The sequence below is a fragment of the Arthrobacter sp. TmtSoilC51 genome (genome assembly GCF_055388015.1).
Genome location: NZ_AP035877.1, coordinates 1,082,724 through 1,140,168, shown reverse-complemented (window position 1 = coordinate 1,140,168; position 57,445 = coordinate 1,082,724). Strand labels below are relative to the sequence as shown.

Here is a 57,445-nt window from a genome sequence, read left to right as displayed (position 1 = left end):
CGAAAACCCCAACCTTCGTGCATCAGCTCCAAGGAGCCACTCATGGACTCTTCGTTCATAAACATCGCCATTGTGGTGGTGTACCTGCTTGCCATGCTGGCATTCGGCTGGTGGGGCAAGTCCCGCACCAAGAACAACAGCGACTTCCTGGTGGCCGGCCGCCGCCTGGGTCCCTTCCTTTACACAGGCACCATGGCCGCAGTTGTCCTTGGTGGCGCATCCACCGTCGGCGGCGTCGGCCTGGGCTACAAGTTCGGCATTTCAGGCATGTGGCTCGTAGTCGCGATCGGCGCCGGCGTCCTCCTCCTGAGCCTGCTTTTCGCCGGCACCATCCAGCGCCTGAAGATCTACACGGTCTCGCAAATGTTGAGCCTTCGCTACGGCAGCAAGGCCACACAGACATCCGGAATTGTGATGCTGGCTTACACCCTCATGCTGTGCGCCACGTCCACCGGTGCATACGCAACCATCTTCGTCGTCCTCTTCGACTGGGAACGCTGGATGGCGATCGCCGTCGGCGGTGCAATCGTGCTTGTCTACTCGACCATCGGTGGCATGTGGTCCATCACCCTGGCCGACCAGGTCCAGTTCATCATCAAGACCGTGGGCATCTTCTTCCTGATGCTTCCGTTCGTCATGAACGCAGCCGGAGGAATCGACGGCATCCGTGAGCGCGTCGATGCGAGCTTCTTCCAGATCGACGGAATCGGCGTCCAGACCATCATCACGTACTTCGTTGTGTACACACTGGGACTTCTGATCGGCCAGGACATCTGGCAGCGCGTCTTCACCGCCAAGACTGCCAAGGTCGCACGCTGGGGCGGAGCAACGGCCGGCGTTTACTGCATCCTGTACGGCGTGGCCGGCGCCCTGATCGGCCTTGCCGCCCGGGTAGCACTGCCCAACATCGATGTCGCCAACCTTGGCAAGGACGTGGTCTACGCCGAGGTGGCAACCCACATCCTGCCCATCGGCATCGGCGGCCTTGTCATGGCGGCCGCTGTTGCAGCCATGATGTCCACCGCTTCCGGTGCCCTTATTGCCGCCGCCACGGTGGCACGCGCAGATGTTGTTCCCTTCGTGGCCAGCTGGTTCGGCAAGACCATCAACACGGACGACACGGAAAACCCCGAGCACGACGTCAAGGCCAACCGTTACTGGGTCCTTGGCCTGGGCATCGTTGCCGTCCTGATCTCCATGGCTGCGCAGGACGTAGTTGTTGCCCTCACCATTGCCTACGACATCCTCGTGGGCGGCCTCCTTGTCGCGATTCTCGGAGGCCTCGTGTGGAAGCGCGGAACCGGTATCGCTGCTGCATGGTCCATGGCAGTGGGCTCGGTCCTGACCCTGACCTTGCTGATTCTGTTCGCCATTGGAGCCATTCCGAGCGCGGATGGCGTCTACGCCAACGAACCTATCTACTACGGCCTGGCGGCCTCGTTCGTGGCATACGTCGTGATTTCACTCCGCACGCCTCCCACTGCACCAGAAGTCCGGGCTGCTTGGGACAAGCGGGTGGCCGGTGCCGTCTCGGAGGAATTGCCCCTGGAAGCCCACCCGGTCAGCAGCCACACCGCCAGCTAGCGGCCCAGGGCCACAAGGCACCAGGCTTCAGGCACCAGACATCAGGCATCAGGCATCAGGCACGAACTGAACTGAGCAATGTTCGACGGCGGCGCCGCCCCTTTTCGGGGCAGCGCCGCCGTTGCTCTGTCCGGGGACCGTTGTGCTGTCGGGGGACCCGTTGCGAGGCCCACTATGCGCGCTATCCAGGCCACAAAAGGCGCAGAGCAGGCCGCACAACAAGCAGGCCCCGTAACAAGGGGGGTAACCAAGGACGCTACTTCTCCAGTCGGCACTCCTCCAGTACAGTGGTGCATGCTTCAAGAGAGGTGGCGCCAAGCTCCGACTGGCCACACACCAACCCCATGTTCAAGGGTGGTTCGGATGAGGAAGCGGCCCGCCCCGGACCAGAGACAACCGAGCGGGCAAGAGCACTCCCCCAAAGGAGCAGTCCTTGCCGTACCAAGGCGTTACCACCCCAAGCCAAGGCGTTACCGCCCCCATCCAGGGCATCCCCACCGAAACCAAAGCGCGGACCGTGCGGGTGATTCCCGGCGTCGATCTTGTCCTGGGGACGGTGACGCTGGTACTGAACGGCGGGCTGCACCGGTTCCGACACCCCGAGCCGCGCTTGATTGCGCAGGCGCTGGCCCAGGCCGTGCGCCCTTCGCGTTGGTGCGAATCGTCCAGGACGCTGACCGTGACTGTTGCAGCGCTCGGGTGTTCAGCAGGGCTCGAGCGTCATTTCACGTTTGGTGAAGAAGGCCCTGCCTAGGGTTCTTCGTCTTCTTCCCCGCGGAACTCTTCGGTTTCGTCAAGGGGGACAACGCGCTCGTCGTCTTCCGGGACGTCGATTTCCTCCACCCAGGGTTCGTCGACTTCCTGGTCGTCGCTGTAGTCATAAGCGGGGTCCGACTCGATGGTCTCCCGTACCGGGTGGTTGGCGTGCGGTTCGGTGGTATCCATGCTGCAACCTCCGTCTGGTGGGCTGGCAGGCAGCCCGCTGACCGAGTGCGGGGAGGGCCCCCGCCCCTGTCTATCCATCTGAGCACTGTGCCCGCAGGCGGTCAAGGCAAGGGCCGGCACGGGACCAAGGAGGGCTCGAAGCAGAGTGTTTCCACCCCGGAAATTAAGGCACGCCGAACATTCCAACTAAGGAATACCGGCCAAAAATCCGCGCCAATAAGCGGTACAGTGGGCGTGCAATGGGGCCGCTACTACCCCACCCAGCACAGGAGAGAAAGTGCAAAAGCACCAGGAATCCCACGGTCCGTCGAGCCCCGCTCCGGACCCCGCCCCCGGATCCGGAACACCACCCCAATCAGGCCGGCCCACGTCCTCGGACATCAGGCGGTGGCGTCAATACCTGGCTGACGAGCGTGCCGAAGCCGCTGTCTACCGGGAGCTCGCCCAGCGTCGCGACGGCGAAGAACGCCAGATCCTGCTCGCCTTGGCCGAGGCAGAGGGAAGACACGAGGCACACTGGCTCAAGCTCCTCGGAGAACACGCCGGAATGCCGAAGGGAGCTTCCACCCGCAGCCAGATACTGGGCTTCCTGGCCCGGCACTTCGGCTCCGTATTCGTGCTCGCGTTGGCGCAGCGCGCCGAAGGCCGCTCTCCTTACGGGGCCGAACCCGCTGCGACTCCGGCCATGGTTGCCGACGAGCAAATCCACGAAGAAGTTGTCCGGGGCCTTGCCACCCGTGGCCGCAACAGGCTCTCCGGTACCTTCCGTGCCGCTGTTTTTGGTGCCAACGATGGCCTGGTGAGCAACCTTTCACTGGTCATGGGTATGGCCGCAACGGGCGTTCCAAGCCCGGTTGTACTCATGAGCGGCGTGGCGGGATTGCTGGCCGGCGCCCTTTCCATGGGTGCCGGCGAGTACGTTTCAGTCCGGTCGCAACGGGAGTTGCTAAGCGCCACACTGCCCACGCAGGCAACCCTCACCGCCGCCCCGTCCTTGGATATTGAGCACAACGAGCTCGTGCTGGTGTACCTGGCTCGCGGCATGACCCGCGAGGCCGCCGAACACCGGGCCGCCGAACGCATGGGACTCTTCAGCTGCGACTGCGATCCCAGCCTCTCCTTGCAACCCGAGAAGGAGCAGCCCGCCGACGACCATGAAACCGTGGGGTCTGCCTGGGGGGCTGCGATGTCCAGCTTCTGCTTCTTCGCTTCCGGTGCCATCGTGCCGATCCTTCCGTTCATTTTTGGCATGACGGGCGTGGCGGCACTGGTAGTAGCCGGCGTACTGGTGGGGATCGCGCTCCTGGCGACTGGCGCCGTCGTCGGGCTACTGTCCGGAACCTCACCGCTGAGCCGTGGCTTCCGGCAGTTGGCGATCGGCTTGGGCGCTGCGGCCGCCACCTATGGGCTTGGCCTCGCGTTCGGAACGATGATCGTCTAGGCGGTAATGTTGGTTCGTCCTCCGCGCGGCCCCGCGTGACCGGGGCGTGAGGAATGGAGAACCGTGGATTCGGAGCAGTCGCCGTTGCGCGCGCCAAAACACCGTCGTGCCGGCACAACCCTCCAGATTCTTCGCGGCCTACTCATGGCTGTCCTCGCCGCCGTGGTGGCTGTGTTCGTCAGCGGCCTCCTCCACGGCGATCCTCGCATCACCAGCCTGCTTCCGGGCATTGCCCTGCCCAATTCGCCCAAGAGTGAGCCAAGCCAGCAGGCCCCGCCCCGGGCCCTGGACGCACCGCCTCCGGGAGTGGAAGAGGCAGACGCCCCGCTGGCCTCGCCGCTGGCTCCAGAACACGCCAGCGATTCGTACAAGTTCCTGGCAACCAACGACGACGGCACTCCGGTTGGGTACTCACCGTGCCGCCCCTTGCACTACGTGGTGAATGGCGCCACCGCGCCTGAGGGTACGGACAGGCTGCTCAGCACCGCAATCGCCAATATCTCCGCAGCGTCCGGAATCCAGTTCGTCAACGATGGCAGCACAGACGAGTTGCCAACCGGGAAGCGCGAACCGTACCAACCATCCAAGTACGGCGACCGGTGGGCTCCGCTGCTGATTTCATGGACCACTCCCGAGGCAGCTCCGGCGCTGGCTGACAACGTCATCGGTACGGGCGGCAGCACCATGTACTCCCTCAACAACGGCCCCAAGAGCTACATCACCGGCAGCCTGGAGCTCGACACCCCGCAAGTGGCGGAGCTCCTTGCCGAGGAAGGCGGTTCTGACTACGTTCTGGCGGTCATGCAGCATGAGCTGGGGCATGTCATGGGTTTGGACCACGTTGATGATCCTGTTCAACTGATGTACCCGGAGATTGGCGCCCCGGACGGGTTGGCTGCAGGCGACCTGAACGGCCTTCACCTGCTGGCCTCCGCTCCCTGCCGCAAGGACATCTGAAGCTGCGCAGCCGGCCCGCAAATCGCCATGGACTCGCGGCGCCATGGGTTCTATCCTGACGGAAGCGGCCGACGGCGGCGCACACCGTCCGATTGGGCCGTCCCGTGAGGGGGTCCGATGGAACCTTATGGGTCGCCACCATGGCCAGACCCCTATCCCCCGCCGCCTTATCAACCACCCGTCAAGCAACCCATCAAGCACAGCAGTATCGCCGCCATCCTGCTCCTGCTAGGCATTCTCGGTTTAGTCTGTGCCGGTGCATACTTCAGTGGCGAACTGCAACGGTTCTGGTCCGATTCCGCTACGCAAAGCCAAGCGCCGCGGCCAGGGCTGGTTCCCTTTGGCCAACGCCAGGATCCACTTCCCGGCTTTGAAGAAGCCGATGCACCCCTGGGCACGCCGGCGCCGTTGCAGCGGACCAGCACTTCCTATAAATTCCTGGCCGTCAAGGAGGACGGAACCCCCCTCGCCTACTCCCCCTGCAGGCCGATCCACTACGTCGTGAACGCAGATCTGGCCCCGACCGGCTGGTATTCCATGGTGGAAGACGCCGTTCGACAGGCCAGCCTGGCCTCCGGCCTCAAGTTCATCTATGACGGCCCGACGTCCGAGATCCCCACCACCAACAGGGCCGGCTACCAGCCCACCACCTACGGCGACCGCTGGGCCCCGGTGCTCATTGCCTGGACCACCCCGGAGCAGGTGCCCCGGCTGACCGGCCAAACTGTGGGCCTGGGTGGAAGCTCCTCTATCGGCCTGAGCAACGGATACAAGGCGTATGTGACTGGCTCGGTGTCGTTGGATGCGCCGCAGTTCGCCGGGATCATGGACTCGCCCCAGGGCAAGGAAGTGGGCACCGCCGTGATCATGCACGAACTCGGGCATGTGCTTGGCCTGGACCATGTTGATGACCCCCGCCAGCTGATGTACGACCAAGCCTCGTGGGTTCGCCAGTACGCCGCCGGAGACAAGACGGGCCTTGCCCAGCTTGGCTCAGGCCCCTGCAGCAAGGACTTCTAGCTGGCCACGACTGCGAGCGCGTCCTCCACCGTGTCCACCAGGAAGATTCTGTCCGCCATGGGCCTCCCGGCGGCGAGGCTCCGCAGCATGGGCCATGCCGGGTACGTCCGTTCCCAATGGGCCCGGCCCACCAGGACCATGGGAGTGATGGTTTCGGGGGCACCGTAGTAGTTTTCGCAGGCGTCCTGGAAGATCTCCTGTACGGTTCCGGCCGAACCCGGCAGGAACACGATCCCGCCGTTGCAAAGCTCCAGGAGAATCGCTTCGCGGATCGCGTTGGCGAAGTACTTGGCGATGTGCGTGGAGAACAGGTTTGGTGGCTCGTGACCGTAGAACCAGGTGGGTATTCCCAGCGTCGCGGTGCCTTCCGGATAACTTTCGACGACGGCGGCTGCTTGCCGCGCCCAAGCCGTCACCGAGGGCCTGAACCCAGGAACGGAAGCTAGCACTTGCAGCGCCGCGGTGGAATCGGCGTCGGGCAGTCCACTGAGGTAGGCGCCCATGTTGGCCGCTTCCATTGCGCCGGGACCACCGCCGGTAGCTACCGTGAATCCGGCTTGCGCGAGCAACCTGCCCAGCCGCGCGGCGTCGGCGAATTCCTTGGTTCCGCGTTGAGCGGCGTGTCCACCCATCACGCCCACGAGCTTGGTGCCTGATAGTTCCCCGTTGCCCAGCAGTTCATCCAGGGCGTCGCCAATTGCGTGGTCGTGGAGTGCCGCGGCGAGCGTTGCGTCGAGGCTTGCATGCTTTCCCGGAAGAATGCTCCACTCATAAATCCTCGCGTCCAGCGTTGCTTCATACTCAGTGGCGGAAATGTCCTCATAGAGTTCCCTTGCCGTGTAGAGGGCGCCACGATAGGGGTTGAAGGGCACGCCGCGCATCTTGGGAAAGATGAGTGCGCCCCGGCTTCGCAGGCTCTCCTCAATGCCGTCGTCGAAAGTGCATCCGAGGAAGATCGCGCCCTGCGGGTCCATCATTTTCAGTTCCCGCGAGCGGCCGCGCAGGTCCAAGGACTGCGCGTGCCAGCCGTGCATGGACCCTGCCCCGGACGTAACCAATTTGTCGAAATGGACAATGCTTTCGACGTCGAGGGTCCGCGGACTCGGGTTCAAGGCACCGGATGGATTCATGGCATCAGCGTAGTAGTGCCGAACGGCTTGAGTCCCGTTACGTGCAAGGCGACATTCCGTTGCATGATGAAGCATGAAGACTTCAGATGACGCCGCTGGCGCCCGGCCACGTATCGGAGTTCCGGTCCGCCTCAGCAGCTCAGACAATTCCGACGCCCGGGTGGGCGAAGCCAACCAACTCTTCACCTTCATTGTGGATTTGCTCCGTGAAGCCGGTGCGCAGCCGGTGCTGCTGACTCCCGTTTCGGCCGACAGCGCAGGGCGCCTGGCCTCGGTCATGAAAACGCTCGACGGCGTGCTGTTGCCCGGTGGCGGGGACCTGGAACCGCGTCTTTACGGTCAGGACCCGGAGGATTCGGTGTATGACGTGAATCCGGAACAGGACCATCTGGACATTGACGTCGCCCGGGCCACGATCGACGCCGGGCTTCCGCTGCTGGGGATCTGCCGCGGCCATCAATTGTTGAATGTGCTCTACGGGGGGACGTTGATCCAGGACATGGCACCGTCCATCGTCAACCACAACGGACTGGATCCCGACGACCCCACAGCCAAAGAGTGGGCCTGGCATGACGTAGTGCTGACCCCCGGATCGAAGACCGCCGCCCTTTATGGCTCGCCGGAAGGGACGTCCATCAAGATCGCCTCAGGGCATCACCAGGCCGTGGCCAGGGTGGGCGAAGGTCTGGTGGTGACGGCCATCGCCGACGACGGCACTGTGGAAGCGCTCGAGGACCCTTCCCGCTGGGTTGCTTCAGTGCAGTGGCATCCGGAGGCTTCCCAGCTTCCCGATAGCGTGCGGCTGGCGCCCTTCAAAGCGTTCGTGGAAGTGTGCCGGAACCCTACCCAGGCCCGGCCTGGAGGAGTACAGTAGCGCTCACTGCATCGCTTTCAGCTCTGCTGAAAGCTCGGCCAGCGCATAACTCCATTGAATGACGTCCTGTGGGCGTTGTAAGTTTGCCGGCTGGGGGGCCCAACATCTGCTCAAAGGAGCATGGTTGTGGACCGTCCAAAATACGTCCATCGTGGCAGTCGTTCGAATCGGCAATCCCATTTCTTCAGCACGCGGCTTGTAAGCCTGATCCTTGGTCCGCTGCTGGCCTTCGCGGGACTGGCCGCATATTCGGCCGCCCCTGCAGCGGCAGCCGTACCGCCATGCGCCGGAACCGGCGGTGCCATGCAGATCGTGGCTCACACGGACGATGACCTGCTTTTCCTCAGCCCGGACTTCATGAGGGACATCCAGGCCAAACGCTGCGTCCAGACGGTGTTCACAACTGCGGGCGAGGCCGGCGAGGGTGCCGTGTATTGGAAGAGCCTGGAAGCCGGAATCAGGGCCAGTTACTCCAAGATGGCAGGCGTGACTGATTCGTGGACTACAACGGACGCAGGCGTTCCAAACCGGCCGCTGACCATGCAAACTCTCAATGGCGCACCCAACATCTCGGTAGTGTTCATGCGCCTTCCTGATGGTTTCCCGAATGGAGACGGCAGCGCGGCGTACAACGACCAGAGCATCCTCAAACTTTGGGACGGACGGCTTTCCTCCATCAGGCCCGTGGACAACGCAGCCACATTTACCAAATCGCAGTTCCAGACCGCGTTGAACCGGCTGGTGGCCAACTTCCAACCAACCACGTTCCGTACACAGGATTGGACCGGCAACTTCAACAGCCCGTATGACCACAGCGACCATTGGGCAACCGCCAAATTCGCACAGTTGGCAACGCGCAGCTACACCGGACCCCACACTTCACTGGCCTACGACGCCTACGTGATTGACGAGTACCCCCAGAACGTGACCGGCGCTGAACTCACCACGAAAGTGGACACGTTCGTGCGGTTCGCGGATTTCGACATGTACATCTGCAGCAGTCCAGGCGAAGGATGCCCGGATTCCCCCTATGACGAGTGGCTGAAACGGCAGTACATCACGGCCATTGAGTGGGTGGGCAACGCCGCGAGATCCGCTGGAACCACTGTCACGGCGTCATCCCAGAAAGCAACAGCCCAGAGTCCTGAGAAAGCCCGGGATGGGTACGCGTGGGGCACTCCCATGGACGCAAACCGTGAGTGGGTGACAGCCGCTGAAAAGGCAGGCAGCTGGATTCAATACAACTTCTCCCCCACAAGGACCATCAACTCCGTGACCTTGTTCGACCGGCCGCTCCTTTCTGACCAGGTCACCGGAGGAAACCTGTTGTTCTCGGATGGAAGCACGGTGACGGTCCCGGCGCTTCCCAATAACGGTTCCGGGCTCACTATCAATTTCCCGTCCAAGACCGTGAGCTCGGTGCGGTTCAGCATCACCTCAGTCAGTGGCACTACCACCAACGCCGGTTTGGCCGAGTTTGAGGCCTATCTCGGAGCGGACAACGTGGCCCCCGTGGTGACCGCGACGCCTCCGGGTGGAACCTACGCGGTGGGCCAGACCATCACACTCACAGCCAATGAGACAGCGACGATCTACTACACCACGGACGGCAGCACGCCCACGACGGCAAGCAGCAAGTACGCCAGCCCCATCCCGCTGAACGGACCGATGACCCTGAAGTACTTCGCCGTTGACGGTGCCAACAATTCGTCTGCCGTGGCCACGCAGACGTACTCAACAGGCCCTGATATCACCAAGCCTGTGGTGACAGCCAACCCTGTCGGCGGCGCCTACGCAGCAGGTACCACCATCACCTTGTCCGCCAACGAGCCAGCCGAAATCCGCTACACCACGGACGGCACGGATCCCCTCACTGCCGGCCTGGTATATACCGCGCCAATAACCTTCAATGGGCCGGGCCCCATGACCCTGAAGTACTTCGCGAAGGATACGGCTGGTAATACCTCCGATGTCGCAACACAGACCTACACGGTTCCCCCGGACACGACGGCTCCCGTTGTGACTGCCACTCCCACCGGGCGGGCACTGGCCAGCGGCGCCACGATCACGCTGACCGCGAACGAGCCAGGGGCCGCTATCTACTACACCACCAACGGCAGCACCCCCACGGCCACGGAATCTGCTTCCAACATCAAGTACTCCAGCCCGATCGTGATGGGCAGCTCCACCCTGACGCTGAAATACATAGGCGTGGATACTTCAGGCAACACTTCGGCTGTGGGTACCCAGACGTACACCGTTCCCGTTGCCGGACCGCCGTCGGCCCATGACTTCAACGGCGACGGCCGCGCTGACGTTCTGGCGGCCGATACCGCCGGCAACCTCTACCTGTATCCCGGTAACGGCGCAGGCGGGCTCTCGCCTCGGCAGCTCGCCTTGCCGGCCCCAGCATGGTCATCCAACACAGACACCATCACCCCGGGCGACTTCAACAGCGACGGGAAGCCCGACCTCCTGGCACGGTCCGGCGACATTCTGTGGTTCTATCCCGGTGACGGCGCAGGCAGCTTCGGCGCACGCAAACAGGTCAGCACCGGTTGGAGCACCATGACACAGCTGTTCTCCCCAGGGGATTTCAGTGGTGACGGCATTCCCGATTTCATGGGACGTCGCAGCAACGGCGACCTCCGCTTGTATGAAGGAAATGGTGCCGGAGGGCAGCGGACTCCCTACACAGTCGGCTGGGGTTGGGGCGTCATGAACGCCATCTTCAGCACTGGTGATTTCAACAGTGACGGCAAGGCAGATGTACTGGCGCGGCGCACTGATACAGGCGCATTATGGCTATATCCGGGCAATGGTTCCGGGGGCTGGCTGCAATGGACGCAGATCGGGACTGGATGGGGAACCCGCACTGCGATGGCCGGGCCACGGGACCTTGACGGCGACGGTAAGAACGACGTCGTAGGCCGCATCGGAGACACTTTGTGGCTCTATCCCGGATCGGGAAGCGGAACGCTTGGCAACGTTCCGCCCGTTAGCCTCGGCACGGGTTGGCAGGCCATGAAGGTCATCGCCTGATCAGCCCCCCCATAGACCTGGCGCGGGTCGGAGTTTTCCCCCAGACTCATCCGGCCCGCGTCAGCTACGTCCGATCCTCTCTCACATCGAGGCGCATTTTCACCGATCCTCTCTCACATCGAGGCGCTCTTTCACCGATCCTCTCTCACATCCCACGCGCGGTAGGTCCCGACGTCGGCACCCAAGTCAGGTGCCGACGTCGTGGCTTTCCTGACGCAAGGGAGAGAGGAACGCCGCCAATCCCCAAGGATGTGAGAGAGGATCGGGAAAAAAGCCACAGGATGTGAGAGAGGATCGGGAAAAAAGCCGCAGGACGTGGGAGAGGATCAGGGGGCGACGCGGACCGGGACGCCGGTTTCGAGGGACTCCTGGGCGGCGTCAGCAACCTTGGAAGCAGCGACGGCGTCCTCGGGCGTGCACGGATTCTTGCGCTCCCCCAGGACCAGCTCAACAAACGCAGCCATCTCAGAGCGGTAGGCCTGGTCGAAGCGCTCGGCAAAAGTCTTATGGGAGATTCCGTACGGGAACGTGACCCCTGGCTCAGCCGACCGGACAGCCATGTGTTCATCCATGCCAACCGCAATCGAGCCGTCCGAGCCCTGGAGTTCCAGCCGCACATCATGCCCGGCCCCGTTGTAACGGCTGGCCGACACCGTACCCACCGTGCCGTCGTCGAACGTTACTACCGCCAGGGCGGTATCGACGTCGCCCACCTCACCGATTGCCGGGTCCCCATTGTTGGAACCTCTGGCATAAACCTCCACGATTTCCTTGCCGGTGAGCCAGCGGAGGATGTCGAAGTCGTGGACGGAGCAATCCCGGAACAGCCCGCCGGAGGTTGCCAGGAACTGAACGGGCGGCGGGGTCATGTCGCATGTGAGGGCACGGACGGAGTGGATCCAGCCCAACTCCCCGGCTTCGTACGCGCGTTTGGCTTCCAGGTAGCCGGCATCGAATCGGCGTTGGTGGCCGATCTGCACGGTTCCGGCCCTCTCGCGGATGTACTCCAGGACCGGCAGTGACTCCGCAACATTCACGGCCACGGGTTTCTCGCAGAACACGGGAATTCCAGCATCCACGCCCGTGCGGATGAGGTCCGGGTGTGTCGCCGTGCCGGTTGCGATGACCAGCCCATCCACTCCCGAGGAGATGAGCCCGGCCACCGAACCAAAGAATTCCGCTCCACATTCGGCGGCCACGGACCGGGCGTGTTCCTCCGCCACGTCCGTCAGCTTTAGCTGAACCTGGACGCCCTCCGGGTTCAGGACTTGGTTGAGCACGCTGATGTTCTTAGCGTGCATCACACCGATTCGGCCAACACCTACCAGGCCCAGGGTTACTTGCTTCATCATTCTCTGTCTCCGTCAATGCAGCAGAAGGTGATTCCTCACAGGGAGTCTTGAGGCGACAGTAAACCTTGTCAGTTTGTCCTGTCAAATGGCAGGCACGGCGGGAACGTCAACTGACGCTTCCAGTGCCGCATCGGCATCCTTAAGGACCTTTGCCGCAACTTCAAGCCCTTCGATGCGGCCAAGGGAAACGTCCTCGTGTTCGATGTTGACCAGCATGTTGGGGTCAACCTCGTAAAGGGCACGGAGGAACTCGGTCCAAAACGCTGTGTCATGTCCGCGGCCAAGTGCAACGAAGTCCCAGGCCGAGTTCCTGGGCCATTCGTTGGCCCACTCGTCGCCACCGAGGTTGGTACGGGGCTCGTCGGGTGAGAGTCGGCGGAAGCTGTTGTCCAGTACTCCGTAAAGCGCAGCGTTGTCCTTGTTCACACGGACGTCCTTCGCAGCTGCCTGGAACACCAGGGGGCCGAGTTCGCGGACCACAGCAACGGGGTCCATCTGCTGCCAGAACAGGTGGGAAGCGTCCAGCTCGACACCAACATGGGTGGCTCCGGTGAGTTCGATGAGTTTGTAGACATCGGCCGTGTTGAAGACGAGGTTCTGAGGGTGCAGTTCAAGTGCCACCTTGACGCCATGGTCAGCAGCGAGGCGGTCCGTTTCTCTCCAGAACGCAGCGGCCACATCCCACTGGTAATCCAGGACGTCCAGCGCTGCTGAGTTCCACGCGTTGACCACCCAGTTGACGGTGGTGGCGCCGGGCTCGCCGCCGGGCAGGCCGGACATGGTGACCACGCGGTTCTGGCCGAGGCGGTGGGCGAGTCGAATGGAGCGGCGGATGTCTTCTGCGTGCTTCTCGCCAATCTCGTGCTTCGGATGCAGCGGGTTGCCGTTGCAGTTCAGTCCCGCGATGGAAACGCCGGTACCTTCGAAGATCGCCAGGTAGTCGTCGCGCGCTGCGTCGCTTTCCAGGATCTGGTCAAACGTGGGGACGTGCACGGCAGGCAGGAACCCGCCGGTGTTGATCTCGATGCCCGTGAGGCCCAGATCGGCAATGACCTTCAGCGCCTCGGGAAGCGGACGGTCGTGCAGGATCGCGTTGTAGACGCCAAGCTTCATAGCGTGATCTTCTTTCCGTTGTTAAGTGCGGACTCGGTGACGGCACCCAGGAGGTCCATATTGCGGACACCTTCGTCAAAGGTGGCGCAGCGGGGCAGGGATTCTTCTTCGCCGAGGCCTGCAACCTCCTCGAGGAATGCACGCGCCTGGTAGCCGAACGCGTCGTTCTGGCCGAAACCAACTTCCGGGGCATCCATGGCGAGGCCGCCAGCGATATACGGGTGCTCCGGGCCGAGGATGACCTGGCGGTAGCCGTTCTGGTTACCGGAGCCATCGTTGAGGAACAGCTGGATTTCGGACGGCCGGCGCTGGTCGAACTTGGCGGCACCGTTCTCGCAGAACACCTCGAATTGGAGGCTGTTGGCGTGACCGGCTGCAACGCGTGAGACTTCGAAGCTGCCTGCGCCGTTCGCGAACTCAGCGTTGAAGGCTGCGTAGTCGTCGTTCTCAACGGCTTCGAAGGTATCGCTGACTGCAGCGTGCTCGTGTCCGATCACGGCGCCGAGCGGCAGCGGCCGCTTGTCGATGGCGGTCGTGAGGCGGCCACCGCTGATGGACTTGATGTCGCCGCAGAGGAATTCGGAGACATACGTCAGGTGGCTTCCGACGTCGGCCAGGGCACCGGAGCCGGGGCCGCCCTTGTAGCGCCAGCTCATGGGAGCTGCGGGGCTGAATCCGTAATCGGTCCAGTACCGGCCGCTGAAGTGCAGGACGTTGCCAAGGGCGCCGTTGCGGATCAGGTCCCGGATGTACGCGATGCCGGGCGTCCGGCGGAAAGTGAATCCGATGCGGGCCAGTGTTCCGCGGGCCTCGGCGGCACGCGCGGCATCGGCCATGGCGCGGGCGTCTTCCAGGGTGTCGCTCAGCGGCTTCTCGCAGAGCACGTGCTTGCCGGCAGCGAGCAGGCCTTCCACTACTTCACGGTGCAGGGAGTTGGCGATGACCACGCTGACGACGTCGATGTCGTCAGCTTCGGCGATTGCCTGCCATGAAGTGTCGTTGCGCTCGTACCCGAAACGGCGAGCAGCCAGGGAACCGAATTCGGCGTTGACGTCCCCGATCGAGACCAGGCGAACCGGGGGCAGCACGGGGCTGTAGAGGGCAGATGCCGTGCGGTACGCGGCAGCGTGGGCCTTGCCGGCCATGCCTGCACCGATGACGGCGACGCCGAGGCTTTCAGCCATTGATTTCTCCTTCGAAATTTCGCCGCCGCGTGGGGCGCTGGACGGCATTTTGTAGCGCTACAATTTTTACGCTGGGTTTGATCGTAACTATGTCTATATGTCCTGTCAATCACTAACCGACTATCCTCAAGGACAGACAAGAAAGGCACACCGATTCCGTTGAAAAGCGCACAGACCCGACGACCCACCCTCTACGACGTCGCCACCCAGGCAGGAGTCTCGCCGTCGTTGGTTTCCTTGTTCCTCAAGGACCCCGGAAGGATCAGTGAAAAGCGTCGGGACGCCGTCCAAAAGGCAATCCACGATCTGGGCTACCGGCCCAGCCGCGCCGCCACAACCCTCGCCAGCAACCGCACCAAGAGCATCGGCCTGGTGATCGACGATTACCGGAACCTCTGGTTCGTCGATCTCCTCCGGGGCATGGAATCTGTCCTTTCGGATCTTGGCTACCAGGTCATGCTCGCGGACTCCAGACCTGGCGAGAACCGCATCAAGGAAGCCACGGACGGCCTCCTGGCCATGCACGTGGATGCCTTGGTCCTTGCCGCGGAGCCCAGCGAGTCCATGCTCACCAAGACGTGGGTGCCCACTGTGGTTGCCGGATGGCGCAAAGGCGTCCCGACAGGTGCGGACCTGATAACCAACGACGACGACAACGGGGGCACCATGGCGGCCAACCATCTGCTGGGGTTAGGCCACAGCCGCATCGGCCACCTTTCCGGGTCCGACGGCGCGTCAGCACACCGGCGCGCCGGTTACCGGCGCGCCCTCGAGGCAGCCGGCGTCGAAGTCGTGATCAGCGAGTCCGCGGGAACATCAGAAGAAGACGGATACAGCGCCGCTTGTTGGCTTCTGGACCACCACCCGGACACCACAGCGGTCTTCGCCGCCAACGACACCATGGCGCTGGGCGCTTTCGCCGCCATCAAAGCCCGTGGGCTTTCAGTCCCCCACGATATTTCCGTGATCGGGTATGACAACTCCCCGTTGGCCAAGTCGCGCTTCCTGGACCTCACGTCCATCGATAACCGAAGCGACGTTGTGGGCGTGGACGCTGCGCAAAGGCTGCTGGCCAGAATCGACGATCCGACGCTGGAACCGGTGCGGAAGCTCATCGAGCCGACGCTGGTACTCCGCGGCACGACGTCGGCCGTTCGCTAGGGGAATCGAACGCGGCTCTGCCCGGAGCCAACAGATGCTCCGGGCAGGTCCACCACGGAAAAGCTAGTGCCGCTTCGCGCTTTCCGGTGCAGCATCAGCCACGTCCGCTACCTCGGCCTTGACTTCCTTAAGGGCCTCGGTGTGTCCGCCGAGCTGTTCAAGCTCATGGGCTAGTTCCGCAAGTTCTGCGCCGCCGGCCATCTGTGCCGTCAGCTCATCCAAGGTGATGTCCTTCTTGTCGTAGTAGCCGATCGACTTGCCGCGCTTGAGCAGCAGGAAGCGGTCACCCACGGGGAAGGCGTGGTGCGGGTTGTGGGTGATGAAGATGACCCCAAGGCCACGGTCGCGGGCCTGCAGGATGTACCGAAGCACAACGCCGGACTGCTTCACGCCAAGCGCAGCTGTGGGCTCGTCCAGGATCAGCACCTTCGCACCGAAGTACACGGCCCGGGCGATGGCCACACACTGGCGCTCGCCGCCGGAAAGCTGGCCTATGGGCTGTTCAACATCGCGCAAGTCGATGCCCATGTCAGCAAGTTCCTTCTTGGTGATGTCCTTCATTTTCTGGACATCCATGCTCTTGAACGGCACGAACCCACTGGTCAGCTCCGAGCCAAGGAAGAAGTTACGCCAGATGGGCATCAAGGGAACCACGGCCAGGTCTTGGTAGACGGTGGCGATACCGGCGTCGAGGGCGTCCCTTGGTGAATTGAACTTCCTGGCATCGCCCATCACGTGCAAGGTGCCTTCGTCGTGCTGGTGCAGGCCCGCGATGATCTTGATGAGCGTGGACTTGCCGGCGCCATTGTCGCCCAGGACGCAGGTGACCCGACCATTGTCCACGGCCATGGTTACATCGCGCAGGGCGATGATGTTGCCGTAGTGCTTGCCTATGCCATCGAGTGACAGCAGGTGCACTGGTGTGTGCGTCAACGGGTCCTTCTCGTCTTTCAGCAGTGTCTGTTGGTCGATCTGTTGTGCGTTCATTGTTCCGGCCCCTTACTTGAGCTCTGCCCGGCGCTTGACGATCAGGTTCACGATGGTGGCCAGCAGGAGCATCAAGCCCAGGAAGAACTTGAACCAGTCTGGATTCCATTGTGCGTAAACGATGCCCTTGTTGGCCATGCCAAAGATGAAGGCACCGATAGCGCCGCCCACTGCCGAGCCGTAGCCGCCTGTCAGGAGGCAGCCACCGATGACGGCAGCAATGATGTAGAGGAACTCGTTGCCAACGCCTTCACCGGACTGCACGGCATCGAAGGCAAAGAGATTGTGCATGCCCAGGATCCAGCCGCAGAAACCAACCGCCATGAAGAGGCCGATCTTGGTCTTGGTCACGGGGACGCCAACTGCGCGGGCAGCATTGGCGTCGCCGCCCACTGCGAAGATCCAGTTGCCAACGCGGGTGCGCAGCAGGATCCACGAGGCCACTGCTACAAGGACGATCCAGAAGAACACTGTGATCTTGACTTCCACTCCGCCGATGCTGATGGAGGATGCAAACACAGCTCGTGCTGATTCGAAGCCGTCCAGCTTGGAGATCGACGGCGAGGATACGCTGCCGCCGATAAGACGGGTCAGTGCGAGATTGAGGCCCGTCAACATGAGGAAGGTCGCCAGTGTGACGATGAAGCTCGGAAGTTTGGTCTTGACCAGGATCCAGCCGTTGATGAACCCGATGCCCAACGAGACCACCAGGGCGAGGGCGACACCAACCCATGCATTCAGCGAGAAGTTCCAGCTGAAAAGTGAGGCGGTCAGGGCCGACGAGATCACGGCAACACCCGTGGAAAGATCGAACTCGCCACCGATCATCAACAGGGAAACCCCCACTGCCATGATGCCAATGGTCGATGAACCGTAGAGCACGGTGGCCAGCGCGTTCGGTTGCGTGAACGTCTGGGAAACGGAGGCGAAGAAAATGAAAAGGACTACCGCACCGACCAGCGCACCGACCTCGGGCCTGGCCAGGAACTTTTGGACCGGACTACGGCGTCCGACCCGTTCGTCGCCAGGGGCCGAAGCCCCCGCCGGCGGCAGAGTTGTTGTATTTGCCATAGGAATGACTCCTTGTTGGTCAGGCTGCGCGGCGGTTCCCCGCCGCGCAGCCGGATGCCTGGATCTAGCGGACGCCCTGCTGGGCGAACTTGAGGACATCTGAGGCGTTGGTCTTGTCCACGATGGTTGGTCCGGTCAGGACAGGCTGGCCGCCGCCGATCTTGAAGCCGCCGCGCTTTGCCTGCCAAAGTGCGTCTACTGACATGTAGCCCTGAAGCCATGGCTGCTGGTCAACGGTGAAGATTACTTGGCCGTCTACGATCTTCTGGGCAAGTTCGGCATTGAGGTCGAAGCTGGCTACCTTGGACGAACTGCCGGCGTCGGCAACGGACTTGAGCAGGGTGAGGGTGATAGGGGCGCCGAGACCGATGATCACATCGGCATCTTTGGACGCCTGGAGTTTCGCTGTGGCCGTTGACTGGACGGCGGTCATGTCCTTGCCGTCAACGTAGAGGATTTCCGTTGCCGGAACCTTGGCCTTTACGCCGGCGCAGCGCGCTTCCAGGCCCACGTGGCCTTGCTGCTGAATGACGCAAACGGGGTGCTTGTAGCCTTCTGACGCGAGCCGGGTGCCGACAGCCTCGCCAGCGAGCTGTTCGTTGGAGCCAAAGTGCGTGAAGGCGCCCAGCTGGCTGGAAACGGATTCGCCGGCGTTGAGGCTGACCACGGGGATGCCCGCAGCGGTGGCCTTCTTCAGTACATCCTTCAACGCATCCGGAGTCGCCACCGTGACAGCAATGCCGTCAACTTTCTGGTCGATGGCCTGCTGAACAAGCTGCGCCTGGCGCCCGGCTTCGGGATCGCTGGTGTACAGGAGTTCTACGTTGTCCTTGCTTGATGCTTCCTCTGCGCCCTTGCGGACAATGTCCCAGAAGGTGTCCCCAGCCGCCGCGTGCGTAATCAGGGCAACTTTCATGCGTTCCGTGCTGGCTACCTGTCCGGCGCCTGCACCTCCACCGGAATCTGCCGGCTTGCCGCCCTGGCTCGAACAGGCGCTCAGGGCTACCAACGGAACCACTGCTGCGACGACTGCCGCTTTGCGCCACGAGAATTTTGCCACCGTTATCTCCTTTGATGTCAGCTTCGGGCGTCCGGAGACTCGTGCCGGATCGCCTGCTACCTCGATCATGGTGACTCGCCTCACACTTTGTCAATACTTTGTCCTGACATTAGGATGTTTTAACGTAAGTTCCTCGAGTAGATGACGCCCCAGCCCGGCTTGCCGCCGCTTCCTTGACCAGCCCGGGCTGGCTGCTATTATCAGAAAAAGGCAGTATGTCCTATCAAGAGAACATGACGGGACAAACTCATCCATCCGGCCGAGGAGGAGCATCCTGCTCCCCCGGCCGGCCTTCCGCAGGCTAGGAGATACCCGTGGCGAACCAACTCAGCCTCAGCATCGACCGTTCGTCCCCGGTGCCGCTCTATCACCAAGTGGTCCAGGGGATCGAAGCTGCCATCCATAGCGGCGTTCTGGAACCGGGCAGCCGCTTGGACAACGAAATCGACCTTGCCGCACAGCTCAACCTGTCCCGCCCCACCATGCGAAAGGCAATGGACGAGCTGGTCCGCTCCGGCCTCCTTGTCCGTAAACGTGGCGTTGGCACACAGGTTGTTTCCAGCCAGGTGCGGCGGCCCCTGGAGCTCTCCAGCCTGTACGACGACCTCAGCAACAACGGCAAGAAGCCCACCACGGATGTGCTCAGCTTCTCCCACGTGGAGGCCGACGCAGCAACGCTCACCGCGCTCCAGCTTCCGCCCGGGTCAAAGGTCTACCACTTCACCCGTCTCCGCAAAGTCGGCGGCAAGCCCCTGGCACTCATGGAGAACTGGGTCCGTGACGACATCACCAGCATGGACGAAGCCCAGCTCGCAAGCGAAGGGCTCTACGCCATCCTTCGTCGCGGCGGCGTGAATTTCCGGTTGGCATCCCAGCGCATCGGCGCCATGATCGCCAACGACTACCAGGCCCCACTCCTCGAAGCCGAGGTCGGATCAGCCCTTGTCACCATGGAACGCACCGCGGTGGACGATACCGGACGCATGGTTGAAACGGGCCACCACGTCTACCGGGCAGATTCCTACAGCTTCGAAATGACACTCGTACAGCGCTAACGCAAGGACACATACTTATGGCCAATTGGGTCTACCCACTGGGAACTGCAACGGACGGCAAATGGGACGTATCGCTCGGAACCTCCGATTCCACCCTGGCCGTTGATGGCTGGGCCCATACGGGACTGAAGGTTGCGACGCTCGCTGCGGGTGCCGCCGTCGAACTTCCTGCCGCTGCCGAAGAGCGCATCGTGGTGCCGCTGAGCGGCTCCTTCACCGTCACGGTCGACGACGGCGAGTACAGCCTCGCGGGCCGGCAGTCGGTTTTCCACGGGCCCAGTGACGTCCTGTACACGGGTATCGATAAAACGGTCACCATCAGCTCGAACGACGGCGGCCGGGTTGCAGTTGCGACCGCACCTGCCAAGGCTGAGTACCCCACGCGCCTGATCACGGCGGCCGAGACCCCCGTAGAGCTGCGAGGCGCAGGCAACTGCTCCCGTCAGGTACATAATTTCGGCACACCGGCTGCGCTTGAGGCTGACCGCTTCATCGTTTGCGAAGTCATCACTCCTGCCGGCAACTGGTCCTCCTACCCTCCCCACAAGCACGATGAGGAGAAGGAAGGCGAGACGCACCTCGAGGAGATCTACTACTTCGAAACACGCGTCGCTCCTGACTCCCCGGCCCCCGCGGACTCAGACGCAATCGGCTACGCCCGCGTCTACGCCTCCGACGACCGGCCCATCGACGTCTCCGCAGAAGTCCGCACCGGCGATGTAGTCCTGGTTCCCTACGGCTGGCACGGACCAGCCATGGCAGCCCCGGGCTACGACCTCTACTACCTCAACGTCATGGCTGGGCCCGGCCGGGTTCGTGACTGGCTCATCAGCGACGACCCCCACCACGGCTGGATCCGCCAGACATGGGAAGGCCAGGACATCGACCCCCGCCTCCCGTTCGGCGCGTAACTATCCGAAGCACAACCAAGCGAGTTTGTGTACAGCCAAGGCCCCTAAGAAATGTTCTTAGGGGCCTTGGCTTTAGGGAAACTACTTATTTTGTCCCGGCGATGTAGTCGTTCATCGTCTTGAGCTGGTAGCGGGAAACATCCTCGGCGTTCTCGTCCTCTGCGAACACCGACGAGACCATAACCGTGTTCTCCTTGTCCAGGAAGCCGATCTCCTTCAAGCCGCCGAAGAATTCGTCCCAGTTCACATCGCCGTCGCCGATTTTGAGGTGCTGGTGGACGCGGACAGCGTTGCCGGGCGGGTTGGTGATGTACCGGAGGCCGTGGGAGGCGTGGTGGTTCATGGTGTCAGACACGTGAACCAAGCGCAGCTTGTCGCCAGCTGCACGCATGATCTCCAACGGCTTGTTGCCCATGTGGAACGTGTGTGAGGCAACGTAGACCATGCCGATGTTCGGGGAGTTGACGCCCCGGATCACGCGCAGCGCTGCGAGGCCGTCTTCCACGAAGTCGTCTGGATGGGGATCAATCAGCACATCCATGTCTTCGCGCTCAATGATCGGCAGGAGCTCCTCCATGGAGCGGTAGAACGCGCGTTCGGACTCCTCGGCCTTCTCCGGACGCCCACTGAACTCTGTGTTCATGGTCTGGACGCCAAGGTCCACGGCGATCTGGATAGCGCGCTTCCAGTAGCGGACCGCAGCCTCGCGGGCGTCCTCGTCCGGGCCCGACCAACGCAGCACGGGCAGGACGGAGGCGATCTCGACGCCGGCATCCCTACACGCTGCTTTCAGCTTGCCCACGAGCTCGTCATCGGCCTTGGGGTGGTTGAAGAACGGGATGAGGTCCGCATGCGGGGTCATCTGCAGGTACTTGTAGCCTAGATCGGCCGCAACGCGCGGGAACTCCAGAAGGCTGTGCGTGTGATGGAACGGTGTGGGATCAAGGGCAATCTTCATCTGAGTTCCCTACTTGTAGAGATCCGGCTTGGTGTTCAGCTGGACCTTTACCTTCTCGCCCGACTTCTGCGCTTCGACGCCGGCCTCGCAGCAAGCGGCCGTGGCGTAGCCGTCCCAAGCGGTGGGGCCGCCAATTTCGCCGCGGAGGGCGGCGTCCACCCAAGCCTGCACCTCGACGTCGTACGCTGCTCCGAAGCGCTCCTCGAAGCCCGGGGTGACGCTGCCGCCCCATTTGCCGGCAGACTGGATGTAAGGGCCGCTGTCCCCGCCGATGCTCACGATGCCATCCTCAAAGGACGCCTGCGTGGCAACCTGGTAGCCGAACTTTGCGTTGACGTAGATCTCGACGTCGGCCAACACGCCGGATTCGGTCTCGAGCAGCACATGCTGGGGGTCGTGCTGGCCATTCGGGGCGTTGCGCGTCGGCTTACCCAGGCGTACCTGAACTGACGTAATTTCCTCACCCGTGAAGTAGCGGATGGCGTCGAACTCGTGAACCACGGAGTCGTTGATCAGCATCTCGTTGGTGAAGCCCTCCGGCGTGGTCGGGTTGCGGTGCTGGTGGTGCAACATCAACAGCTCCCCCAATTCGCTGTTGCGGATGATCGAACCCAGCGCCGCGTATTCGGCATCAAAGCGTCGCATGAAACCCACCTGGATGCGCTGGTGGCCCAAAGCGACCTCTGCCTGGACAACCTTCCAAGCACTGTCAGCGTCAGGGGTCAGCGGCTTCTCGCAGAGGATCGGGAAGTCCTTCTCCAGTGCCTTGTAGAGGATTTCCTCGTGCAGGAAACCAGGGGTGGCGATCAGCACTGCGTTGACGTCACCGTTGTTGAGCGCCTCATCGGCACTGGCCAGCGCCACAGCGCCGTCGATACCCTCGATGGCGGCTTCCGCCCGGGCAAGGTCGACGTCGACGACGGCGGCTACTTCAGCGCCGTGGATGCGCGTGCTGAGCCGCTTGATGTGGTCCGCACCCATGCGGCCTGCGCCGATGACTGCGACACGGAGAGTCTTTGTCACTGTTTCTGTCCTTTGTGAGGTTCGGTTTTGTTACTGGACCCGTGTGCGGGATCCGCAGGAAAGGAGGTAGTTCCGGGTTCGCTTGGCGATGGGCATCGGCACATCGAACGCTACCGGGTACATGTCTTGTTCCACGATGCCGAAGATCGGCCGGTTGAGGCCCTCAACTGCTTCGATGACGGCGCGCAGGTCCGGGAGGCCGTTCGGCGGCTCGGTCATGACGCCGGCGAGGTTTGCGGCTGCCCAGGTCATGTTTTTCTCGTTGACCTCGGCGAGGACCTCCGGGTTGATCTGCTTCAAGTGCAGGTAGCCGATGCGGTCCGGGTAGTTCTTGATGAGTTCCAGGCTGGAGGCGCCGCAGTATTCCGCGTGACCAGTGTCCAGGCAAAGGCTCAAGTACTGGGGATCCGTGGCACCCAGCAGGGTCTCGATGTCCTTCTGCGCGCCGACGTGCGAGTCGGCGTGTGAGTGGAACTGCTGGTGCAGGCCGAAGTCTTCGAGGAGGACCTTGCCCATGCGGTTGTGTCCAGCGAAGAGGTCTGCCCACTGCTCGTCGGCCAGTTCGCCGTTTTCCACGGCCTCGCCAGTGACGTCGTCGCGCCACATCGCGGGAATGACCACGATGTGCTCGCCACCCATGGCTGCAGTGAGTTCGGCAACCTTGCGTGCGGGCTCCCACGCTTCGTCGTACTGCTTGGCACCGCGGTGGAACGCCGTGAAGACCGTGCCGGCAGTGACCTGGAGGTCGCGCTGCTTGAGCTCTTCTGCCAAACGGGTGGGATCGTTCGGCAGGTAGCCGTAGGGACCCAGTTCGATCCATTTGTAGCCGGATTCAGCAACCTCATCCAGGAACCGTTCCCACGGAGTCTGCTGGGGGTCATCGGCGAACCACACACCCCAGGAGTCCGGGGCGGTGCCAATGATGAGCTTGTTCTCGACATCAGTCATGACAGCGGTGTCTTTCTTCGGGGAGGGCTGTTAGTTGGAGGGGAAGTTGTAGGAGGCGCCGGAGGCGTGGGTGGGTTCTGGCCAGCGGGAGGTGATGACTTTGCCGCGGGTGTAGAAGGAGACGCCTTCGGGGCCGTAGATGTGCTTGTCGCCGAAGAGGGAGTTCTTCCAGCCGCCGAAGGAGTGGTAGGCCACCGGGACAGGCAGGGGCACGTTAATGCCCACCATGCCCACGGTCACGGAGCGCTGGAACTTCCTTGCTGCGGCGCCGTTGGAGGTGAAGATCGCGGTGCCGTTGCCGTAGGGGTTGGCGTTGATCAGCGCGATGCCTTCTTCGAGGTCGGCGACGCGGACCACGACCAGGACGGGGCCGAAGATTTCCTCGGTGTAGGCGCTCATTTCGGTGCCCACGTGGTCGATCACGGTGGGGCCGACCCAGAACCCGTCTTCGTGGCCAGGGACCACGAGGTCGCGGCCGTCCACGACCATGGCCGCGCCGGCGGTTTCGGCTTCGGTAACGATCCGCAGGATGCGTTCCTTGGAGGCCGGGGTGATGACCGGTCCCATTTCGGCGTCGGGCTCGGTGCCGTTGGCGACTTTCACGGCCAGGGCGCGTTCTTGAACCTTTTTCACGATCAACTCCGCGGCGTCCCCGACGGCGACGGCGACGGAGATGGCCATGCAGCGTTCCCCGGCGGAACCGAACGCGGCGGCCGCGAGGTGGTCCGCGGCGTTGTCCAGGTCGGCGTCGGGCATGATGATGGCGTGGTTCTTCGCCCCGCCCAGGGCCTGGACCCGTTTGCCGTGCCGGGTGGCGGTCTCGTGGACGTACTGGGCGATCGGGGTGGAACCAACAAAACTAATGCCGTCCACGTCCGGGTGGGTCAGCAAACCGTCAACGGTTTCCTTGCCGCCGTGCAGGACCTGGAACACACCATCGGGCAGGCCGGCCTGCTTCCACAGCTTGGCCAGCAGCATCGGCGCGGACGGGTCCCGTTCGGAGGGCTTGAGGATGAACGCGTTGCCGGTGGCGACCGCCATCGGGGCCATCCACAGCGGCACCATGACAGGGAAGTTGAACGGCGTGATGCCGGCGACGACGCCCAGGGGTTCGCGGAAGGAGAAGACATCGATACCGGTGGAGACCTGGTCCGAGTAGTCGCCCTTGAGCAGCTGCGGGATGCCGCAGGCGAACTCGATGACTTCCAGGCCGCGGCCGATCTCGCCCTTGGCGTCGGAGAGGACCTTGCCGTGCTCGGCCGTGATCAGCTCGGCGAGTTCGTCCACGTGCCCTGCGACGAGTTCGCGGAACTTGAACAGCACCGCGGTGCGCTTCGCCAGGGAAATGTCACCCCAGGACTCCGCGGCCTTCTTCGCCGCCGCGACCGTGGCATCCAGATCGGCTTCGTTAGCCAGGCGCAGCTCCGCCGTGACCTGCCCGGTCGCGGGGTTGTAGACGGGCTGGGTCCGGTCACCTTCACCGGACGTTTCCGCGCCGTTGATGAAGTGGTTAATTGTGGTCAGAGTGGTCGTCGTCGACATGTGTTGACTTCCTTGTCGGTAGCTTGAGGGAGGTTAGCCGAGCAGCTTGCGCTGGCGGTTCTTGTGCTGCGTGTAGGTCTTGTAGGCCTGCTGGGTGGATTCCAGTTCGGCGACCTGGGAGACGGGGACGTCCCACCAGGACTCGGAGCTGGGCGCGTCCAGCAGAGGATCGGACTCGACGTGGATGACGATCGGGCCGGTTTCCGGGGCCGCCTTGGCTTCCTTGATCGCGGCGCCGAGGGCCTCGATGACGTTCTCGCCCGGTTCGATCCGGATGACCTTCGCGCCGAGTGACTCGGCATTGGTGGCAAGATCGATCGGCAGGTGCTCACCGGCGTCGAAACTGTGCTGTTCCTTGTCCAGGACGCGGTACTGTGTCCCGAAACGCTGCGAACCGAGCGACTCGGACAGCGAACCAATGGAGGCGTAGCCGTGGTTCTGGATCAGGACCACGATCAACTTGATGCGTTCGGCGACGGCGGTGACCAGTTCGGTGTGCATCATCAGGTAGGAGCCATCCCCCACCATGACCACGACATCCCGGTTGGGACCACCTGCAGCGGCTTCGGCCAGAGCTGCGCGCTTCACGCCCAAGCCACCGGGAATCTCGTAGCCCATGCAGGAGTACGCGTATTCCACGTGGTAGCCAAACGGATCGCGGACGCGCCACATCTTGTGCAGGTCACCCGGGAGGGAGCCCGCGGCGCAGATGACAACATCCTGGTCATCCATGGCCTTGTTCGTGGCGCCGATGATCTCGTTCTGCGCGGGCAGCGGCGTGTACCGGGTGTCGAAGGCCTCGTCCACGATCGCGTTCCAGCGCTTCTTCTCGGCTGCGACCTTCTCTTCCAGGTCAGCACCCACGCGGTAGCCGCCCAGCGCCTGGTTCAGCTTCGCCAGTGCCTTCCGGGCGTCGGCGACGATCGGCAGTGAGGTGCCGTGCTTGTACGCATCGATCGGAGCGACGTTGATGTTCACAAACTTCACGTCCGGGTTCTGGAACGCCGTCCGGGACGCGGTGGTGAAGTCTTCGTAGCGCGTGCCAATGCCGATGATGAGGTCCGCCTCGCCAGCGATGGCGTTGGCCGCCGTCGTGCCGGTTGAACCGATGGCGCCCAGGGAGAATTTGTGGTCCCACGGCAGGACGCCGACGCCCGCCTGCGTATTGCCCACGGGAATGCCCGACAGCTCAGCGAACTTCGCGAGTTCATCGTTGGCGTAGGCGTAGAGGACGCCGCCGCCAGCGATGATCAGCGGACGCTTTGCCGCCCGGATAGCCTCGACGGCGCGGCGGATGTCATCGTCCTCGGCCTCGGGACGGCGGATCCTCCATTCGCGCTCTGCGAGGAATTCTTCGGGAACGTCAAAAGCCTCGGCCTGTACATCCTGCGGCAGGGAGATGGTCACCGCCCCGGTCTCGGCAGGGTCCGTCAGGACCCGCAGGCCGTGGTGGAACGCGGAGAACAGCTGCTCCGGCCGGGACACACGGTCAAAGAACTTGGACAGCGGACGGAAGGCATCGTTGACCGTGATGTCGTACGCGTACGGCAGCTCCAACTGCTGCAGCACAGGATCCGCGGCGCGGGTGGCGAACGTGTCGCTCGGCAGCAACAGCACGGGCAGACGGTTGGTGGTGGCCAACGCCGCACCAGTCAGCAGGTTCGAGGAACCCGGACCGATGGACGTGCTGATCGCGAACGTCTGGCGGCGACGCGTGTGCCGTGCGTAGCCAACGGCCTGGTGTGCCTGGGCTTGTTCGTTGCGGCCCTGGTAGTACGGCATGATGCTGGGGTCCGCGGCCTGGTACTGCTTCAGCGCCTGGCCAACGCCAGCAACGTTGCCGTGCCCGAAGATACCGAACATGCCCGGGATCAGGCGCTCACGGTACTCGTGGCCGTCGATGGAATCCACGGTGTACTGCTTGGAAAGAAACTCGACCACGGCCTGCGCCACGGTCATCCGACGGGTTGCTGTTCCTGTTGTGGTCCGCATAGCGGGGCTACTCCGATACTTTTACTGGAATACGGTCTGACGAGGTTTGCTCGGCAGCAGCCGTCAGGGGCTCAGTGCTGTTCAGCAGCGAGGCGGCGGTGGCTACGGCACCTGCCACATCGCCGTCGTGCGGGTAAAGAAGCGTCCTGCCAACTGTGAGGCCGCGGACGCCGGGGAGCGCGAGGGCAGCCTGCCAGCTCGCGAAGACCTCGTCCTGGGAGCCGTCAGGGTCACCTCCCAAGAGCACCGTGGGAAGCGTAGTTGAAGCCATGACTCGCTCCATGTCTGCCACCACCGGCAGTTTCATCCAGGTGTAGGCGCTGGTGGAACCAAGGCCCTCGGCGATGCCAACAGACTTGATGACAGCGTCCGCGCGGAGGTCGTTGCGGACTTTGCCATGGGCGTCCCGCACAGACAAGAACGGCTCCACCATGGCGATGAGCTTGCGCTCAGCCAATGAATCGATGGCCTTGGCGGTTGCCTCAAGGGTGGCCACCGTGTCCGGGTCGCCCAGGCAAATACGCGTGAGCATCTTGCCTCCATCAGCGCCGAGTGCCTGCAACGCGGCTGCTGTGTGTCCGGTGAAACGGTCATCGAACTCATTGACCAGGCCGGCGAGGCCACCGCGGTTCATGGAACCGAAGATGAGTTTGCCGTCCAAAGCGCCGAGCAGCAGGAGATCGTCCATGATGTCCGGTGAGGCGAGGATGCCATCCACCGCGGGATTGGCGAGGGCGATTTGCAGCCGGTCCAGAAGGTCGCGGCGGTCGGCCATCGCCATCGGCTCAGCACCGACCGACAGGGCGCCACGGGCAGGGTGGTCTGCCGCAACGATGAAATTCTGGACGCCGTGCTTCAAACCTGGATGGCGACGCCGGGTGGCGGCCGCGCGAGCGACGGCCTCGGGGTCCTCGAGCCGGATGCGGCTCAAGTGCTCATAACGGCGGGGATCATCGTTCAGGCTCAACGGACTGCTCCTTCTGCGAACTTAGGTGCTGCCGGCGCTGAGGCCGCAACGGAGGAAGCTCCCGGGACGGGCCGGCCGCGTTCCGCGAGCAGCGAGGTGACCTCATCCGGCGTCGGCATCGCGTCCGCGCAGGAAAGGCGCGAGGCGACGATGGCACCGGAAGCGTTTGCGTAGTCCAGCACCTGGGACAGCGGCCAACCGGACAACAAGCCGTGGCAGAAAGCGCCGCCAAAGGAATCGCCGGCACCGAGGCCGTTGACGGTTTCAACCGGGACGGGAGCCGAAACGACGCGCTCGGTGCGGGTCTTGGCCATGACGCCTTCCGGACCAAGCTTCACGACGGCGATCTCGACGCCGGCTGCCAGCAGGCGGTCTGCCTGTTCGTCTGGCGTCCCCTCCCCTACTGCTACCGCGCATTCCTTGTCGTTGCCGATCGCGACTGTGACGTGCGGGAGGATCTTGGCAACTTCTGCACGGGCTTCCTCTTCCGAGGACCAGAACATGGGACGGTAGTCGAGGTCCAGGATGGTGAACTGACCTTCCTTGAGGCCAGTCCGCGGCCGGGATTCGTGCGCGGTGAGGTGCGCGCTGCGGCTGGGTTCCTGGCAGAGGCCGGTCACCGTGGACCAAAAGATTCCGGCATCCCGGATCGCGTCCAGGTCCAGTTCTTCTGCTTTGATCTGCAGGTCCGGGGCCGTGGGGAAACGGCCGTAGAAGTAGAGCGGGAAATCTTCCGGCGGCTTGATGGCACAGAAGGTCACTGCGGTCGGGTACTCCTGGACCGGGGAGACAAACGAATCGTCAACGTTGAACTTGCGCAGTTCCCGGTGCAGGTAGTTTCCGAACGCGTCGTCGCCGGTGCGGGTAATGACTCCCGTGCGGCGGCCGTGGCGTGCCGCAGCGACGGCCACGTTGGAGGGCGAGCCTCCCAGGTATTTGCCGAAGGACGTCACGTCCTCCAGGTCCACTCCGATGTCGTTCGGGTAGATATCAACGCTGATGCGCCCGATCGTAAGCAGTTCGTGGGTCACGGTGATCGTTGACCTTTCTCTTGTGAACTCTGAACCTTTGAGCGCTGGGCCCCAATGCCTTGCCACCCCTCAGTGAGCGGGGCCACATGACTACTTTGCACCAGTTTTCATGTCCTGTCAAAGGTTTGTACTGACATATTTACAACATGACACGGACTGGATCTACCTGCGCGGAATGGCCAATTCTCCACTGACGTATTGACTGCGCCCAAAGCCGAAGGACCAGTCGCCAGGCGAGTTCTCCACGTAGCCAATGAAGACGTCCTCTCCTTTGATTCCAAGCTCGCCGAGCCCTCCGGCAATCGCTTCGAAGAGAGAACTCTTGGCCATCTGGGTGCGGCCGGCCTGGGTGAAAATCTGGATCATGACCACCCCGGAACTCCGCTCAAAGCCCAACCCGGCATCCTGGGCCACGATCTGACCCTGTAGGTGTTCGGTGAGTATGTGGAAGTAGTCGCGCTCCGGGATTTCATACTCAGACACGATCGCCCGATGGATCGTGCGGCTGATAGCTTCCAGCTCTTCCGCCGAGCGGCCTTGGTTGACGTCGATTCTTACAAGTGGCATGTGTGTAGTCCTTAGAAATAATTTGTCCTGACATACTAACAAATATGTGGACCATGGGTACAGCAAAGGCCCGTCCGGGACATTCCGAACGGGCCTTCGGCGCGTGCTGCGGGACCAAAAGTACGACGGCGGCCCGGCACCTTCCATGGGAAGGCACCGGGCCGCCGTCGAGAATCAGACACCCAAGTACCTACGCGACACCCAACCCGACCCAGGACACCCACATCCGGGCGTCGCCAGCGAATATGCGCGTCCCCAACGAAAATGCGCGTCACTCAGGACTGGCTTAAAGTACGACGGCGGCCCGGCACCTTCCATGGGAAGGCACCGGGCCGCCGGCGTGCGTATTCTGCCTTACGGCCGTAAGCCTAGAGAGTTGCGTAAACCTCGCGCAGCAGCTTGGCGGTCTCGGACGGCGTCTTGCCGACCTTCACGCCTGCAGCTTCGAGGGCTTCCTTCTTGGCCTGTGCGGTACCAGCGGAACCGGAGACGATGGCGCCGGCGTGGCCCATGGTCTTGCCTTCGGGAGCGGTGAAGCCTGCGACGTAGCCAACAACCGGCTTGGTGACGTTGGCCTTGATGAAGTCAGCCGCGCGCTCTTCAGCGTCGCCACCGATTTCGCCGATCATGACGATCGCTTTGGTCTCCGGGTCGGCCTCGAACGCGGCCAGGGCGTCGATGTGCGTGGTGCCGATGATGGGGTCGCCACCAATGCCGATGGCGGTGGAGAACCCGAGGTCGCGGAGTTCGTACATCATCTGGTACGTCAAGGTACCGGACTTGGACACGAGGCCGATGGGGCCCTTGCCCGTGATGTTTGCCGGGGTGATGCCAACGAGGGCTTCGCCCGGGGTGATGATACCGGGGCAGTTCGGCCCAATGATACGGGTGATCTGCTTGCCGTCAGCGTCAACCTTGGACTGGGCGAGTGCCCAGAATTCGGCGGAGTCCTGAACCGGAACGCCTTCAGTGATGACTACAACGAGGCCGATGCCGGCTTCGATGGCTTCAACCACGGCGTCCTTGGTGAATGCCGGCGGAACGAAGACGATGGAGACGTCTGCGCCGGTTTCAGCGATGGCTTCCTTGACGGTGCCGAAGACGGTGATTTCCTTGTCGCCGTGCAGGACCGTGCTGCCGGCCTTGCGGGCGTTGACGCCACCAACAATGTTGGTGCCGGCCTTGAGCATCAGTGCGGTGTGCTTGGTGCCCTCGCCGCCGGTGATGCCCTGAACGATGACCTTGGAGTCTTTGTTGAGGTAGATAGACATTGTCGCGTCCCTTTACTTAGCTGCGTTGGCGAGCTCGGCGGCCTTGTCGGCGCCCTCGTCCATGGTGGCGGCCAGGGTAACCAGCGGGTGGTTGGCCTCGGTCAGGATGCGGCGGCCTTCCTCGACGTTGTTGCCGTCGAGGCGAACGACCAGCGGCTTGTTCGCAGCGGATCCCAGCTCGGCAAGTGCACCCACGATACCCTTTGCCACAGCGTCACAAGCGGTGATGCCGCCGAAGACGTTGACGAACACGCTCTTGACCTGGGAATCGCCCAGGATGACGTCCAAACCGTTGGCCATGACCTCGGCGGAAGCTCCACCACCGATGTCCAGGAAGTTGGCGGGCTTGACGTTGCCGTGGTTTTCACCAGCGTAAGCAACGACGTCGAGGGTGGACATCACAAGACCGGCGCCGTTGCCGATGATGCCTACTTCGCCGTCCAGCTTGACGTAGTTGAGGTCCTGAGCCTTTGCCTTGGCCTCGAGCGGGTCAGCTGACTCCTTGTCCTCGAGCAGTGCGTGGTGCACGTGGCGGAAGTCGGCGTTTTCGTCGAGGGTGACCTTGCCGTCGAGGGCGATGATCTCGCCTGCGCCGGTGCGGACAAGCGGGTTGACCTCAACCAGGGTTGCGTCTTCCTTCTTGAAGACGTCCCAGAGCTTCAGAATGACGTCGGCCACTTTGCCGCGCAGTTCTTCAGCGAAACCTGCGGCTGCGACGATCTCGTCAGCCTTGGCCTGGTCAATGCCTACAGCGGGATCGATGGCGATCTTGGCCAGGGCCTCGGGACGCTCAACAGCCAGCTGCTCAATTTCCATGCCGCCTTCAACCGAGCACATGGCCAGGTAGTTGCGGTTGGCGCGGTCCAGAAGGACCGAGAAGTAGAATTCCTCGGCGATGTCCGCACCCTGGGCGATCATCACCTTGTTTACGGTGTGGCCCTTGATGTCCATGCCCAGGATGTTGGTGGAGTGCTCAAGCGCCTCCTCGGCAGTCTTGGCAACCTTGACGCCGCCAGCCTTGCCGCGGCCACCAACCTTAACCTGTGCCTTTACGACAGTAACGCCGCCGATCTTCTCGGCAGCTGCCTTTGCTTCTTCAGGAGTGTGCGCCACGATGCCGGCGAGCACGGGTACACCGTGCGCTTCGAACATATCGCGCGCCTGATATTCAAACAGGTCCACGGTTTAGTGTCCTTCTACGTCGAAGTAGTTTCTGTTCAGCCGGGAACCGCGATGACCGCGATAGCCAGCTGCGGAAAGTACGCGGTAAACAACCGGGATTGAAGCCGGTCACATTGCGTAAGGTCCTCTCGGAACTTTAGCCCTTTGAGGAGTCCCGCCAGCTACACACTACCGGTTAAGTGAGTAACCTTACACTTCTATCGCATGTAGAAAAACCGCATAATGACGCGGATTTTGGGCTGCACCGAGGTGATCAGCCCGCTCCTTCCAGGTTTCCACGGACCGTCTTGCCGCCGTCGGAAATCAACTGGTAGCCCGCCTGGCTGACAAAGAATGCCACGCCACCAGAGACGTTTCCGCAGGCAACGCCGCCGTTATAGGCCGAGCAGCGCAGGCCGTTGCGCTCGATGTTCTGGCCGTCGGCCAGCTCGCGCAGCTTGGAGATGGGGCCACTGCGGCTCCCTTTGGGCCCGAACTCGGACTCCATTTGTGTTACGCCGGAACGACACGAGCCATAGACCGCCTTATCGGGAGAAAGAAGCACCGTCCCGCCAAGGTAGCCAAGGCCTGTGCCACCGCAGTCGTCGGCAACGTCATCGACCTCCGGCTTGGCATACTTCGCCAATTCGCAATGGACCACAGGCACCACGGCGAACTTGTTGTTGGCCGCATCAGAATAGGAGTTCACCTCATAAGGCACGTTGAGGTGGCCGCCCCTGGAGGACGTCATGGCGCACACGACGTTGCGGTCTTGCGTCACAAACGCGGTGACGTCCTCGCCGGCGGACAAGGTGGTCTGTTCTGTTACCGGAACCTGTTTGAGCTGTTCCAGCGGAGCCAATGGAGCCGGCGGAACGTAATCAGGGTCCTTGGTGGCGAAGGAGCAGCCCGTGGCCACCATCATGAGCAAGGCAGCCAGAATCCCCAATACAGTCCGTCGCATGCCACCAATTATGCCGTGGGGCCTCAGGCATCCAGTTTGGTCAGCGGCGCGTACCGCAACAGCAGCCGCTTCTCACCGACGTCGAACTTCACCTTCGCAACGGTCTTGTCGCCCGAACCTTCGACCCCCAGCACCACGCCGTTGCCGAAACTCGTGTGGTTGACCTTGTCCCCCACCACCACTGAAATGACTTCCTTTTGCGGCTGCACCCTGGTGCGTGCGACGGCGGCCGGGACGTCGGCGTCGAATCCGGCGGTTGGGCTGGCGGCAACACCGCGGGACGTGCCCGCTCCCCAGAAAGAGCCGCCGTAGCGGTTGGAACCTATGGGAGCGCTCCCCCAACCACCGCCTGCCGCTTGCCGGCTCATGCCTTCACGCTTCCAGTCCACGAGTTCGGAGGGGATCTCCTCCAGGAACTGGCTGGCGGGGTTGTACTGGCTCTGGCCCCACATACTGCGGACCTCCGAGCGCGTGACGTAGAGGCGCTTGCGTGCGCGGGTAAGGCCCACGTAGGCAAGGCGGCGTTCTTCGGCGAGCTCTTTGGGATCCGTGGCGGAGCGCTGGTGTGGGAAGATCCCGTGCTCCATGCCAGTGAGGAAGACCACCGGGAACTCCAGGCCTTTGGCGGTGTGCAACGTCATGAGCGTGACAACACCCATGCGCTTGGCTTCGGCCACGGCGGCGTCGATATCTGCTCCTGGAGCATCAGGAATTTGGTCAGCATCTGCCACCAGGGAAACCTGTTCCAGGAACTCACCCAGTGAACCGTCCGGGTTATCGCGTTCGTACTCGCGGACCACGGCCACCAATTCAGCCAGGTTCTCCACACGGGACTCGTCCTGTGGATCATTGCTGGCACGCAGACCGGCGAGGTATCCGGTCTGCTCGAGCACGGCTTCCAGAGCCGCGGCGGCGCCAGAACCTGTGGCAACCTCAGCCAGGTCATCCAAAAGCTTCACAAAGCCCAGGACTGCGTTGACGGACCGCGTAGCCATGCCGGGAGCTTGGTCGGCACGGCGGGCGGCAGCCATAAAGGACGTCCGCTCGCGTTCAGCCAATGCAGCAACTGCGCCCTCGGCGCGGTCGCCAATCCCGCGTTTGGGTTCGTTGAGGACACGGCGGAGGTTGACGTCGTCATCCGGGTTCACCAAAACACGCAGGTACGCCAGGGCGTCTTTGATTTCCTTGCGTTCGTAGAACCGCGTGCCGCCGACCACTTTGTAGGGCAGGCCCACCCGGACCAGCACGTCTTCAATGGAGCGCGACTGGGCGTTGGTCCGGTAGAAAATGGCGACATCGCCAGGACGCAGCCCTTCCTCGTCCTGAAGGCGGTCGATTTCCTTGGCGATGAACTGGGCTTCGTCGTGCTCGTTCTCTCCCACGTAGCCGACGATCTTCTCGCCATCTCCCTCAGCCGTCCACAACCGCTTTTCCTGGCGGTTGGGGTTGCGGGAAATCACGGAGTTGGCGGCCGTGAGGATGTTCTGCGTGGAGCGGTAGTTTTGCTCGAGCTTGATGGTGCGCGCATTGGGATAGTCGGCTTCAAACTCCACAATGTTGCGGATGTCCGCACCACGGAAAGCGTAGATGGACTGATCGGAGTCTCCCACCACGGTGAGTTCGCTGGGCTCGACGTCGGTATCAGTGCCAAGGCCAACGATTTCCCTCACCAGCGCGTACTGGGCGTGGTTGGTGTCCTGGTATTCGTCCACCAGCACATGCCGGAACCGGCGCCTGTAGGACTCGGCGAGTGCCGGGAACGCCCGGAACATGTAGACGGTCTCCGCGATGAGGTCATCAAAGTCCATCGCGTTGGCCTGGCGGAGCCGCTGGGTGTAGCCCTTGAAGACGTCTGCCACCGCCATCTCAAAGGGATCGTTGTAGTTGGCCGACGACGCGTAGGAATCGGCATCGATGAGCTCGTTCTTTAGCGCTGAGATCTTGTGCTGGATGGCCTTGGGGGCAAACTTCTTGGGGTCGAGGTCCAGGTTCTTTGCCACAAGCGTGATCAGGCGCAGGGAATCCGCGGAGTCGTAGATGGAGAAGTTGGAGTTCAGGCCCACGTTGGCGGCCTCGCGGCGCAGGATGCGCACACAGGAGGAGTGGAAAGTGGAGATCCACATGGCCTTGGCCCGGCCCCCCACCAAGGCTTCGATGCGCTCACGCATTTCTGCGGCGGCCTTGTTGGTGAAGGTGATGGCCAGGATTTCGCCGTGGTGGGCCCGTTTGGTGGCGATGAGATAGGCGATCCGGTTACTCAGCACACGGGTCTTGCCTGATCCGGCACCAGCAACGATCAGCAATGGACTGCCGGCGTGCTTCACGGCTTCTTCCTGCTGGGGATTCAAGCCCTGGAGCAGTGCGTCGGCGGACGGCAGCCTACCGGCCTCCTGGTTACCCCAACCACCGGAAGCGGGACGTTCGTTTGTTCCACCGCTGGACCCGCCACTGCCCTCACCGAACCGGGCGCGGGCAGCCCCGCCGCCTGCGTGCGAAAGCTCCGGGGCAGCCTTGATGGCGGCTTTGGAGCCTGCGTTGAAGGGGCCGTCTGCGTAGGGGTCGAACAACATATCCATGGTGTCTACCAGTCTAGGCGGTGCCTCCGACAGTAATGATGGAATTGGCTTGTGTTGCGGTGTGACTCTGCCTCCGACTGACGCCCTTGTGGTTTGTCTTCAAAATGATCTGTCCGCCGTGACGCAGGCTGTAATAAGCGCGGCGGCCAGGTGGACATGACCTCATAGGAGCCTGCTCAAAGAATCCCATTACTGTCTTGTCTGACCACCCGGCCGGCGTGCCCTTCATGTTCCATTGCACGCAACAGAAGGTCAGGGCAGTTTCATCATGGCAAAACAACATCCGAAAGTCATCGCTGGGATCGACACGCATGCCGATACCCACCACGTCGCCGTCATCAGTGAAACAGGGCGGCATCTAGGGGACAAGGAGTTCCTTGCCGTCGGTTCCGGCTACCGGCAGATCGTGGAGTTCATCACCGGATTTGGCCCGGTCTCGTCCATCGGCGTGGAGGGCACAGGCAGTTACGGAGCGGAGCTCGCACGCGTCCTGAGTCGGGAGCACTTCTGGGTCCTGGAAGTGATGCGTCCAAACCGGCAAGAACGCCGGCTACGGGGCAAGTCTGATCCGTTGGATGCCTATCAGGCTGCGGAAGCTGCACTTGCCGGCAGCAGGGTTGCGACGCCAAAAGCCAGGGACGGGGCTGTGGAATCACTACGTGTTCTGCGCGCTGAACGAAACTCTGCCATGCGGGCAAGGGTCGCGGTCATGGCTCAGATCAAGAGCATCCTGGTCTCTGCTCCTGAGCCCATCCGGGCGAAGTACCGCGGCTTAAGCCGCGTTGCAATGATGAGCGCACTGGAGAAAAGCCGACCGATCGGTGACCCTGCCGAGCCTCCAAACGCCACCGCCATCGTTCTCAAGCGCTTGGCTGTCCGCTACCGGCACCTGAACACGGAAGTGGCCCTGATCGATACTGAACTCGACGCAATCCTCACCATGCACGCCCCTACGCTCAGGGACATTCAGGGTGTTGGCACTGACGTTGCAAGTCAGTTGCTGGTAACCGTAGGCGACAACTCCGAAAGGGTCACCTCGGAGGCAAGGTTCGCAGCCCTGGTCGGCGTTGCCCCCATCCCGGCCGCCTCAGGGAAAACCACCCGGCATCGACTTAGCCGTGGCGGAGACCGGCAAGCCAATAAAGCCATCCATCGCGTAGTGCTCGTACGGATGATGAGTGATAGCCGGACCAAAACCTACGTGGCCAGGCGCCGACAAGAAGGCAAAACCACCAAGGAAATCATGCGCTGCCTCAAACGCTACGTTGCACGTGAAATCTATGACCAGATCATGCACCCCCACCCAGCACCCTTCGCCGGGCAGCTCCGGGCCCTGCGGAAAGCCAAGAACATCACCCTCCAGGCCGCCGCTGATGACCTCCGTGTCTGGCCTACCGCACTATCCCGTCTCGAACGCGGACTCACCCGCGACGACAACTTCCACAAACGCTACGAAAGCTGGCTCAACGACCATTGACAGCAATAGGAGCATCACTCAAAGGCCAACCCCAAACGGGCGCTGCCCGGGGGCTCAAACACTACGCAAACTGCGGAACAGAAGTGAGGGCGGCGCCCAACTCGCGGACCGCCGTCGGGCCTCCTGCAATGAACCAGTTAAGGCCGTTGACCTGCACGACGGCGGTGTCCCCGCCGGCAGCGCGGACAATCGCCTTGCCTGGGAGCCAGTCCCATTCCGGGCAGCTGTGCTGGAACCAGCAGCCAAGCTCGCCGTCGGCCACCCGGCCAAGATCACACGAGCCTGAACCGAACATTCGCAGCGACGCGGCCGAGACAGCCGCAGCGTGCCAGGGCATTGCCGTACGGGGGTCTGCCAACCAGGTGGGGTGGATGTAGGTGGCAGCGCACAGTTCACCTACCGTGGCGTCGCCGGGTGCACTGATCCGTTCCCCATTCAGCGTGGCAGGGTGCTCTTCGCCGCCGAGCCAAAGCTTGTCCAACTCGGGCTGGTAGATGGCCCCGAGCACAACCGATGGATCAACAACTGGATTTCCCCCATGGTCGACGTCGTTCCGCTTCAGCGCGATCGCCGAGCACCAATACGTGGAGCCGTGCAGGAAGTTGTACGTTCCATCAACCGGATCGATCACCCACGTCCGGCCACTGGTACCGCCAACAGAGGTGCCCTCCTCGCCCAGGATGCCGTCCTCCGGGCGGCAGCGCCGCAACTGTTCCAATACGTAAGCTTCGGCCGCATGATCGGCCGCCGTGACGACGTCGGACACCGACGTCTTGCGCGTGCCCTGCAGCCCGCCCATGCGCATGAGCAGCGCCAGCTGGCCTGCCTCGCGGACCAGTGCGCTGGCCAATTGGTAATCATCCAGTGATGGATCAAGTTCAGTTGCGGTGTGCCTGCCGGTGGTCATGGTCCCAGCTTATGTGGCGGGATAATGAATGACATGGCCAAGACACCAGCGCAGCGCATCAAGAAGCACGGAGCCAAGGCAGTGGTGCCCAACCACACCCTCCCACCCGTGATCAATCCCACCACGCAGCGGACCCCTGAAAAGGCGCAGGGTAACTCCAAGCTGATTGTCATCGCAGGCGTTGTGGCCAGCCTCTTCCTGTTCTGGTACCTGCACTTGCTGACGCTGAACCAAATGACGCAGCTTTCGGGCGGCCTGGCTATGCCTGACTCGCTGATCGGTGGGTTCTCCCAGGACTACGTTGCCCAGCTTCGCGCCGCCATGGACGAGTCCGCCCGGGGCCAGTTGAACTACGTCCACAAGACCGCCGGCACACTCTTTCCGCTGATCTTCGGCTTCAGCTGGCTCCTGCTGATCGGCACCAACGTTGCGCGCAAGTCGTGGCGATGGGCAATGTGGGCTGCTCCCCTGCTGTTCGCCGTGGCGCGCTTGTGGTCCAACGTCGCCATCGATTCCATGTTGGCTGCGGAAACTCCCGACGCCGGTTCGGTTGCCTTGGCTTCCGCCGTCACCGTTGCGTCGTGGGTTCTGTTCCTCATCAGCCTGCTGTGCGGTGCGGCGGCGGTGTTCCTGGGACGGAAGAACGTAAAACAGCCCTGACGGCCTTGCGCTCCTTGGTTACCCGGTGCGCCACCACCAGGCCCACCAACGACAATCCGAGGATGATCGGATAGGCCATGGTCCGCTCGATGGCGCCCGGTTCCTCGACGCGCAGCTGCACCGCAAGGACGTAGATGGTTGCTCCAAGGGAAACTGCGCCGAACAAGAGCACCATCCACGACATCTGGGTATGGCCCCGCCACACTAGGCCCAGTATTACCAAGGACAACGGCCCGGCGATGAAATACAGCCCGGCACCGGTCAGATGCAGCGCGAGGTCAGTGTCTTCGGGGATCAAGCCAACCATTGCCTGTCCTATGCCCGCCACGAGGATCAGCACTCTCACAGCCCCGGCCGCAATCCAGGGAAAGGCCTCGGCTGGCGCGGCGGGTGATGCCATCCTTGGCCGGATGACCCGCACGCCCGGTTCGGCCGCGACGGAGAGGACTGCCGAGCTCAACAGCACCGCCCCGAGCACCATGGCAGCTCCTTGGAGCACGAACGAGGCATTCATCAGCCAATTAAGCGGGGAGCACACCTCGTAACCGTTGAATGGACCGCAGTGTGCAGCTCCGAGGTCGCTGATGACGTGGGCACGCCTGTCATAGCCGGGATTGCCCCGCCATACAGCCATCGCAGTGGCTTCCACCACGAAATAGTGGATGAGCGTGATCGCTGCCCAGCCCCCAACAAGCTCGCGTCGCCCTGCGAGGTCAGGCAAAAGCCCGCGGTCCCTGCTACGCGGACCACCCGCCGTCGTCATAGCGCAAGAATAGACCTACCCTTGGGACGCGGGCCAGAGCGGCTGGGGCTGGCCCCTCACTGAACCCTCAACCTCGCGGCTTTCCGTTCCGTTTGCACCCGCTGGGCGATGACCAGCCCCGCAGCTGCCAGGCCGATGGTCACGGGGTAGCCCATGAGCCGTTCCAGGGTTCCCGGATGAGGAACCTCCATTCCCGTGATCCCGCCAACGATGAGTGCGCCGATACACAGGGCGCCGCAAGCGGCGATCAACCAACTCATGGGGGTCTGCCGGAACCATAGGATGCCGAGCAGAAGCAGCGCGAAGCCACCGCCAACAAAGAACATCAGGGCCCCGGCAAAATGCCATGGGGAGCCCACATCCTCGGGGACCAGTCCAACGATCACAGTCCCGGTGCCGGAAACACCCGTAAGTATTCGAATGGCCACGGCCATGATCCACGGCTTGGCCAGGAGCCGTGTCGTTGGTTCCTCCTGGGCCGTGGCGGCGCGGAAGCGCTGGGCACGCACGCCCGGGCGCGCTGCCACACACAAAAGACCGGCGGTCAGGAGCGCCGCGCCAAGGATCAATGCCAGGCCCTGGACAACAAAAGAGGCGTTCATCAGCACATGTAAAGGGGAGCACACGGCCCGGTCTTCGTAGACGCCGCACGATATTGCGCCGAGGTCGCTGATGAACCCGGTAGCTCTGTTGTAAGGTTCCGGACCAGCCCACGCCTCGATGACGGCAGCCTCGGCGACGAAATACTGGACCACGCTTAGCTGCGCCCAGCCGCCTATATTTGCCCGTGTAGCGCTGACATCCGGAAGGAACGTGCCGGTCGCTGCCGGTGCTGTCGCATGCCCTCTCATGACCGCCAGCCTAGCCGTGTTCAGGCACCGCCCCGTCAGCTTGTATGCTTGTAGTCGTGTCCGGGCCATGGAGCTCCGTAACGGTACTCCGGGCCATGGACACGCAGGCCCTCGTAGCTCAGTGGATAGAGCACGGCTCTCCTAAAGCCGGTGTCGTTGGTTCGATTCCAATCGAGGGCACTTGAACCACCAGCAGCCCATCCAGGACTTGCGCGCCTATTTGGCCGGCAAGTGGAATGTGGAGCGGACTCTCCTGGACCGGGCCACCGGCACCCGCGGAACCTTTACCGGCGTCGTGCGTTACACGGAACTGCCCGACGGCGGTCTTCACTACCGCGAGGACGGAACCATGCACTGGCCAACTCATTCCGGCCCGGCGTTCCGCGAGTACGTCCTCAAGCCACGCCCTGAACCGGAATCCATGGACGTTTTGTTCCCCGACGGCAGGCCATTCCATGTGATGAGCTTCGCTGAGCAGGCCAACCAGGACAAACACTGGTGCGACCCCGATGACTATTACGTGAACTACACCTGGGAGGGGCCGGATGCGTTCAGTTTCACGTGGGATGTGCGCGGCCCCGCAAAGGATCTGCTGCTGGGATCGCATCTGGTCCGAATCAATGCCGGGAGGCAATCGTGAGCGCTACTGATGTGATCGTGGTGAGCGCTGTCTGCGTCTACAACAACCAGGGTCAACTTCTGACCGTCCGCAAGCGCGGCACGGACAAGTTCATGCATCCCGGTGGCAAGCCCGAGGCCGGCGAAACCGCTGCCGAAGCTGCCTCCCGCGAATTGTTCGAGGAAGTAGGCATCGAGGTAGCTCCGGAAGACCTCGAACCGCTGGGCGCCTGGCTCGCCGTCGCTGCCAACGAGGCTGCGACCAACATCGAGGCCACGGTCTTCACGGCTCCGGGAATCTGGGAAGCGCACCCTTCGGCCGAGATCGCCGAGATCCGGTGGCTGGACCTTGCGGCGCCCTTGCCCAGCGACCTCGCACCGCTCCTCACAGACCACGTCATCCCGGTGCTCACCTATAGCGTTACAGCTCAGGAACAGCTTCCTCAGCCACTGCCGTAGCTTCCGCGAACTGGGTCCGGTACAACTCGGCATACCGGCCGTCGGCAACAAGGAGCTCAGTGTGCGTGCCACGCTCCACGATCCTGCCGTCCTCTACCACCAGGATCACGTCTGCGGCACGGATGGTGGACAACCTGTGGGCGATCACGACGGCGGTACGCCCCTCGAGTGCCTCCCCCAAGGCCGCCTGGACGGCGGCTTCGTTGGTGGAGTCCAGCGCGGCGGTTGCTTCATCAAGAATCACGACCCGCGGCTGCTTGATGAGGAGGCGGGCGATGGTGAGGCGTTGCCTTTCTCCACCGGAGAGCCGGTAGCCGCGCTCACCCACCACGGTTTCGAGGCCATCCGGCAGCGACCGGATCATCGGTTCCAGGCGTGCACGCCTGAGCACCTCCCACATGTCTTCTTCGGTGGCATCCGGCCGGGCCAGGCGCAGGTTGGAGGCAATGGTTTCGTGGAAGAGGTGGCCGTCCTGGGTCACCATTCCCAGAGTGTCCCGCAGGGAGTCAAAGCGGAGATCCCGGACGTCCACGCCAGTGCCGGATCCGTTGCCGCCAAGGCGCACGGTCCCGGAATCGACGTCGTACAGTCGGGACAGCAGTTGGGCCACCGTGGACTTACCCGCGCCGGACGAGCCCACCAAGGCAACCGTCTGGCCCGGCTCAACCCGGAAGCTGACACCGTGCAGGACTTCCTCGCCTCCACGCGTGTCCAAAGTGGACACGTCTTCCAAGGATGCCAAGGACACTTTGTCCGCCGAAGGGTAGGAAAAGCGGACGTCAGCGAATTCCACGGCTACGGGTCCGGCCGGAACAGCTACGGCGTCCGGCTTTTCCTGGATGAGGGGTTGCAGGTCCAGGATCTCAAAGACCCTCTCGAAGCTGACAAGTGCGCTCATGATCTCCACCCTCGCGTTGGAGAGCGCTGTCAGCGGAGCATAGAGGCGGGTCAGCAGGAGGGCCAGGACCACAACATCGCCTGGCGCCAGTTGTCCGCCGAGGGCCAGCCAGCCGCCCAATCCGTAAACAAGGGCCAGCGCAAGGGCCGATACCAAAGTCAGTGCCGTGACAAAGGTGAACTGCAGCATGGCCGTGCGGATGCCGATATCACGGACCCGGCCGGCCCTGGCAGCGAACTCGCGGGATTCCTCGTCCGGACGGCCGAAAAGTTTCACCAGTGTGGCGCCGGGAGCGGAGAACCTTTCGGTCATCTGCGTACCCATGGCAGCGTTGTGCGCCGCGGCCTCACGCCGAAGGTCTGCCAGCTTGGAGCCCATGCGCCGGGCGGGTATCAGGAAGATCGGCAGCAACACCATGGCCAGGACAGTGACCAGCCAGGACGTGTTGAGCATGACCACAAGGGTCAAGGCGAGCGCCACGACGTTGCTGACCACACCGGACAAGGTGCCGGCGAACGCTGACTGCGCCCCGATGACGTCATTGTTCAGGCGGCTGACCAGAGCGCCGGTCCGTGTCCGGGTGAAGAAAGCGATGGGCATACGCTGCACATGGTCGAACACGCGCGTACGGAGGTCCACGATGACGCCTTCGCCAATGGTGGAGGACAGCCATCGGGTCAGCAGGCCGACTCCGGCTTCACCGACAGCCACGATCGCGATGAGCACGGCCAGCCAGATCACCGTGCCCACACCTGCGTTGGCAATGATGGCGTCAACCACTTGCCCGGCAAGCACTGGCGTGGCGACGGCCAGGAAGGCACCCGCGATCGAAGCAATCACGAAGGCTATGAGCTTGCCCTTGTGCGGTGCGGCAAAGCCCAACACGCGTTTCAGCGTTTCCTTGGAGAACGGCTGCGAGCCGCTCTTGGCTGTGGTGATGTTGTAAAGCGAGCTCCAGGCCACGCGGTCCATGCTCATGGTTAGTTCTCCTGGCCGAGGGTGTGGTGAAGCTCCTGGATACGGCCGTTCTCCAGATGCCATCGCGAATCGAGCCGAACGTTCTCCAGCAAACGCCGGTCATGGGTGACCAGCAGGAGGGCGCCTTCGTAGCTTTCCAGCGCTTCTTCAAGTTGCTCGATCGCAGGGAGGTCAAGGTGGTTGGTGGGTTCGTCCAGCACCAGCAGGTTCACGCCCCGGGCCTGCAGGAGGGCCAGCGCGGCGCGCGTACGCTCCCCGGGGGACAACGAATCGACTGTCCGCGAAGTGTGGTCTGCCTTGAGGCCGAACTTGGCAAGGAGAGTGCGGACGTCGGCGCTGTTCCAGTCCACCAGCACGGCTTCGACGGCTTCGCCGAGCTGCCGTCCGCCGTCAAGCAGTCCGCGGGCCTGGTCGATTTCGCCGATGGCGACAGAAGCGCCCATGGAGGCCTCGCCGTCGTCCGGTTTCCGGGTGCCCAGCAGCAAACGCAAGAGAGTGGACTTGCCGGCGCCGTTGGGCCCGGTGATGCCGATGCGCTCGCCGCCGTTCAGTTGGAGGTTGACCGGTCCCAGCGTGAAGTCGCCCTGGCGGACCACCACATCACGCAGCGTGGCCACCACGGTACTTGAGCGCGGTGCCTGGCCGATGCTGAACTGCAGCTGCCATTCCTTGCGCGGCTCCTCCACCTCGGTAAGGCGGGCGATGCGCGATTCCATCTGGCGGACCTTCTGCGCCTGCTTTTCGGACGACTCGGTACTCGCGGCCCTACGGATTTTGTCGTTGTCCGGGTTCTTCTTCATTGCGTTGCGGACGCCCTGGGAGCTCCACTCACGCTGCGTGCGTGCGCGGGACACAAGATCGGCCTTGGTATTGGCAAACTCTTCGTAGCGTTCGCGGGCGTGGCGCTTGGCGACTGCACGCTCTTCGAGGAACGCTTCGTAGCCGCCGTCGTAGACAGCCACGGAATTCTGGGCCAGGTCCAGTTCCACAATGGTGGTGACGCACCGGGCCAGGAACTCGCGGTCGTGGGAAACCAAAACCACTCCACCGCGCAGGCCCTGCACAAAGGCCTCCAACCGGGCCAGGCCATCGAGGTCCAGGTCATTGGTGGGTTCATCGAGAAGGACAACATCGAAGCGGCTAAGCAGCAGCGCAGCCAAAGCAACGCGGGCAGCCTGCCCGCCGGAGAGGCCTGTCATGAGGGCGTCGGTACCAAGCTCCAGGCCAAGATCCGCCAACACAGCCGGGATCCGGTCTTCCAGGTCTGCTGCACCGGATGCCATCCAGCGGTCGAAGGCCAGGGAGTAGGCATCATCCGTTCCGGGAGCGCCTGAAGCGAGGGCTTCGGCAGTGGCTTCCATCTCGGCAGTGGCCTGGGCACAGCCCGTGCGGCGCGCAATATAGGCCGCAATGGTTTCGCCTGCGGTGCGCTCATGTTCCTGGGGCAGCCAGCCCACAAAGGCGTCCGACGGAGCCAGGTTAACGGTCCCCTCCTGCGGCTGGTCCACGCCTGCCAGGATGCGCAGGAGCGTGGATTTGCCAGCACCGTTCGCTCCGACGACGCCCACCACATCACCCGGAGCAACGGTGAGGGAGAGCTTTGAAAAGAGCGTGCGGTGGCCGTGGCCACCGGCAAGATCCTTGGCCACCAGGGTTGCAGTCATTCTCTATTCCTCTCGCAGCGCCAACACGGCGCTCGCGTCTACATCACCAGCACGGCAAACAAGCGTGGGTTCATCTATCAAACGCGGCTTCCATGCCCGTGATTCCCAAGGGCATGGAAAAACCCGCTGGTCCGGACTTGGGGGGTGTACGGACCAACGGGTTCAAGCATCAAGCATAATTCAATGTGGCGTCGGCGTAAAATCGATCCGTACCTTCGCTCCGGCTCCTTTTTGGGCCAGCCCGGACTTGCCCGTTTGAAATATCCCAGAAAGCCCCTTATGCCCTTACCGTCCAAGGCATTCCAACGCTGGCTTCACGGCGTTGCGCCCAATGCCAGCACCGCGGACGTCTGCAGGATTTCCGGGATAAAGCGGACAACACTGGCCCAACAGTTGGTCCGCGGCAAGGTGGCCGAGTCCACGCTGGTCAGCATCAGCCGCGGCTATCACATCAATCCCGTGCAAGCCTTGGCCACATTTGATCTCTACGCGGACCTTCGGGGCGATGCCGTTCCACCCACGCCTGATGAACTGGTGAGCCAGATTGCCACCATGGATGTGCTGCGCGCCGTGGTGGAACGCAGCGAACCGGGATCCGTCTCCGTCACGGGTCTATCGCCAACACCGCACCCCACCGCGGTGCGGAACTGGGTGGATGCAATCGACGACGGCGAGTTGCGGCACCGGGTCAGCGAAGCGACCGGGATCGCACCACAGAACTTCTCTGCCCATCTGACAGCCAACAGGCTTCCTCCCGAACTGGCCATCGCGACGTCGCGGGCTGCCGGCGTCGGACCCGCCGGAGGGCTTGTGGCCGGCGGATTGATCACCGAAGCCGAGGCCGGCTGGTCGCCCAACGGACGCCAGGAGGCACTCGACCGGATGACGCTGGGCGAGCTGGTGACCCTGGCAGGCGAACGGCTCCAGGCGCTGGGCAAGACCCTGCGCCGCCAAGAACAAGACCATGAACGAACTGAACGAATTTGGGAGAATCTCGGATGACGGCTGTCCTGCCCTGGGCAACGCTGATTGTTTGCCTGGCGATTACCATCGCACGGATTCCGAGCCTGTTGCGGGGTGAGAACAGAGTGGTCTTCTACATCTTCGCCCTGATCACCTTGGATATCCTCCTGAGTATCGAGGCGCCTTACCTTGCCATAGATGCGCTGCTCGGCGGGAACAACGTAACCAACCTGATCCTGCGGTTCCTGCTGTACGGTACGTTCCTGCTGATGGGCATCAAGATTGCCGCGGGCTTCGCTTCGGATTCAGCAGCGCGAGCCATCCGCGGCCCTTGGGGGCTGGCCGTCCTCGGAATCACGGTGGCATTGACCACGTTCTTCTTTGTCATCACGGACACCCGTGGCTCCACGGCGGGTATGACAGGGCTGACCTGGGGACCATCCATGGAGGCTTATGCGGCTCTGGGCCGCTTCTATCCCGGATACGTGTCGGCGTGTTTGCTGCCCGCGATCTGGCGGACCATTGTGGGCCGCTACCCGGCGTTGCTGCGTGCCGCCTCAGCTCTCCTGTTCGTGGGGCTGGCGTTGCTTTTGGTGTCCCAACTCTTCCCGCTGATCCCGCTGGTGCACCTGTGGCTGCGTTCCCTGATCAACTACTCCGCCGTGCTGGCGACGGCCATTGGGCTCGCCGGGATTTGGTTTTCCAAGGCATTTGCCCGGCGGAAAGCAAGACGCACAGCGTAAGACTTTCACAAAACCATTAGATCGTGGCACAATCATGAATGTGTGAACGCGGCTGCGGCCTGGCACCGGAATCAGAGAACGGGTTTCCGGTGGATGTGGCGCCCATGTGATCACAATTGGGGGGATGAGTGGTGGCGGACTGTTGGGGACCGCCCCCACTCAGCCTTTTTAACCACCCCTTCCACAGCCCTTCAGGCCTTCCCTTCCGGGAATCCCCGCGGGCCCGTGGCTAAGATGGCTCCATGACCAGCCTTCGCTCCCGCCGTTCTCTTTTCGCCGCTACCCTGGCCGCCGCCGCCCTGGCACTCTCTGCCTGCGGTGGCGGTTCAACTCCAGCCCAGTCCGGTGGCGACACGTCCCTGTCCGACGTGAAATCCAAGGGCGAACTCGTCATTGCGACAGAAGGGACCTACCGCCCGTTCAGCTTCCACGCAGAAGGCGCGGGTGAACTGACTGGCTATGACGTTGAGATCGCCAAGGCCGTGGCTGAAAAGCTGGGCGTGAAGGCGAGCTTCCAGGAAACCCAATTCGATGGCATCTTCGCGGGCCTTGACGCCAAGCGGTTCGACACCATCGCGAACCAGATCTCCATCAACGACGAGCGCAAGGCCAAGTACGAGTTTTCCAAGCCCTACACCGTCTCCACCGGAGTGGTGGTGACCAAGAAGGACAATTCCAGCATCAACAGCTTCGCTGACCTCAAGGGCAAGACCACCGCGCAGTCGCTGACCAGCAACTTCTACAAAATGGCCGTGGAGGCCGGCGCCAACGTCCAGGCAGTTGAAGGCTGGGCCCAGTCCGCCACTTTGGTGCAGCAGGGACGCGTGGATGCGACGGTTAATGACAAACTCACCTACCTGGACTACGCGAAAACCACCCCTGATTCCGATTTGAAGGTGGCCGCCGAAGCGCCTGACAAGACGGAGAGCGCACTGGTGTTCCGAAAGGGCTCCACGGAACTGACCAAGGCTGTAGACAAGGCCCTTGATGACCTCCGGGCAGATGGAACCCTGACAAAGATCTCCGAAAAGTACTTCGGCGCGGATGTCACCAAATAAATGAACTGGGACCTCATTTGGAGTTCCTTCGGGCCGATCATCACAGGTGCAGTAACGGGCACCATCCCCCTCACCCTGGCTTCCTTTGCTTTTGGCCTGGTGCTGGCCTTGGTGGTGGCGCTGCTGCGGCTGAGTTCCAATTGGCTGATATCAGGCATTGGCCGCTTCTACGTTTCGGTTATCCGTGGCACTCCCCTGCTGGTGCAGCTTTTCGTGATTTTCTTCGGCCTGCCCAGCATTGGCATCCGGCTGGATCCGTGGCCGAGCGCCATCATCGCGTTCTCGTTGAACGTGGGTGGCTACGCCGCGGAGATCATCCGGGCGGCGATTCTTTCCGTGCCCAAGGGGCAGTGGGAAGCCGGCCATACAATCGGCATGTCCCACGCCCAAACCCTGGTGCGCATTATCCTTCCGCAAGCGGCCCGCGTGTCCGTTCCACCGTTGTCCAACACCTTCATTTCCCTGGTCAAGGACACCTCGCTCGCTTCCCTCATCCTGGTCACTGAGCTCTTCCGCAACGCGCAGCAGATCGCTGCGTTCAGCCAGGAGTTCATGGCCCTGTACCTGCAGGCAGCCCTGGTCTATTGGGTCATCTGCCTGGTCCTTTCCACCGCGCAATCCGCCGTGGAGAGGAGATTGGACCGCTATGTCGCCCACTAGTGCACCTCAACCGAGCGAGCCCCGCGTCACGTCGGTGCTCAAAGCCCGGAACCTCGCGAAGGCCTTCGGCAGCAACGTGGTGCTGCGCGACATCGACATCAACATCCTGCGCGGGCAGGTGGTGGCCCTGATCGGGCCTTCGGGTTCGGGCAAGACCACGGTTTTGCGCTCGCTTAACGGCCTTGAAATCCCCGACGCCGGTACCGTGACCTTTGGGGGAACCGGCCGTGACGGAGATGGGCTCTCGATCGATTTCGGCGCCAAAGTGGGCAAGAAAGATCTCGCAGCGCTCCGGGACCGCAGTGCCATGGTTTTCCAGCACTACAACTTGTTCCCGCATATGACCGTACTGAAGAACATCATTGAAGGTCCGGTCCAGGTCCAGAAGCGCCCCAAAGCAGAGGCCATCGCCGAAGCCGAACGTTTGCTGGAGCGCGTGGGCCTGGCTGACAAACGGGACGCCTATCCGTTCGAGCTCTCAGGCGGACAGCAGCAGCGCGTGGGCATCGTCCGTGCCCTGGCGCTCAAGCCCCAGCTCCTCTTGTTCGACGAGCCCACCTCGGCCCTGGATCCCGAACTCGTTGGAGACGTCCTGGGCGTCATCAAGGAACTCGCCGAAGAGGGCTGGACCATGGTGATCGTGACCCATGAGTTGGCCTTCGCCCAGCATGTGGCGGATGAGGTCATCTTCATGGACGGCGGAGTGGTAGTGGAGCGGGGTCCTGCTGCCGAGGTGCTGCGCGCACCCAGGCAGGAGCGGACCAAGCTGTTCGTGAAGCGGCTGCAACACGACGTCTAAGGGCTCTTGGCGCGGGCATGCGTTCTTTAGCGGGCGAAGCGCAACGTGACCAGCTGGAACGGGCGCAGGACCAGCTCCGCACAGTCGTGCCCCACAACCACTCCAGGGGCCTCTACCGGCCGTTCCAGCAGGTCCGTCGCCAGGACGCCATGCGCGTCAAAGTTTGCCCTTACAACACCGGCTGAGCGTTGTCCAAGAGATTCATAAAGGCGCACAATGACGTCTCCGGAACCATCCTCCGCCAGTTTCACGGCTTCCACCACCAAGGCAGGGTTGGAAACGGCCAGCAGGGGTTCCACTGGCCTGCCGCCGCTGACGTAGCGCGGCTTCAGGTTGGTGCGGTAGCCCTCCTCCACGGCATCCCCGATTTCCGCTCCTGGCCTGATGGACAGTTCAAGTGTGTGTTCGCCGCGGTCGGCTTCAGGGTCCGGGAACCTGGCGGAGCGCAACAGCGAGACGCGGATGGTCGTCGTCGTTCCGCCATCGCCGCGGATCGCCCTGGTGACGTCGTGTCCGTAGCTGGAGGAGTTGCTGACGGCCACGCCATAGCCGGGCTCGGCAACGTGGATCCAGCGATGGGCGCAGATCTCGAACTTGGCGGCGTCCCATGACGTGTTGGTGTGGGTGGGCCGGAACACATGGCCGAACTGCGTCTCCGACGCCGAACGGTCAGCCCGGACGTCCAGCGGGAAGGCGATCTTCAGCATCTTTTCGCGTTCCTGCCAGTCAACTGTGGTGGCGATCCCCAGCGACTCCGCGCCGGCGTCGAGCGTTATCCGTTGCGTAATGGTGGAGGCACCAACCGAACGCTTGACCACCACGACGGCGCCTGTCGCCGTGCGCTCAAGGTGGATCGCTTCGGCTTGGGTCACCTTGGTGACGTTGCGCCGGTAGAACTCCTCGATATCCCAGGCGTCCCATTCGTTCGGAGTATCCCTGAACAGCTCAAGCAGGTTGCCGGGCTCGCCGGGTGCCATCGCCTCACGGCCTGTGGCATGGTCAGTGAGTGAAGTCAACAAGCCATCACGGTCCACGGCAGCCCGGATGATTCCGTTGTCCAGGATGTAACCGCCATCCTTTTCGCTGGCGTCAACAACTGCCTCCGGCTTCACGGCTTCCGCGGCGGCGAGTGCGGGCACGCCGCTACGCTTGTGCGGGGCGGCATTGAGCAGGAACTGCCTGTCTCCGTGGCCGACGAGTGCCTGGGTGGCCCCGGCGATGATGGCCTCGAGATCGTGGGCGATAGCGTCATAGTTCCGCTCGGCGTCCTGGTGGACCCAGGCGATGGAACTGCCCGGCAGGATGTCGTGGAATTGCTGCAGGAGGACCAGCCGCCAGAGGCGCTTGAGCTCCACCTCCGGATAGGCGTAGGAATCGCCCAGGCGTACGGCCGCGGTGGAGCACCACAGTTCTGCTTCACGCAGGAGGTGCTCGCTGCGCCGGTTGCCTCGCTTGGTCTTCGCCTGGCTGGTGTACGTTCCGCGGTGCATCTCCAGGTACATCTCGCCCACCCAGACCGGGAGGTTGCGGTACTCGGCTTCGGCCGCGGTGAAGAAGTCCTTGGCCGTACCCATACGGACCTTGGGCGAACCTTCAAGATCTGCGGTGCGGCGTGCGGCGGCCACCATCTCACGCGTTGGACCGCCACCGCCGTCGCCATAGCCGAAGGGAACAAGTGACATGGTTCCGCGGCCGTGCTCACGGTAGTTGCGCTCCGCATGCGCAAGCTCGCGGGCGTGGAGCTCCGCGTTGTACGTGTCCACGGGCGGGAAGTGGGTGAACAACCGGGTGCCGTCAATGCCTTCCCAGCTGAAGGTGTGGTGCGGCATCAGGTTCACCTTGTTCCAGGAAATCTTCTGCGTAAGGAACCATCGCAAACCTGCCGACTTGACGATCTGTGGCAGTGCTCCCGAGTAGCCAAAGGAATCGGGCAGCCAGGCCTCCTGGCATTCAACGTCGAATTCCTTCAGGAAGAAACTCTTGCCTTCCACGAACTGGCGCGCCATGGCCTCACCGCCGGGCATGTTGGTATCAGATTCAACCCACATGCCACCAACGGGCACGAACTGCCCCGCCCTGACCTTTTCCCGGATGCGGACAAAGAGCTCAGGGAAGAATTCCTTGATCCAGGCCATTTGCTGGGCCGAGGAACATGAGAAGACGAAGTCAGGGTCCTCGTCCATGAGGGCCACGACGTTGGAGAAGGTTCGCGCACACTTGCGGATGGTTTCACGAACAGGCCACAACCATGCGGAGTCGATGTGCGCATGGCCGGTTGCCAGGAGTTGGTGGGCCGAAGCGTAGGCGGGCCGGCTAAGTACTTCGGCCAGTGCCTCGCGGCCGGCAGCAGCCGTTCCCGCGACGTCGTCCGGATCCATGACGTCCAGCATCCGTTCCAGGGCACGCAGGATTTCGTGGCGCCGCGGCAGCTCCATGGGGAGTTCGTGCATGAGCCCGCTCAGGGTCCACACGTCCTGGTTGAGTTCCCACACCGTTTCGTTGAGTTCGGCAATGGCAATCCTGCCCAGACGATACCGGGGTTCCTCTCCCGACGTCGCCTTGTCCCCCAACGGAGTGGGCACGAATGACCAACCTTGCGCCACGTCCGGATTGGCCGCAGCCTCCACATAGAAATCCACGGACAATCCGCCACCGAGCAGCTTCAGCGGAACATGGTAGTTGCGCGGTGATATCGCCTTGATGATGCCGGCATCGGCGCGCCAGGCGGTGCCTTCACATTGGAACCCCGGAACGTCGCTGTTGAAGCCCAGGTCCACGATGATTTCCACCGCCGTCCCCTCGGCAGAACCCCAGCCTTCTGGAACTTCGCCCTGCAGCCGGAGCCATTTAGTGCTCCACGGCTTGCCCCAAGGCGCGCCCGGCTCCTGGGGCGTAAACAGCTGGCGGATGGCCTCGGCTGCGGGCACGGGTTCCCCAGGCGCGTCCCAGCTGCTGAGCTGCAGTGGAACGGACCTGCCATAGATGGCCGGAAGAAGGCGTTCCCGAACGAATCGATCGAGACGCTGTTCAGTGATCCGGCGGTCGTCGTGCAATTAAATCCCCTTAGGCATTGGCTGGTGGCAAAGCGTCATGGCCGGCGGGCCAGCCGGCACTTCATGGACGACATTATTCGAGGACACAGCGATTCCAATCGATGGATAAAATCTACGTCGTTCCAGCTCGATAGCCAAGTGATCGAGGACTATCCGCAGCGAATGGGCGCTTAGCCAGCCTGTTCCCCTACGATCCTGTCCCTCCCTGCGTACACGTTCAGGCTCGCTCCGCGGCTGAAGCCCACCAGCGTGATGCCTGTTTCGTCGGCGAGCTCGGCAGCGAGGCTGGACGGGGCGCTGACGGCTGCAAGGACGGGAATTCCCGCCATGGCAGCTTTCTGGACAAGCTCGAAAGATGCCCGCCCGGATACCTGAAGAACCGTTCCCGCCAGCGGAAGCTTGCCGGCCCGCAAAGCCCAGCCAACCACTTTGTCCACAGCGTTATGGCGACCCACGTCTTCCCGCAGGCACAGCAGCTCGGAAGTACCGTCGTCGTGAATCCTGAAAAGGCCCGCGGCGTGGACGCCGCCCGTCTTGGCGAAGACCGCCTGGGCCTCGCGCAACCTATCCGGGAGCTCGGCCAGCGCCCTCACGGGGACGGTGACGTCGTCGTCCGCGGGACTGTGCCGCGAGGACTTCCTGACGGCGTCGATCGAGTCGGTGCCGCAAATGCCGCACGAGCTTGAGGTGTAGACGTTACGGCCTGTCTCCGGACGCTCGACGTCGGGACGCAGCTGGGCATCCACCACGTTGAAGGTCTGTGCGCCGTTCTCGTCCTCCCCCGCGCAGAAGCGCTCCGAGACCAGTTGCCCCGGCTCCCAGATGATGCCCTCCGAGACAAGGAAACCCGCCACCAGATCGAAGTCGTCTCCGGGCGTCCTCATCGTCACCGAGAACGACATATCGCCGAGTCGGATCTCAAGGGGTTCCTCCACCGCGAGGACGTCTTCCTTGTACCGGACAGGGTGTTCCAGGGCCTGGGGCGATCCGTCCAGGACGAACTTGTGCAGCTTCCGGCGCTGGGTCACGCGTCCCATGTCAGGATCCGCTCTCCTCGGGGTGTTTTACGAACCGCACCGTCATCGCCTTATAGCCGGGCGTGTTGGATTCACGGGCCACCAGCTCACGGTGCACCAGGGCGTTGGCTTCCGGGAAGTATGCGGCAGCGCAGCCCTTTGCCGTGGGGTATGCGATCAGCCGGAACTTATTGGCCCGCCGCTCGCTACCGGCAAACGTGGAAATGACATCCACCAGGTCACGGTCCTTGAAGCCGAGGCCAGCCAGGTCTTCCTCATGGACCAGGATCACCCTGCGGGCATCGGAGACTCCGCGGTAGCGGTCATCAAGGCCATAGAACGTCGTGTTGTATTGGTCGTGGCTGCGCACCGTCTGCAGGATCAAGTGGCCCTCCGGCGCTTCGAGGTACTCCAGCGGGCTTACGGAGAATCGTGCCTTGCCGATGTCCGTTGCAAAGGTACGCGTGTCCCGCGGCGGGTTCGGCAGGACAAAACCGTTCTTGGTGCGGACCCTGGCATTGAAGTCCTCGAACCCCGGGATAACCCGTGAGATGTGGTCCCGGATCACGTCATAGTCCTCTGCCATTGCCCGCCAGTCCACGCTGTGGTCATCGCCCAGGACTGCCTGGGCCATGCGGGCAACGATCACGGGTTCGCTCAGCAAGTGCTCGGAGACAGGGCTCAGCCTGCCCTGCGTCTTATGGATGACCGACATTGAGTCCTCGACCGAGAGGAACTGCTTGCCCTTGGGGTGTTTGTCGTCGGTGTCCGTGCGTCCAAGCGTGGGCAGGATCAGGGATGTCTTCCCGTGCACCACGTGGGCACGGTTGGGTTTGGTGGAGATATGCACAGTCAGGCCAGCGGTCTTGAGGCCGGCTTCCAAGGCCGCAGTGTCAGAACCGGCCGCAGCGAAGTTTCCGCCCATGGACACAAAGACATCCACCTCCCCCTTTTCCAAGGCGTGCTGGGTCTCCACGGAGTCATATCCATGCTCGCGAGGCATCCGGAATCCAAACTCCTTGTCCAGCGCGGTAAGGAAGGGTTCGCGTGGCTTCTCCCAGATACCCATGGTGCGATCACCCTGGACGTTCGAGTGGCCACGCACAGGGCATGCGCCGGCTCCCCGCTTGCCGAAGTTGCCTTGGAGCAGGAGCAGGTTGATGATCTCCTTCAACGTGTCCACGGAGTGCGGCTGTTGAGTCAAGCCAAGGGCCCAGCAAATGATGGTTGCCTTGGACTTCGCCATCAGCCCTGCCACAGTAACGATTTCCTCGCGTGCCAAGCCTGTTGCCCGCTCGGTTTCGTCCCAGTCCAGCTGGGAGCGTGCCTGGGCGTACGCTTCGAAACCTTCGGTCTGCTTGCCGATGAACGACTTATCGACCACCGTCCCCGGGTTCCGTTTCTCCTCCTCCAGGAGCAGGTGGCCCAGTGCCTGGAACAGCGCGAGGTCCCCACCTACTTTGATCTTGAGAAACTCGTCCGCGATGGTGGTCCCGCCGCCGATCACGCCGTTGAGGGACTGCGGGTCCTTGAAGTTCAGCAACCCGGCTTCCGGAAGCGGGTTTACGGCGACGATCTTTCCGCCGTTGTTCTTGCAGTCACGCAAAGCGGACAGCATGCGGGGGTGATTGGTTCCTGGATTCTGGCCCACCACGAGCACCAGTTCGGCGTGGTGGATGTCTTCCAGCGAAACCGTTCCCTTGCCGATCCCGATGGTCGGGTTCAGCGCGCTGCCCGATGATTCGTGGCACATGTTGGAGCAATCCGGCAGGTTGTTGGTGCCGAGGCTGCGGGCGAACAATTGGTACATGAAGGCGGTCTCGTTGGCCGTCCGGCCGGAGGTGTAGAACACGCAGCGATCGGGCGTGGTGGCATTGACATGCTCCCCGATCAAGGCGAAGGCGTCGGTCCAGCTGATAGAGGAATAGTGCGTATCCCCGGGCTTGAGGACTACGGGCTCGGAGATCCGCCCTTGGCTCCCCAACCAGTATTCGGTCTTGTCCTCAAGATCGGCGATGGAATGTTGTGCCCAGAATTCCGCCCCCACCGTCCGCGTGGTGCTTTCCTCAGCAATTGCCTTGGCGCCGTTCTCGCAGAATTCCGCGGGACTGCGCCGTCCCGTGATGGATTCCGGCCAGGCGCAGCCAGGGCAATCAAAGCCATCGTGCTGGTTGACCCGGAGCATCGAACGGACCGTGCGGGCTACTCCCGCCTGGGCGTAGCCCCTTTCAAGGGCGACAGTGACAGCCTTGAGGCCTGCCGCGGCTCGCTTGGGCGGGTGGATTTGCAGGTCATCTTCATTGATGTCCTGTTCGGGAGCATGCCTATTCATGAGTCCATCATTGCAAGCCGGGGCACCCAGTTACCACCTGCGTCCAGCCGGGGAGCCTCAGGCCTCCAGCGCACTCCAGTCAACGGGACCCGAAGGGGCCTTCTTTTGTTGCCGGGCCGGCGCCTTTCGTGGTTTTCGTTCAGCCCCTTTGGGCGTGGGCAATGGTTTACCCCACGGCAAAGGAAACGCCGGGACCAACTCGCCCATCTGGACGCCGTGTGGTGGCACCACCATGACGCCATCTGCTCCTGCCAGCCCACGCATCATCCCGGGCCCCGTGTGCTGCGCGGGCGATGCCAATCCATAGACCAGCTTGAAGGGCATCAGACGCGTACGTCCAGGATCGGCGTCGATCATTGCACCGCTGGGAACCTCGCCAACTTCTTCCAGCTTCCCGTGCCCGAGCGCGGCCAGCAGCGGGCCGCCGACGGTGAACAGCGCCATCATGGCTGCCAGCGGATTCCCGGGCAGGCCCAGGACAAACCGTCCGTCCGGAAGTTCTGCCAACACCGCCGGGTGCCCTGGGCGCATGGCAATGCCGTCGATCACCAGGCTGCCGCCCAGTTCAGCCACGGCCCTCCTGAAATGGTCCGTCCCCGAGCGTCCGGTCCCGCCCGTAGTAATAACGACGTCGGCCGGCGGCTCTGCTGCGGCGAATGGTTCTGTGGGTTCAGGCTCGGTGTCCTGCAAGGCGGCCAGCCAGTCGTCGTAGTTGTCTCCCACCTTGAGTTGCTCCCCTGCGATGCCACCCAGGAGCTCGACGACGGCTCCGAGCTGAGGCCCAAAGGTGTCACGGACCTTGCCCGGCACGGGAACCCCCTGGGTCACCACCTCCGACCCCGTCAAAAGGAACCGCACCAAGGGCTTGCCCAGCACTTCCAGCTCATCAAGGCCGGCCAGGGCAGCCAAGGCAATGTGCGCAGGATTCAGGATGGTCCCGGCTTTAAGCAGCACATCCCCTTCAGCTGCTTCTTCTGCAGCCTTGCGGATGTGCTGGCCGTTGCGTGGCTCCCCGGGCTTGGCTGCCCCACCGAGCGCAAGGACCGGAAGGTCGTCGTCGTCCGTAGTGATGATGCCGCTCTCAGTGCGCAGAACCGCTTTGGCACCTGGTGGAATGAGTCCGCCAGTGACGATGGGGCTCGCCTGATGGGGAGCAAGCCTTTGGCCTGGCTCGATGAGAATCCATGGACCGGTTCCATTGACGGCCCAGCCGTCCATGGCGGAGGACGCGTAGTGTGGCATGTCCTGTATGGCGAGTGCGTCCGAGGCAAGCGTCCGTCCCAAGGCCGCCTTCAGTGGTACCGGACTTGCCGGAATAGGAGCAGCGACGTCGAAAGCGCGCTGCCGGGCCTCATGCCATGTATGTGCCGCGTGGTGGCCCTGTCCGGGGGCCTCGGTCATTCTGCCTCTGTCCCGGGCTCCAGGTATTGCTTGGCAACCTGGCGGGCCAGGTCAAGGGCAGCGCTCATGGCGGTGTCGTCCGCGGCCTGTCCGATCCCCCTGGCCATACCAGCCGCATAACCGGCAATGAACGTCGTCAGGGGCGCTGCAGGCCGCACCACGGAGTGGGCGGCAACACCCGCCACCGCAAGGACTTCATTGATGTCCACTTCAACGCCCTCGAGCTCAAAGGCCTGCAACAGTGTGCGGCACCATTCC

At 62.8% G+C, this 57,445-nt stretch carries 49 protein-coding genes, 1 tRNA gene and 1 riboswitch (1 of these 51 running past the window's edge); of the genes, 20 read left to right on the top strand and 30 right to left on the bottom strand.

Annotated features, from left to right (window positions below):
• The first annotated feature begins 42 nt into the window (after positions 1–42).
• Complete coding sequence (locus ACZ5G6_RS05385) at positions 43–1,584, top strand: sodium:solute symporter family protein (RefSeq protein ID WP_498689937.1); 1,542 nt, start codon at positions 43–45, stop codon at positions 1,582–1,584.
• 297 nt (positions 1,585–1,881) lie between these two features.
• Positions 1,882–2,001, top strand: a riboswitch (SAM riboswitch).
• A 16-nt stretch (positions 2,002–2,017) separates the two neighbouring features.
• Positions 2,018–2,338 (top strand): hypothetical protein, encoded by a 321-nt coding sequence (locus ACZ5G6_RS05380; protein ID WP_223936063.1) that lies wholly within the window; start codon positions 2,018–2,020, stop codon positions 2,336–2,338.
• Here the strand turns inward: ACZ5G6_RS05380 and ACZ5G6_RS05375 are convergent.
• Positions 2,335–2,529, bottom strand: coding sequence for a hypothetical protein (locus ACZ5G6_RS05375; protein WP_223936062.1), 195 nt, complete (start codon positions 2,527–2,529; stop codon positions 2,335–2,337). The two genes, ACZ5G6_RS05380 and ACZ5G6_RS05375, sit on opposite strands and share 4 nt — an antisense overlap.
• A gap of 277 nt (positions 2,530–2,806) precedes the next feature.
• Here ACZ5G6_RS05375 and ACZ5G6_RS05370 point away from each other — a divergent pair, with 277 nt between their 5' ends.
• The 3 genes from ACZ5G6_RS05370 (at position 2,807) to ACZ5G6_RS05360 (ending at position 5,947) form a co-directional block, all read left to right on the top strand.
• Positions 2,807–3,970, top strand: coding sequence for a VIT1/CCC1 transporter family protein (locus tag ACZ5G6_RS05370; protein ID WP_223936061.1), 1,164 nt, complete (start codon positions 2,807–2,809; stop codon positions 3,968–3,970).
• Between the two features lie 144 nt (positions 3,971–4,114).
• Complete coding sequence (locus ACZ5G6_RS05365; RefSeq protein ID WP_498691766.1) at positions 4,115–4,927, top strand: matrixin family metalloprotease; 813 nt, start codon at positions 4,115–4,117, stop codon at positions 4,925–4,927.
• Between the two features lie 117 nt (positions 4,928–5,044).
• Entirely contained in the window at positions 5,045–5,947 is a 903-nt protein-coding gene (locus tag ACZ5G6_RS05360; RefSeq protein ID WP_498689932.1) for a matrixin family metalloprotease, read from the top strand.
• Here ACZ5G6_RS05360 and ACZ5G6_RS05355 read toward each other — a convergent pair.
• Positions 5,944–7,077, bottom strand: a complete 1,134-nt coding sequence (locus ACZ5G6_RS05355) for an LOG family protein (protein WP_498689930.1) — start codon at positions 7,075–7,077, stop codon at positions 5,944–5,946. The two genes, ACZ5G6_RS05360 and ACZ5G6_RS05355, sit on opposite strands and share 4 nt — an antisense overlap.
• 73 nt (positions 7,078–7,150) lie before the next feature.
• Here ACZ5G6_RS05355 and ACZ5G6_RS05350 point away from each other — a divergent pair, with 73 nt between their 5' ends.
• Positions 7,151–7,951 carry a gamma-glutamyl-gamma-aminobutyrate hydrolase family protein gene (locus ACZ5G6_RS05350; protein ID WP_223936057.1) on the top strand — a complete coding sequence of 267 codons (801 nt, stop codon included), beginning with the start codon at positions 7,151–7,153 and terminating at the stop codon, positions 7,949–7,951.
• 126 nt (positions 7,952–8,077) lie between these two features.
• Positions 8,078–10,993, top strand: coding sequence for a chitobiase/beta-hexosaminidase C-terminal domain-containing protein (locus ACZ5G6_RS05345; RefSeq protein WP_498689928.1), 2,916 nt, complete (start codon positions 8,078–8,080; stop codon positions 10,991–10,993).
• A 326-nt stretch (positions 10,994–11,319) separates the two neighbouring features.
• Here ACZ5G6_RS05345 and ACZ5G6_RS05340 read toward each other — a convergent pair whose 3' ends face one another.
• From ACZ5G6_RS05340 to ACZ5G6_RS05330, 3 genes are all read right to left on the bottom strand, one after another.
• The gene (locus ACZ5G6_RS05340; protein ID WP_498691764.1) at positions 11,320–12,342 is read right to left on the bottom strand and encodes a Gfo/Idh/MocA family oxidoreductase; all 1,023 of its coding nucleotides are present in this window, start codon (positions 12,340–12,342) and stop codon (positions 11,320–11,322) included.
• An 84-nt stretch (positions 12,343–12,426) separates the two neighbouring features.
• On the bottom strand, positions 12,427–13,458 hold the full coding sequence (locus ACZ5G6_RS05335) for a sugar phosphate isomerase/epimerase family protein (RefSeq protein ID WP_498689926.1): 1,032 nt from the start codon (positions 13,456–13,458) through the stop codon (positions 12,427–12,429).
• Complete coding sequence (locus ACZ5G6_RS05330; RefSeq protein WP_498689924.1) at positions 13,455–14,642, bottom strand: Gfo/Idh/MocA family protein; 1,188 nt, start codon at positions 14,640–14,642, stop codon at positions 13,455–13,457. Before ACZ5G6_RS05330 ends, ACZ5G6_RS05335 begins: the two co-directional genes overlap by 4 nt.
• A 159-nt stretch (positions 14,643–14,801) precedes the next feature.
• On the opposite strand from ACZ5G6_RS05330, the gene ACZ5G6_RS05325 reads away from it, so the two are divergent.
• The gene (locus ACZ5G6_RS05325; RefSeq protein ID WP_498689921.1) at positions 14,802–15,803 is read left to right on the top strand and encodes a LacI family DNA-binding transcriptional regulator; all 1,002 of its coding nucleotides are present in this window, start codon (positions 14,802–14,804) and stop codon (positions 15,801–15,803) included.
• 63 nt (positions 15,804–15,866) lie between these two features.
• Here ACZ5G6_RS05325 and ACZ5G6_RS05320 read toward each other — a convergent pair whose 3' ends face one another.
• The 3 genes from ACZ5G6_RS05320 to ACZ5G6_RS05310 form a co-directional block, all read right to left on the bottom strand.
• Positions 15,867–16,790 (bottom strand): ATP-binding cassette domain-containing protein, encoded by a 924-nt coding sequence (locus tag ACZ5G6_RS05320; protein ID WP_498689919.1) that lies wholly within the window; start codon positions 16,788–16,790, stop codon positions 15,867–15,869.
• 12 nt (positions 16,791–16,802) lie between these two features.
• Positions 16,803–17,861, bottom strand: a complete 1,059-nt coding sequence (locus tag ACZ5G6_RS05315; protein ID WP_223936052.1) for an ABC transporter permease — start codon at positions 17,859–17,861, stop codon at positions 16,803–16,805.
• Between the two features lie 64 nt (positions 17,862–17,925).
• Positions 17,926–18,921, bottom strand: a complete 996-nt coding sequence (locus tag ACZ5G6_RS05310; RefSeq protein WP_498691761.1) for a substrate-binding domain-containing protein — start codon at positions 18,919–18,921, stop codon at positions 17,926–17,928.
• Positions 18,922–19,235: 314 nt separating this feature from the next.
• Here ACZ5G6_RS05310 and ACZ5G6_RS05305 point away from each other — a divergent pair, with 314 nt between their 5' ends.
• Positions 19,236–19,976: a GntR family transcriptional regulator gene (locus ACZ5G6_RS05305; RefSeq protein WP_223936050.1), complete on the top strand. Its 741-nt coding sequence runs from the start codon at positions 19,236–19,238 to the stop codon at positions 19,974–19,976.
• 17 nt (positions 19,977–19,993) lie between these two features.
• Positions 19,994–20,887 (top strand): 5-deoxy-glucuronate isomerase, encoded by an 894-nt coding sequence (gene iolB, locus ACZ5G6_RS05300; RefSeq protein ID WP_498689916.1) that lies wholly within the window; start codon positions 19,994–19,996, stop codon positions 20,885–20,887.
• Between the two features lie 85 nt (positions 20,888–20,972).
• Here the strand turns inward: iolB and ACZ5G6_RS05295 are convergent, their stop codons facing one another.
• The 12 genes from ACZ5G6_RS05295 to pcrA form a co-directional block, all read right to left on the bottom strand.
• Positions 20,973–21,845 (bottom strand): sugar phosphate isomerase/epimerase family protein, encoded by an 873-nt coding sequence (locus ACZ5G6_RS05295; RefSeq protein ID WP_498689914.1) that lies wholly within the window; start codon positions 21,843–21,845, stop codon positions 20,973–20,975.
• 9 nt (positions 21,846–21,854) lie between these two features.
• Positions 21,855–22,868: a Gfo/Idh/MocA family protein gene (locus ACZ5G6_RS05290; RefSeq protein ID WP_223936047.1), complete on the bottom strand. Its 1,014-nt coding sequence runs from the start codon at positions 22,866–22,868 to the stop codon at positions 21,855–21,857.
• Positions 22,869–22,898: 30 nt separating this feature from the next.
• Complete coding sequence (locus tag ACZ5G6_RS05285; RefSeq protein ID WP_498689912.1) at positions 22,899–23,816, bottom strand: sugar phosphate isomerase/epimerase family protein; 918 nt, start codon at positions 23,814–23,816, stop codon at positions 22,899–22,901.
• A gap of 30 nt (positions 23,817–23,846) precedes the next feature.
• The gene (locus ACZ5G6_RS05280; protein ID WP_498689910.1) at positions 23,847–25,358 is read right to left on the bottom strand and encodes a CoA-acylating methylmalonate-semialdehyde dehydrogenase; all 1,512 of its coding nucleotides are present in this window, start codon (positions 25,356–25,358) and stop codon (positions 23,847–23,849) included.
• A 33-nt stretch (positions 25,359–25,391) separates the two neighbouring features.
• Positions 25,392–27,317 carry a 3D-(3,5/4)-trihydroxycyclohexane-1,2-dione acylhydrolase (decyclizing) gene (gene iolD, locus ACZ5G6_RS05275; protein ID WP_498691759.1) on the bottom strand — a complete coding sequence of 642 codons (1,926 nt, stop codon included), beginning with the start codon at positions 27,315–27,317 and terminating at the stop codon, positions 25,392–25,394.
• A 40-nt stretch (positions 27,318–27,357) separates the two neighbouring features.
• A complete protein-coding gene (locus tag ACZ5G6_RS05270) occupies positions 27,358–28,317 on the bottom strand; it encodes a Cgl0159 family (beta/alpha)8-fold protein (RefSeq protein WP_498689908.1) in 960 nt (319 codons plus the stop codon).
• Positions 28,314–29,348: a 5-dehydro-2-deoxygluconokinase gene (iolC, locus tag ACZ5G6_RS05265; protein ID WP_498689906.1), complete on the bottom strand. Its 1,035-nt coding sequence runs from the start codon at positions 29,346–29,348 to the stop codon at positions 28,314–28,316. Before iolC ends, ACZ5G6_RS05270 begins: the two co-directional genes overlap by 4 nt.
• A gap of 162 nt (positions 29,349–29,510) precedes the next feature.
• Positions 29,511–29,915: a tautomerase family protein gene (locus tag ACZ5G6_RS05260; protein WP_498689904.1), complete on the bottom strand. Its 405-nt coding sequence runs from the start codon at positions 29,913–29,915 to the stop codon at positions 29,511–29,513.
• A 368-nt stretch (positions 29,916–30,283) separates the two neighbouring features.
• The gene (gene sucD, locus ACZ5G6_RS05255) at positions 30,284–31,186 is read right to left on the bottom strand and encodes a succinate--CoA ligase subunit alpha (protein ID WP_498689902.1); all 903 of its coding nucleotides are present in this window, start codon (positions 31,184–31,186) and stop codon (positions 30,284–30,286) included.
• Positions 31,187–31,198: 12 nt separating this feature from the next.
• Positions 31,199–32,368: an ADP-forming succinate--CoA ligase subunit beta gene (sucC, locus tag ACZ5G6_RS05250; RefSeq protein ID WP_223936040.1), complete on the bottom strand. Its 1,170-nt coding sequence runs from the start codon at positions 32,366–32,368 to the stop codon at positions 31,199–31,201.
• A 253-nt stretch (positions 32,369–32,621) separates the two neighbouring features.
• Positions 32,622–33,311: a hypothetical protein gene (locus tag ACZ5G6_RS05245; protein WP_498689900.1), complete on the bottom strand. Its 690-nt coding sequence runs from the start codon at positions 33,309–33,311 to the stop codon at positions 32,622–32,624.
• 23 nt (positions 33,312–33,334) lie between these two features.
• Positions 33,335–35,887, bottom strand: coding sequence for a DNA helicase PcrA (gene pcrA, locus ACZ5G6_RS05240; RefSeq protein ID WP_223936038.1), 2,553 nt, complete (start codon positions 35,885–35,887; stop codon positions 33,335–33,337).
• 268 nt (positions 35,888–36,155) lie between these two features.
• Between pcrA and ACZ5G6_RS05235 the strand changes: the two genes are divergently transcribed.
• Positions 36,156–37,364: an IS110 family RNA-guided transposase gene (locus ACZ5G6_RS05235; protein ID WP_498685934.1), complete on the top strand. Its 1,209-nt coding sequence runs from the start codon at positions 36,156–36,158 to the stop codon at positions 37,362–37,364.
• A 61-nt stretch (positions 37,365–37,425) separates the two neighbouring features.
• On the opposite strand, the gene ACZ5G6_RS05230 is transcribed toward ACZ5G6_RS05235, so the two are convergent.
• A complete protein-coding gene (locus ACZ5G6_RS05230; protein ID WP_223936037.1) occupies positions 37,426–38,271 on the bottom strand; it encodes an inositol monophosphatase family protein in 846 nt (281 codons plus the stop codon).
• Between the two features lie 33 nt (positions 38,272–38,304).
• Between ACZ5G6_RS05230 and ACZ5G6_RS05225 the strand changes: the two genes are divergently transcribed.
• Positions 38,305–38,931 carry a hypothetical protein gene (locus ACZ5G6_RS05225; RefSeq protein ID WP_498689897.1) on the top strand — a complete coding sequence of 209 codons (627 nt, stop codon included), beginning with the start codon at positions 38,305–38,307 and terminating at the stop codon, positions 38,929–38,931.
• On the opposite strand, the gene ACZ5G6_RS05220 is transcribed toward ACZ5G6_RS05225, so the two are convergent.
• Entirely contained in the window at positions 38,870–39,694 is an 825-nt protein-coding gene (locus tag ACZ5G6_RS05220) for a DUF998 domain-containing protein (protein WP_498689896.1), read from the bottom strand. The two genes, ACZ5G6_RS05225 and ACZ5G6_RS05220, sit on opposite strands and share 62 nt — an antisense overlap.
• 56 nt (positions 39,695–39,750) lie before the next feature.
• A complete protein-coding gene (locus tag ACZ5G6_RS05215) occupies positions 39,751–40,545 on the bottom strand; it encodes a DUF998 domain-containing protein (protein ID WP_498689895.1) in 795 nt (264 codons plus the stop codon).
• A gap of 107 nt (positions 40,546–40,652) precedes the next feature.
• Between ACZ5G6_RS05215 and ACZ5G6_RS05210 the strand changes: the two genes are divergently transcribed.
• From ACZ5G6_RS05210 to ACZ5G6_RS05200, 3 genes are all read left to right on the top strand, one after another.
• Positions 40,653–40,725: transfer RNA gene (locus ACZ5G6_RS05210), tRNA-Arg, on the top strand.
• Between the two features lies 1 nt (position 40,726).
• Positions 40,727–41,185: a DUF6314 family protein gene (locus ACZ5G6_RS05205; RefSeq protein ID WP_498689893.1), complete on the top strand. Its 459-nt coding sequence runs from the start codon at positions 40,727–40,729 to the stop codon at positions 41,183–41,185.
• Entirely contained in the window at positions 41,182–41,622 is a 441-nt protein-coding gene (locus ACZ5G6_RS05200; RefSeq protein ID WP_498689891.1) for an NUDIX hydrolase, read from the top strand. The genes ACZ5G6_RS05205 and ACZ5G6_RS05200 overlap by 4 nt, the downstream gene beginning before the upstream one ends.
• Here the strand turns inward: ACZ5G6_RS05200 and ACZ5G6_RS05195 are convergent.
• Both ACZ5G6_RS05195 and abc-f read right to left on the bottom strand, forming a co-directional pair.
• Entirely contained in the window at positions 41,585–43,498 is a 1,914-nt protein-coding gene (locus ACZ5G6_RS05195; protein ID WP_498689890.1) for an ABC transporter ATP-binding protein, read from the bottom strand. The genes ACZ5G6_RS05200 and ACZ5G6_RS05195 overlap by 38 nt on opposite strands.
• A 2-nt stretch (positions 43,499–43,500) precedes the next feature.
• Positions 43,501–45,162, bottom strand: coding sequence for a ribosomal protection-like ABC-F family protein (gene abc-f / locus ACZ5G6_RS05190; protein WP_498689888.1), 1,662 nt, complete (start codon positions 45,160–45,162; stop codon positions 43,501–43,503).
• 279 nt (positions 45,163–45,441) lie between these two features.
• Between abc-f and ACZ5G6_RS05185 the strand changes: the two genes are divergently transcribed.
• The 5 genes from ACZ5G6_RS05185 (at position 45,442) to ACZ5G6_RS05165 (ending at position 49,385) form a co-directional block, all read left to right on the top strand.
• Positions 45,442–46,164 (top strand): hypothetical protein, encoded by a 723-nt coding sequence (locus tag ACZ5G6_RS05185; protein ID WP_498689886.1) that lies wholly within the window; start codon positions 45,442–45,444, stop codon positions 46,162–46,164.
• Positions 46,161–46,868: a hypothetical protein gene (locus ACZ5G6_RS05180; protein WP_498689883.1), complete on the top strand. Its 708-nt coding sequence runs from the start codon at positions 46,161–46,163 to the stop codon at positions 46,866–46,868. Before ACZ5G6_RS05185 ends, ACZ5G6_RS05180 begins: the two co-directional genes overlap by 4 nt.
• Before the next feature lie 242 nt (positions 46,869–47,110).
• On the top strand, positions 47,111–47,926 hold the full coding sequence (locus ACZ5G6_RS05175; RefSeq protein ID WP_498689882.1) for an amino acid ABC transporter substrate-binding protein: 816 nt from the start codon (positions 47,111–47,113) through the stop codon (positions 47,924–47,926).
• Entirely contained in the window at positions 47,927–48,586 is a 660-nt protein-coding gene (locus tag ACZ5G6_RS05170) for an amino acid ABC transporter permease (RefSeq protein WP_223936026.1), read from the top strand.
• Positions 48,573–49,385 (top strand): amino acid ABC transporter ATP-binding protein, encoded by an 813-nt coding sequence (locus tag ACZ5G6_RS05165; RefSeq protein WP_498689877.1) that lies wholly within the window; start codon positions 48,573–48,575, stop codon positions 49,383–49,385. The genes ACZ5G6_RS05170 and ACZ5G6_RS05165 overlap by 14 nt, the downstream gene beginning before the upstream one ends.
• A gap of 26 nt (positions 49,386–49,411) precedes the next feature.
• Here ACZ5G6_RS05165 and ACZ5G6_RS05160 read toward each other — a convergent pair whose 3' ends face one another.
• The 5 genes from ACZ5G6_RS05160 to ACZ5G6_RS05140 form a co-directional block, all read right to left on the bottom strand.
• Entirely contained in the window at positions 49,412–52,438 is a 3,027-nt protein-coding gene (locus ACZ5G6_RS05160) for an alpha-mannosidase (RefSeq protein ID WP_498689875.1), read from the bottom strand.
• A 170-nt stretch (positions 52,439–52,608) separates the two neighbouring features.
• Positions 52,609–53,475 carry a formate dehydrogenase accessory sulfurtransferase FdhD gene (fdhD, locus tag ACZ5G6_RS05155; RefSeq protein ID WP_498689873.1) on the bottom strand — a complete coding sequence of 289 codons (867 nt, stop codon included), beginning with the start codon at positions 53,473–53,475 and terminating at the stop codon, positions 52,609–52,611.
• 1 nt (position 53,476) lies between these two features.
• Positions 53,477–55,786 carry an FdhF/YdeP family oxidoreductase gene (locus tag ACZ5G6_RS05150; protein ID WP_498689871.1) on the bottom strand — a complete coding sequence of 770 codons (2,310 nt, stop codon included), beginning with the start codon at positions 55,784–55,786 and terminating at the stop codon, positions 53,477–53,479.
• A gap of 57 nt (positions 55,787–55,843) precedes the next feature.
• A complete protein-coding gene (locus ACZ5G6_RS05145) occupies positions 55,844–57,187 on the bottom strand; it encodes a molybdopterin molybdotransferase MoeA (RefSeq protein WP_498689869.1) in 1,344 nt (447 codons plus the stop codon).
• Positions 57,184–57,445: the 3' portion of an NTP transferase domain-containing protein gene (locus tag ACZ5G6_RS05140; RefSeq protein WP_223936021.1), read on the bottom strand. It continues 638 nt past the right edge of the window; only the last 262 of its 900 coding nucleotides appear in the window; the start codon falls outside the window, past its right edge; the stop codon is at positions 57,184–57,186. Before ACZ5G6_RS05140 ends, ACZ5G6_RS05145 begins: the two co-directional genes overlap by 4 nt.

Bases quoted from the DNA above. Each gene is read 5' to 3' on its own strand.
- ACZ5G6_RS05365 (WP_498691766.1), top strand. From the start codon at position 4,115: ATGGCTGTCCTCGCCGCCGTGGTGGCTGTGTTCGTCAGCGGCCTCCTC.
- ACZ5G6_RS05170 (WP_223936026.1), top strand. From the start codon at position 47,927: ATGAACTGGGACCTCATTTGGAGTTCCTTCGGGCCGATCATCACAGGT.
- ACZ5G6_RS05230 (WP_223936037.1), bottom strand. From the start codon at position 38,271: ATGACCACCGGCAGGCACACCGCAACTGAACTTGATCCATCACTGGAT.
- ACZ5G6_RS05360 (WP_498689932.1), top strand. From the start codon at position 5,045: ATGGAACCTTATGGGTCGCCACCATGGCCAGACCCCTATCCCCCGCCG.
- ACZ5G6_RS05340 (WP_498691764.1), bottom strand. From the start codon at position 12,342: ATGAAGCAAGTAACCCTGGGCCTGGTAGGTGTTGGCCGAATCGGTGTG.
- ACZ5G6_RS05315 (WP_223936052.1), bottom strand. From the start codon at position 17,861: ATGGCAAATACAACAACTCTGCCGCCGGCGGGGGCTTCGGCCCCTGGC.
- ACZ5G6_RS05295 (WP_498689914.1), bottom strand. From the start codon at position 21,845: ATGAAGATTGCCCTTGATCCCACACCGTTCCATCACACGCACAGCCTT.
- ACZ5G6_RS05185 (WP_498689886.1), top strand. From the start codon at position 45,442: ATGCCCTTACCGTCCAAGGCATTCCAACGCTGGCTTCACGGCGTTGCG.
- ACZ5G6_RS05220 (WP_498689896.1), bottom strand. From the start codon at position 39,694: ATGACGACGGCGGGTGGTCCGCGTAGCAGGGACCGCGGGCTTTTGCCT.
- fdhD (WP_498689873.1), bottom strand. From the start codon at position 53,475: ATGGGACGCGTGACCCAGCGCCGGAAGCTGCACAAGTTCGTCCTGGAC.
- ACZ5G6_RS05225 (WP_498689897.1), top strand. From the start codon at position 38,305: ATGGCCAAGACACCAGCGCAGCGCATCAAGAAGCACGGAGCCAAGGCA.
- ACZ5G6_RS05350 (WP_223936057.1), top strand. From the start codon at position 7,151: ATGAAGACTTCAGATGACGCCGCTGGCGCCCGGCCACGTATCGGAGTT.
- ACZ5G6_RS05335 (WP_498689926.1), bottom strand. From the start codon at position 13,458: ATGAAGCTTGGCGTCTACAACGCGATCCTGCACGACCGTCCGCTTCCC.
- ACZ5G6_RS05285 (WP_498689912.1), bottom strand. From the start codon at position 23,816: ATGACTGATGTCGAGAACAAGCTCATCATTGGCACCGCCCCGGACTCC.
- iolD (WP_498691759.1), bottom strand. From the start codon at position 27,317: ATGACCGTGGCGCAGGCCGTGGTCGAGTTTCTTTCCAAGCAGTACACC.
- ACZ5G6_RS05150 (WP_498689871.1), bottom strand. From the start codon at position 55,786: ATGAATAGGCATGCTCCCGAACAGGACATCAATGAAGATGACCTGCAA.
- abc-f (WP_498689888.1), bottom strand. From the start codon at position 45,162: ATGACTGCAACCCTGGTGGCCAAGGATCTTGCCGGTGGCCACGGCCAC.
- ACZ5G6_RS05175 (WP_498689882.1), top strand. From the start codon at position 47,111: ATGACCAGCCTTCGCTCCCGCCGTTCTCTTTTCGCCGCTACCCTGGCC.
- ACZ5G6_RS05260 (WP_498689904.1), bottom strand. From the start codon at position 29,915: ATGCCACTTGTAAGAATCGACGTCAACCAAGGCCGCTCGGCGGAAGAG.
- ACZ5G6_RS05165 (WP_498689877.1), top strand. From the start codon at position 48,573: ATGTCGCCCACTAGTGCACCTCAACCGAGCGAGCCCCGCGTCACGTCG.
- ACZ5G6_RS05280 (WP_498689910.1), bottom strand. From the start codon at position 25,358: ATGTCGACGACGACCACTCTGACCACAATTAACCACTTCATCAACGGC.
- ACZ5G6_RS05195 (WP_498689890.1), bottom strand. From the start codon at position 43,498: ATGAGCATGGACCGCGTGGCCTGGAGCTCGCTTTACAACATCACCACA.
- ACZ5G6_RS05355 (WP_498689930.1), bottom strand. From the start codon at position 7,077: ATGAATCCATCCGGTGCCTTGAACCCGAGTCCGCGGACCCTCGACGTC.
- ACZ5G6_RS05330 (WP_498689924.1), bottom strand. From the start codon at position 14,642: ATGGCTGAAAGCCTCGGCGTCGCCGTCATCGGTGCAGGCATGGCCGGC.
- sucD (WP_498689902.1), bottom strand. From the start codon at position 31,186: ATGTCTATCTACCTCAACAAAGACTCCAAGGTCATCGTTCAGGGCATC.
- ACZ5G6_RS05385 (WP_498689937.1), top strand. From the start codon at position 43: ATGGACTCTTCGTTCATAAACATCGCCATTGTGGTGGTGTACCTGCTT.
- ACZ5G6_RS05235 (WP_498685934.1), top strand. From the start codon at position 36,156: ATGGCAAAACAACATCCGAAAGTCATCGCTGGGATCGACACGCATGCC.
- ACZ5G6_RS05180 (WP_498689883.1), top strand. From the start codon at position 46,161: ATGACGGCTGTCCTGCCCTGGGCAACGCTGATTGTTTGCCTGGCGATT.
- ACZ5G6_RS05375 (WP_223936062.1), bottom strand. From the start codon at position 2,529: ATGGATACCACCGAACCGCACGCCAACCACCCGGTACGGGAGACCATC.
- ACZ5G6_RS05215 (WP_498689895.1), bottom strand. From the start codon at position 40,545: ATGAGAGGGCATGCGACAGCACCGGCAGCGACCGGCACGTTCCTTCCG.
- ACZ5G6_RS05320 (WP_498689919.1), bottom strand. From the start codon at position 16,790: ATGAACGCACAACAGATCGACCAACAGACACTGCTGAAAGACGAGAAG.
- iolB (WP_498689916.1), top strand. From the start codon at position 19,994: ATGGCCAATTGGGTCTACCCACTGGGAACTGCAACGGACGGCAAATGG.
- pcrA (WP_223936038.1), bottom strand. From the start codon at position 35,887: ATGGATATGTTGTTCGACCCCTACGCAGACGGCCCCTTCAACGCAGGC.
- ACZ5G6_RS05245 (WP_498689900.1), bottom strand. From the start codon at position 33,311: ATGCGACGGACTGTATTGGGGATTCTGGCTGCCTTGCTCATGATGGTG.
- ACZ5G6_RS05145 (WP_498689869.1), bottom strand. From the start codon at position 57,187: ATGACCGAGGCCCCCGGACAGGGCCACCACGCGGCACATACATGGCAT.